The organism is Arthrobacter sp. NPDC055585, assembly GCF_053619115.1.
Map to the genome: position 1 here is coordinate 169,244 of NZ_JBSHIT010000005.1, position 51,357 is coordinate 220,600.

At 65.9% G+C, this 51,357-nt stretch carries 52 protein-coding genes and 1 tRNA gene (1 of these 53 running past the window's edge); 35 read left to right on the plus strand and 18 right to left on the minus strand.

Going from position 1 to position 51,357, the window contains the following annotated elements; genetic code table 11:
- The 17 genes from folP to dhaM form a co-directional block, all read left to right on the plus strand.
- A protein-coding gene (gene folP / locus ACWGQ2_RS10530) for a dihydropteroate synthase (protein ID WP_452016983.1) crosses the window boundary here: on the plus strand, nt 1-468 show its 3' portion. 438 nt of this gene lie to the left of the window's left edge; 468 of the gene's 906 nt are visible here — the last part of the coding sequence; its start codon lies off the left edge, out of view; its stop codon occupies nt 466-468.
- A gap of 2 nt (nt 469-470) precedes the next feature.
- Entirely contained in the window at nt 471-860 is a 390-nt protein-coding gene (gene folB / locus ACWGQ2_RS10535) for a dihydroneopterin aldolase (protein WP_452016985.1), read from the plus strand.
- Nucleotides 857-1,351 (plus strand): 2-amino-4-hydroxy-6-hydroxymethyldihydropteridine diphosphokinase, encoded by a 495-nt coding sequence (folK, locus tag ACWGQ2_RS10540; protein WP_452016987.1) that lies wholly within the window; start codon nt 857-859, stop codon nt 1,349-1,351. Before folB ends, folK begins: the two co-directional genes overlap by 4 nt.
- 7 nt (nt 1,352-1,358) lie before the next feature.
- Nucleotides 1,359-1,844 carry a DUF3180 domain-containing protein gene (locus ACWGQ2_RS10545; RefSeq protein WP_452016989.1) on the plus strand — a complete coding sequence of 162 codons (486 nt, stop codon included), beginning with the start codon at nt 1,359-1,361 and terminating at the stop codon, nt 1,842-1,844.
- Complete coding sequence (locus ACWGQ2_RS10550) at nt 1,837-2,349, plus strand: PH domain-containing protein (protein WP_452016991.1); 513 nt, start codon at nt 1,837-1,839, stop codon at nt 2,347-2,349. The genes ACWGQ2_RS10545 and ACWGQ2_RS10550 overlap by 8 nt, the downstream gene beginning before the upstream one ends.
- A complete protein-coding gene (locus ACWGQ2_RS10555; protein WP_452016993.1) occupies nt 2,346-3,980 on the plus strand; it encodes a PH domain-containing protein in 1,635 nt (544 codons plus the stop codon). Before ACWGQ2_RS10550 ends, ACWGQ2_RS10555 begins: the two co-directional genes overlap by 4 nt.
- On the plus strand, nt 3,967-4,875 hold the full coding sequence (locus ACWGQ2_RS10560; RefSeq protein WP_452016995.1) for a Rossmann-like and DUF2520 domain-containing protein: 909 nt from the start codon (nt 3,967-3,969) through the stop codon (nt 4,873-4,875). Before ACWGQ2_RS10555 ends, ACWGQ2_RS10560 begins: the two co-directional genes overlap by 14 nt.
- Before the next feature lie 11 nt (nt 4,876-4,886).
- A complete protein-coding gene (gene panC, locus ACWGQ2_RS10565) occupies nt 4,887-5,762 on the plus strand; it encodes a pantoate--beta-alanine ligase (protein WP_452016997.1) in 876 nt (291 codons plus the stop codon).
- Between the two features lie 108 nt (nt 5,763-5,870).
- Entirely contained in the window at nt 5,871-7,325 is a 1,455-nt protein-coding gene (gene lysS / locus ACWGQ2_RS10570) for a lysine--tRNA ligase (protein ID WP_452017239.1), read from the plus strand.
- Between the two features lie 3 nt (nt 7,326-7,328).
- Nucleotides 7,329-7,520, plus strand: a complete 192-nt coding sequence (locus ACWGQ2_RS10575) for a hypothetical protein (RefSeq protein ID WP_452016999.1) — start codon at nt 7,329-7,331, stop codon at nt 7,518-7,520.
- A 109-nt stretch (nt 7,521-7,629) separates the two neighbouring features.
- A complete protein-coding gene (locus tag ACWGQ2_RS10580; RefSeq protein WP_452017001.1) occupies nt 7,630-7,956 on the plus strand; it encodes a histone-like nucleoid-structuring protein Lsr2 in 327 nt (108 codons plus the stop codon).
- Between the two features lie 95 nt (nt 7,957-8,051).
- Entirely contained in the window at nt 8,052-10,565 is a 2,514-nt protein-coding gene (locus ACWGQ2_RS10585; RefSeq protein WP_452017003.1) for an ATP-dependent Clp protease ATP-binding subunit, read from the plus strand.
- Between the two features lie 134 nt (nt 10,566-10,699).
- On the plus strand, nt 10,700-11,230 hold the full coding sequence (locus ACWGQ2_RS10590; protein ID WP_452017005.1) for an amino-acid N-acetyltransferase: 531 nt from the start codon (nt 10,700-10,702) through the stop codon (nt 11,228-11,230).
- A gap of 144 nt (nt 11,231-11,374) precedes the next feature.
- Nucleotides 11,375-11,551, plus strand: a complete 177-nt coding sequence (locus tag ACWGQ2_RS10595; RefSeq protein WP_325788529.1) for a CsbD family protein — start codon at nt 11,375-11,377, stop codon at nt 11,549-11,551.
- Nucleotides 11,552-11,761: 210 nt separating this feature from the next.
- Complete coding sequence (gene dhaK / locus ACWGQ2_RS10600; protein ID WP_452017007.1) at nt 11,762-12,763, plus strand: dihydroxyacetone kinase subunit DhaK; 1,002 nt, start codon at nt 11,762-11,764, stop codon at nt 12,761-12,763.
- Between the two features lie 2 nt (nt 12,764-12,765).
- The gene (gene dhaL / locus ACWGQ2_RS10605; protein ID WP_452017009.1) at nt 12,766-13,407 is read left to right on the plus strand and encodes a dihydroxyacetone kinase subunit DhaL; all 642 of its coding nucleotides are present in this window, start codon (nt 12,766-12,768) and stop codon (nt 13,405-13,407) included.
- Nucleotides 13,404-14,135, plus strand: coding sequence for a dihydroxyacetone kinase phosphoryl donor subunit DhaM (gene dhaM / locus ACWGQ2_RS10610; RefSeq protein ID WP_452017011.1), 732 nt, complete (start codon nt 13,404-13,406; stop codon nt 14,133-14,135). Before dhaL ends, dhaM begins: the two co-directional genes overlap by 4 nt.
- 24 nt (nt 14,136-14,159) lie before the next feature.
- On the opposite strand, the gene ACWGQ2_RS10615 is transcribed toward dhaM, so the two are convergent.
- On the minus strand, nt 14,160-15,104 hold the full coding sequence (locus tag ACWGQ2_RS10615; protein ID WP_452017013.1) for an A/G-specific adenine glycosylase: 945 nt from the start codon (nt 15,102-15,104) through the stop codon (nt 14,160-14,162).
- Nucleotides 15,105-15,190: 86 nt separating this feature from the next.
- Between ACWGQ2_RS10615 and ACWGQ2_RS10620 the strand changes: the two genes are divergently transcribed.
- A complete protein-coding gene (locus ACWGQ2_RS10620) occupies nt 15,191-15,940 on the plus strand; it encodes a hypothetical protein (protein ID WP_452017015.1) in 750 nt (249 codons plus the stop codon).
- Between the two features lie 27 nt (nt 15,941-15,967).
- On the opposite strand, the gene disA is transcribed toward ACWGQ2_RS10620, so the two are convergent.
- From disA to ACWGQ2_RS10635, 3 genes are all read right to left on the minus strand, one after another.
- On the minus strand, nt 15,968-17,044 hold the full coding sequence (gene disA, locus ACWGQ2_RS10625) for a DNA integrity scanning diadenylate cyclase DisA (protein ID WP_452017017.1): 1,077 nt from the start codon (nt 17,042-17,044) through the stop codon (nt 15,968-15,970).
- Nucleotides 17,045-17,196: 152 nt separating this feature from the next.
- Nucleotides 17,197-18,564 carry a DNA repair protein RadA gene (radA, locus tag ACWGQ2_RS10630; protein ID WP_452017019.1) on the minus strand — a complete coding sequence of 456 codons (1,368 nt, stop codon included), beginning with the start codon at nt 18,562-18,564 and terminating at the stop codon, nt 17,197-17,199.
- Nucleotides 18,565-18,618: 54 nt separating this feature from the next.
- Nucleotides 18,619-19,749: an FUSC family protein gene (locus ACWGQ2_RS10635; RefSeq protein ID WP_452017021.1), complete on the minus strand. Its 1,131-nt coding sequence runs from the start codon at nt 19,747-19,749 to the stop codon at nt 18,619-18,621.
- Nucleotides 19,750-19,958: 209 nt separating this feature from the next.
- On the opposite strand from ACWGQ2_RS10635, the gene pstS reads away from it, so the two are divergent.
- The 4 genes from pstS to pstB all read left to right on the plus strand — a co-directional run bounded on the left by pstS (nt 19,959) and on the right by pstB (nt 24,131).
- Entirely contained in the window at nt 19,959-21,074 is a 1,116-nt protein-coding gene (pstS, locus tag ACWGQ2_RS10640; RefSeq protein WP_452017023.1) for a phosphate ABC transporter substrate-binding protein PstS, read from the plus strand.
- Nucleotides 21,075-21,241: 167 nt separating this feature from the next.
- The gene (pstC, locus tag ACWGQ2_RS10645) at nt 21,242-22,174 is read left to right on the plus strand and encodes a phosphate ABC transporter permease subunit PstC (protein WP_452017025.1); all 933 of its coding nucleotides are present in this window, start codon (nt 21,242-21,244) and stop codon (nt 22,172-22,174) included.
- A gap of 2 nt (nt 22,175-22,176) precedes the next feature.
- A complete protein-coding gene (gene pstA / locus ACWGQ2_RS10650) occupies nt 22,177-23,274 on the plus strand; it encodes a phosphate ABC transporter permease PstA (protein ID WP_452017241.1) in 1,098 nt (365 codons plus the stop codon).
- A 77-nt stretch (nt 23,275-23,351) separates the two neighbouring features.
- Complete coding sequence (gene pstB, locus ACWGQ2_RS10655; RefSeq protein WP_091600773.1) at nt 23,352-24,131, plus strand: phosphate ABC transporter ATP-binding protein PstB; 780 nt, start codon at nt 23,352-23,354, stop codon at nt 24,129-24,131.
- 141 nt (nt 24,132-24,272) lie between these two features.
- Here pstB and ACWGQ2_RS10660 read toward each other — a convergent pair whose 3' ends face one another.
- From ACWGQ2_RS10660 to ACWGQ2_RS10670, 3 genes are all read right to left on the minus strand, one after another.
- Nucleotides 24,273-25,283 (minus strand): anion permease, encoded by a 1,011-nt coding sequence (locus tag ACWGQ2_RS10660; protein WP_452017027.1) that lies wholly within the window; start codon nt 25,281-25,283, stop codon nt 24,273-24,275.
- On the minus strand, nt 25,284-25,901 hold the full coding sequence (locus tag ACWGQ2_RS10665; RefSeq protein ID WP_452017029.1) for a DUF47 domain-containing protein: 618 nt from the start codon (nt 25,899-25,901) through the stop codon (nt 25,284-25,286).
- Between the two features lie 222 nt (nt 25,902-26,123).
- The gene (locus tag ACWGQ2_RS10670) at nt 26,124-26,768 is read right to left on the minus strand and encodes a hypothetical protein (protein ID WP_452017031.1); all 645 of its coding nucleotides are present in this window, start codon (nt 26,766-26,768) and stop codon (nt 26,124-26,126) included.
- A gap of 172 nt (nt 26,769-26,940) precedes the next feature.
- On the opposite strand from ACWGQ2_RS10670, the gene ACWGQ2_RS10675 reads away from it, so the two are divergent.
- Nucleotides 26,941-27,013: transfer RNA gene (locus ACWGQ2_RS10675), tRNA-Lys, on the plus strand.
- 91 nt (nt 27,014-27,104) lie between these two features.
- Here the strand turns inward: ACWGQ2_RS10675 and ACWGQ2_RS10680 are convergent.
- Entirely contained in the window at nt 27,105-27,380 is a 276-nt protein-coding gene (locus ACWGQ2_RS10680; protein WP_452017033.1) for a CDGSH iron-sulfur domain-containing protein, read from the minus strand.
- On the minus strand, nt 27,377-28,462 hold the full coding sequence (locus ACWGQ2_RS10685) for an iron-containing redox enzyme family protein (RefSeq protein ID WP_452017035.1): 1,086 nt from the start codon (nt 28,460-28,462) through the stop codon (nt 27,377-27,379). Before ACWGQ2_RS10685 ends, ACWGQ2_RS10680 begins: the two co-directional genes overlap by 4 nt.
- Before the next feature lie 143 nt (nt 28,463-28,605).
- Here ACWGQ2_RS10685 and ACWGQ2_RS10690 point away from each other — a divergent pair, with 143 nt between their 5' ends.
- The 3 genes from ACWGQ2_RS10690 to ACWGQ2_RS10700 all read left to right on the plus strand — a co-directional run bounded on the left by ACWGQ2_RS10690 (nt 28,606) and on the right by ACWGQ2_RS10700 (nt 30,817).
- The gene (locus ACWGQ2_RS10690) at nt 28,606-29,184 is read left to right on the plus strand and encodes a hypothetical protein (protein ID WP_452017037.1); all 579 of its coding nucleotides are present in this window, start codon (nt 28,606-28,608) and stop codon (nt 29,182-29,184) included.
- A gap of 167 nt (nt 29,185-29,351) precedes the next feature.
- The gene (locus tag ACWGQ2_RS10695) at nt 29,352-30,080 is read left to right on the plus strand and encodes a hypothetical protein (protein WP_452017039.1); all 729 of its coding nucleotides are present in this window, start codon (nt 29,352-29,354) and stop codon (nt 30,078-30,080) included.
- Nucleotides 30,077-30,817: a hypothetical protein gene (locus tag ACWGQ2_RS10700; RefSeq protein WP_452017041.1), complete on the plus strand. Its 741-nt coding sequence runs from the start codon at nt 30,077-30,079 to the stop codon at nt 30,815-30,817. The genes ACWGQ2_RS10695 and ACWGQ2_RS10700 overlap by 4 nt, the downstream gene beginning before the upstream one ends.
- Nucleotides 30,818-30,977: 160 nt before the next feature.
- On the opposite strand, the gene ACWGQ2_RS10705 is transcribed toward ACWGQ2_RS10700, so the two are convergent.
- From ACWGQ2_RS10705 to ACWGQ2_RS10720, 4 genes are read right to left on the minus strand one after another with little or no spacing between them, the layout of a single operon-like run.
- Nucleotides 30,978-31,256 carry an HPr family phosphocarrier protein gene (locus tag ACWGQ2_RS10705; protein ID WP_452017043.1) on the minus strand — a complete coding sequence of 93 codons (279 nt, stop codon included), beginning with the start codon at nt 31,254-31,256 and terminating at the stop codon, nt 30,978-30,980.
- A 42-nt stretch (nt 31,257-31,298) separates the two neighbouring features.
- The gene (ptsP, locus tag ACWGQ2_RS10710; RefSeq protein ID WP_452017045.1) at nt 31,299-32,993 is read right to left on the minus strand and encodes a phosphoenolpyruvate--protein phosphotransferase; all 1,695 of its coding nucleotides are present in this window, start codon (nt 32,991-32,993) and stop codon (nt 31,299-31,301) included.
- Nucleotides 32,994-33,026: 33 nt separating this feature from the next.
- Nucleotides 33,027-35,213 (minus strand): PTS fructose transporter subunit IIABC, encoded by a 2,187-nt coding sequence (locus ACWGQ2_RS10715; RefSeq protein ID WP_452017046.1) that lies wholly within the window; start codon nt 35,211-35,213, stop codon nt 33,027-33,029.
- Nucleotides 35,213-36,271, minus strand: a complete 1,059-nt coding sequence (locus ACWGQ2_RS10720) for a 1-phosphofructokinase family hexose kinase (RefSeq protein ID WP_452017048.1) — start codon at nt 36,269-36,271, stop codon at nt 35,213-35,215. The genes ACWGQ2_RS10715 and ACWGQ2_RS10720 overlap by 1 nt, the downstream gene beginning before the upstream one ends.
- 149 nt (nt 36,272-36,420) lie before the next feature.
- Between ACWGQ2_RS10720 and ACWGQ2_RS10725 the strand changes: the two genes are divergently transcribed.
- The 3 genes from ACWGQ2_RS10725 to ACWGQ2_RS10735 all read left to right on the plus strand — a co-directional run bounded on the left by ACWGQ2_RS10725 (nt 36,421) and on the right by ACWGQ2_RS10735 (nt 38,376).
- The gene (locus ACWGQ2_RS10725; RefSeq protein ID WP_452017050.1) at nt 36,421-37,068 is read left to right on the plus strand and encodes an alpha/beta hydrolase; all 648 of its coding nucleotides are present in this window, start codon (nt 36,421-36,423) and stop codon (nt 37,066-37,068) included.
- A gap of 151 nt (nt 37,069-37,219) precedes the next feature.
- Nucleotides 37,220-37,486 carry a GlsB/YeaQ/YmgE family stress response membrane protein gene (locus ACWGQ2_RS10730; protein WP_452017052.1) on the plus strand — a complete coding sequence of 89 codons (267 nt, stop codon included), beginning with the start codon at nt 37,220-37,222 and terminating at the stop codon, nt 37,484-37,486.
- Nucleotides 37,487-37,629: 143 nt separating this feature from the next.
- Nucleotides 37,630-38,376, plus strand: coding sequence for a hypothetical protein (locus ACWGQ2_RS10735; protein ID WP_452017054.1), 747 nt, complete (start codon nt 37,630-37,632; stop codon nt 38,374-38,376).
- 25 nt (nt 38,377-38,401) lie between these two features.
- Here ACWGQ2_RS10735 and ACWGQ2_RS10740 read toward each other — a convergent pair whose 3' ends face one another.
- Nucleotides 38,402-39,607: a DUF445 domain-containing protein gene (locus ACWGQ2_RS10740; protein WP_452017243.1), complete on the minus strand. Its 1,206-nt coding sequence runs from the start codon at nt 39,605-39,607 to the stop codon at nt 38,402-38,404.
- A gap of 244 nt (nt 39,608-39,851) precedes the next feature.
- Between ACWGQ2_RS10740 and ACWGQ2_RS10745 the strand changes: the two genes are divergently transcribed.
- From ACWGQ2_RS10745 to ACWGQ2_RS10755, 3 genes are read left to right on the plus strand one after another with little or no spacing between them, the layout of a single operon-like run.
- Entirely contained in the window at nt 39,852-40,742 is an 891-nt protein-coding gene (locus ACWGQ2_RS10745; protein ID WP_452017056.1) for a glycerophosphodiester phosphodiesterase, read from the plus strand.
- 14 nt (nt 40,743-40,756) lie between these two features.
- Nucleotides 40,757-42,610, plus strand: a complete 1,854-nt coding sequence (locus tag ACWGQ2_RS10750; RefSeq protein WP_452017245.1) for a glycoside hydrolase family 15 protein — start codon at nt 40,757-40,759, stop codon at nt 42,608-42,610.
- The gene (locus ACWGQ2_RS10755; RefSeq protein WP_452017058.1) at nt 42,607-43,005 is read left to right on the plus strand and encodes a hypothetical protein; all 399 of its coding nucleotides are present in this window, start codon (nt 42,607-42,609) and stop codon (nt 43,003-43,005) included. Before ACWGQ2_RS10750 ends, ACWGQ2_RS10755 begins: the two co-directional genes overlap by 4 nt.
- A 66-nt stretch (nt 43,006-43,071) precedes the next feature.
- Here ACWGQ2_RS10755 and ACWGQ2_RS10760 read toward each other — a convergent pair whose 3' ends face one another.
- The 4 genes from ACWGQ2_RS10760 to pta all read right to left on the minus strand — a co-directional run bounded on the left by ACWGQ2_RS10760 (nt 43,072) and on the right by pta (nt 48,176).
- Complete coding sequence (locus ACWGQ2_RS10760) at nt 43,072-44,256, minus strand: zinc-dependent alcohol dehydrogenase (protein ID WP_452017060.1); 1,185 nt, start codon at nt 44,254-44,256, stop codon at nt 43,072-43,074.
- A gap of 166 nt (nt 44,257-44,422) precedes the next feature.
- Nucleotides 44,423-44,812 carry a hypothetical protein gene (locus tag ACWGQ2_RS10765; protein WP_452017062.1) on the minus strand — a complete coding sequence of 130 codons (390 nt, stop codon included), beginning with the start codon at nt 44,810-44,812 and terminating at the stop codon, nt 44,423-44,425.
- 155 nt (nt 44,813-44,967) lie between these two features.
- A complete protein-coding gene (locus tag ACWGQ2_RS10770; RefSeq protein WP_452017064.1) occupies nt 44,968-46,104 on the minus strand; it encodes an acetate/propionate family kinase in 1,137 nt (378 codons plus the stop codon).
- Nucleotides 46,104-48,176 carry a phosphate acetyltransferase gene (gene pta / locus ACWGQ2_RS10775; protein WP_452017066.1) on the minus strand — a complete coding sequence of 691 codons (2,073 nt, stop codon included), beginning with the start codon at nt 48,174-48,176 and terminating at the stop codon, nt 46,104-46,106. Before pta ends, ACWGQ2_RS10770 begins: the two co-directional genes overlap by 1 nt.
- A 159-nt stretch (nt 48,177-48,335) precedes the next feature.
- On the opposite strand from pta, the gene ACWGQ2_RS10780 reads away from it, so the two are divergent.
- The 3 genes from ACWGQ2_RS10780 (at nt 48,336) to ACWGQ2_RS10790 (ending at nt 51,242) form a co-directional block, all read left to right on the plus strand.
- The gene (locus ACWGQ2_RS10780; RefSeq protein ID WP_452017068.1) at nt 48,336-49,868 is read left to right on the plus strand and encodes an amino acid permease; all 1,533 of its coding nucleotides are present in this window, start codon (nt 48,336-48,338) and stop codon (nt 49,866-49,868) included.
- Nucleotides 49,869-49,929: 61 nt separating this feature from the next.
- Complete coding sequence (locus ACWGQ2_RS10785) at nt 49,930-50,280, plus strand: thiamine-binding protein (protein ID WP_452017070.1); 351 nt, start codon at nt 49,930-49,932, stop codon at nt 50,278-50,280.
- A gap of 74 nt (nt 50,281-50,354) precedes the next feature.
- Complete coding sequence (locus tag ACWGQ2_RS10790) at nt 50,355-51,242, plus strand: spermidine synthase (RefSeq protein ID WP_452017072.1); 888 nt, start codon at nt 50,355-50,357, stop codon at nt 51,240-51,242.
- The last annotated feature ends 115 nt before the right edge of the window (nt 51,243-51,357 follow it).

Sequence of the window (51,357 nt, forward strand, 5' to 3'; positions counted from 1 at the left end):
ATGCCCGAACTGATTGCCCGCACCAAGGTTCCTTACGTGCTGATGCACAGCCGCGGCAGCGTCCGCAGCCAGGATCCCAAGGCCAGCTACGAAGATGTCGTAGAGGACGTGATTGCCGAACTCACCGGCCTGCGGGACCGCTTCTACGAAGCAGGTGTTGCCCCTGAGCAGATCATCCTTGATCCGGGACTGGGTTTTGCCAAGAACGCTGAACACGACTGGGCGCTGCTGCGCAACGTTGACCGGCTGACCGTCCTGGGACACAAGGTGCTGGTGGGTGCTTCCCGCAAGCGCTTCCTCGGCTCCCTGCTGACCACTGCCGGCAAGGCCGCCCCGCCCGCCGAACGTGACAATGCCACCCTGGCCACCACCGCCCTGGCCGCCAGCCAGGGCGTCTGGGCCGTCCGTGTGCACGACGTCGCTGCGAACGTGGACGCGGTCAAGGTCGCAGCTGCCTGGCAGGGCTAGCGGTGGAGTCCCCAGCGCACCTGCCCGTCCGTGACCGGATCCGGCTCACCGGACTCCGCGCCACCGGCTACCACGGGGTCTTTGACCACGAACGGCGGGACGGCCAGGAATTCACCGTTGATCTGGTCCTGTACACGGACCTGCGGCCTGCCGCTGCCGCCGACGACCTGACCCTGACTGCCCACTATGGTGAGCTGGCCGAGCAGGTCTGCGCCATCATCGCCGGGGACCCGGTGAACCTGATCGAAACCCTCGCAGAACGGATCGCAGCCCACGTGCTGTCCGGCTTTGCCGTGGTGGACGCCGTTGAGGTTACCGTGCACAAGCCGCACGCTCCCATCACCGTCCCCTTCGGCGACGTCGAAATCCAGATCCACCGGGAACGCGCATGAACGCCGTCCGCACCGTCTTGGCCCTCGGCAGCAACCTCGGTGAATCCCGCAGCACCCTGGCCGACGCGGTCGCCGCCCTGGCAGACCATCCCGGCATGAAACTGGTCGCCGTGTCACCGGTGGCGCGCACCCGTCCCGTCGGCGGACCGGAGGGACAGCCCGGCTACCTAAACCTGGTGGCCGAGTTCGAAACCAGCCTGGACGCCCATTCGCTCCTGGATCATTGCCACGACGTGGAGAACCGGCACCACCGCACCCGTGAAGTGCGCTGGGGCCCGCGGACCCTCGATGTGGACATCATTACCTACGGCACCGAGCACATCGACGACGCGGTGCTGACCGTTCCCCATCCGCGGGCAGCAGAGCGCGCTTTTGTGCTCCAGCCCTGGGCATGGATGGATCCGGACGCCAAGCTGGAGGGAAAACCCGTGGCAGACCTGGCCGCCCGGGCCGCCGACCTGCCCGGCGTCGAACTCTTCGAGGGGGAGTGAGCTCAGCGTGAGGAGCATCCGGTACCGCTGGCTTGCCGTCACCACCGTGGTTTTTGGCATCGCCGGCTGGCAGGTGAACGCCTGGGCCACCCGCAACGGCTTTCCTGCACCGGTCCTGAACTTCACTGCCCTGCTCACCCTCGCTTTTATCGTCGGCTTCACCCTGTTCCTTGGCCTGCGCGTGCGCCGCTGGCGCAACGGCGAGCGGGAAAAGCCGCTGGACCCCATCGCCGCCGCCCGCACGCTGGTGCTGGCGCAGGCCACCGCCTACGCCGGGGCGCTGCTGCTGGGCTGGCACGGCGGGATTTTCCTTGATCAGCTGGGCCTGTGGCAGATGCGGCCAAACCACGCACCGACGTGGGCTTCACTTGCCATGTCCGTCGGCGGGATGATCATGATAGCCACCGGACTGGTGGTGGAGCGGTTCTGCAGGATTCCACCCGAGGACCAAAACGGCGGCGAAGAAAACAACGGCGGGGGAGAGTATGCGTAGTTCGGCAATAGATCCGCAGGGCCTGGACTGGCAGCGGGTCTCTGAGCGCTACCTCACGCTGCGGCTGCTGTCGCTGGCAGTTGAAGCCCTGATCACGCTGGCACTGGCCAGCGTTCCGCTGGTGCTGCACCTGCTGGGCATCTGGAGCCGGTTCCCGGCGTGGATCGCCTGGGGGCTCCCGGCCGTGTTCCTGGTCGCTTTCCTCTGGCGGGCGGTGCTGGTTCCCCGGCAGGTCCGGGCCATCGGCTACGCCGAACGCAATGAGGATCTGCTGCTCCGCTCCGGGATCTTCTTCCAGCGCACCCTGGTGGTTCCCTACGGCAGAATGCAGTACATCGACGTCGCAGTGGGCCCCTTCGAGCGGCTCTTCGGACTCTGCACACTCAAGCTGCACACCGCGTCCCAGACCACGAACGCAACCATTCCCGGCCTGCCCGCCGCCGAAGGCGCACGGCTGCGTGAACACCTGTCTGCGCGCGGCGAGGCGCAGCTGGCGGGCCTGTGAGCACCACCCCCCGCGACGCAGCCGGCACAGAGGAAGCCGGCTGGCAGCGGGTCCACCCGGTGTCCCCGCTGGTGCGGGGATGGATCGCGCTGGCCGCCGTCGCCTACTTCCTCGGCCGGGATTCGGCAGAGGCATTCTTCCTCCGCGAGCGGCCCGGCGGCCCCCTGCCCGACGGCACGCCGCTGATCTGGGCCATCATTGGCCTGGCGGTACTGGTCCTGGCAATCAGCGTCGTCTTCTTCCTGTCCTGGTGGTTCACCCGGTACCAGGTCACCGACAACCATGTGCGGGTACGTTCCGGCGTCCTGTTCCGCCAGCACCGGCAGGCCCGCCTGGACCGGGTGCAGGCCATCGACATCAACCAGCCGCTGCTGGCCCGCCTGTTCGGCCTGGGTGAACTGCGCTTCGAAGTGGCCGACGCCGGAGAATCAGCCGTGCGGCTGGCCTACCTGCGCCTTGACGACGCGCGCACGCTGCGCGCCACGATTCTGGAACGGGCCTCAGGCGCGCAAACCGGGGCCGGCATCGAGGATTCCCCGAAACACGATGGCGAGCCGGGCGGCGCTCCGGCGGCCCGGCGGCCCGCCGAAGCACCCGAGTACCCCATCCTGGCCCTCCGGCCCGGCCGGGTAATCGGAGCCACCGCGCTCTCCGGCAACACCGTGGTCCTGGTGCTGGGCATCATCGCGGTGGTCATTCTTACCCTGGTGACCGGTGAGGGGGTCTCCCTTGCGGGCTTTATCCCGGTGGCACTGGCAGTGGTCAGCGGCTACTGGTCAATGCTCAGCACAGCCTGGAACTTCCGGGCAGCAGTCTCCCGGGACGGTGTCCGCATCCGGTACGGACTGCTGGACACCCGGACGCAGACTGTTCCTCCGGGGCGGATCCAGGCTGTGTCCGTTACGCAGCCGCTGCTGTGGCGTCCTGCCGGCTGGTACCGGATCTCCGTCAACGTTGCCGGCTACGGCGCCTCCCCGGGTGCCGACTCCGCACGCACCAAACTCCTTCCCGCCGGCACACTGGACGAAACCCTCCAGATCCTCGCGCTTGTCCTGCCCAACCCGGGCACGGATGACCCGGTGGGACTCTTCCGGGCCGGTCTCGAGGGCAGCGGAGAGGAGCACGGCTTCACGACGTCGCCGCGGAGGGCGCGCTGGGTCGCGCCCCTGCAGTGGCGGCGCAGCGGCTACGCACTGACCGGAACAGCCCTGCTAACACGCAGCGGCCGGCTCTGGCGCGCCCTCGCAGTGGTTCCCCATGAGCGGATCCAGTCCATGGCGCTGCAGCAGGGCCCGCTGGCGCGCAAGCTGCGGATTGCCGACCTGCGCCTGCATTCCACGCCCGGGCCGGTGGCGCCGATCATCCGCCAGCTGGACCAGGACGTGCTGCTCGAGCTTTTCAATGAACAATCCGTGCGTGCCGCCGACGCCCGCCGCCGCGACCGCACCGAACGCTGGCTGCACCGCGAAACCGCCACCGGACCCGCGGTGCCCCAGACGGCACCGCCGCCAGCGCCGGAACCGGCAGCGGCGGGAGTACCGGGAGCGCCGGCTGCCGCACCCGAACAGGCCGCCCCGGAACAGACAGCGTCCGCCCCGCAAATGGAGGAAAACTGGAATGAACACCGCTGATCAGCGCAGGCGCGGCCGGCTGGGAATCGGAGTCATCGGCGCCGGCAAGGTTGGCGCCGTCCTGGGGGCAGCCCTGCGCGCTGCCGAGCACGCGGTGGTGGGCGTCTCCGCCGTCTCCGACGCCAGCCGTGAACGGGCCGAGAACCTCCTGCCGGGTGTGCCCGTACTGGAAATCCCGGACATTATTGAACGCTCTGAACTGGTGCTCCTGGCAGTGCCCGACGACGCCCTGCCGCCGCTGGTGTCCGGGCTGGCCGCCACCGGCGCCTGGCAGGCCGGACAGCTGGTGGCCCACACTTCCGGCCGCTTCGGCACCGCCGTGCTGGAACCTGCCCGGCAGGCAGGAGCAATCCCGCTTGCCCTGCACCCGGCAATGACCTTCACCGGACTCAGCCTGGACCTCACCCGGCTGGCGGACTGCTCCTTCGGTGTCACGGCACCCACCGCCGTGCTGCCCATCGCGCAGGCCCTTGTGGTGGAGATGGGTGCTGAGCCGGTGGTCATCGACGAAGCAGACCGGGAGCTGTACCACGCGGCCCTCGCCCACGCCTCCAACCATCTGGTGACCATCGCAGCCCAGTCGGCAGAACTGCTGCAGGGAATCGGCGTCGAGCAGCCCGCACGGCTGCTCGGCCCGCTGATGCGGGCTTCACTGGAAAACGCCCTGGCGTCCGGGGAACACGCACTGACGGGTCCGGTGGCCCGCGGGGACACGGGCACCATCGAAGCGCACGGGCGCGCACTGGAGAGGGACGCTGCGCCGGACCTGGCAGAGGCTTACCGCGCCCTCTCCGCTGCCACCGCCAGGCGGGCCGTTGCCCGTGGTCTGCTAACACCGGCTCAGGGAGAGAGAATTATGGAAGTACTTAATTCCGAACCCGAAGGACCCCGGTGAACCACCCCCGGTTGGCAACAACCCCCGCAGAACTCAGCAAGGCCGTAACCGAACTCCTCGAAGCCACCGGCAAGGACCGTCCGGCCTTGGGCCTGGTGCCCACCATGGGTGCCCTCCATTCCGGCCACGAGTCCCTGGCCCGGGCCGCCCGGGCTGACAACGACGTCGTAGTGGCCAGCGTTTTCGTCAACCCGCTGCAGTTCGATGATCCCGGCGACCTGGCCCGCTACCCGCGGACCCTGGACGCAGACCTTGAGCTGCTTGGCCGGGCGGGCGTGGACGTGGTCTTCGCGCCGAGCGAAGAGACCATGTACCCCGGCGGCGAACCCCTGGTCCGCGTGAGTTCCGGCCGCCTCGGCACCCGCTTTGAGGGTGCGTCCCGGCCCGGGCATTTCGACGGCGTACTCACCGTTGTAGCCAAGCTCTTCCACTGCGTGCAGCCGGCAGTTCCAGCAGAATTCCGGGCCTACTTCGGACAGAAGGACGCCCAGCAGGTAGCCCTGATCCGGCGAATGGTTTCCGACCTGAACTTCCCGGTCCAGATCTACCCTGTTCCCATCGTGCGGGCCGACGACGGGCTGGCCGAATCCAGCCGGAACGTGTTCCTGAACCCCGAAGACCGCAGCCGGGCCCTGGTGCTTTCCCGGTCGCTCGCCGGTCTGCAGGAGCGGGCCGCCGCCGGACAGCCTCTGGATGTACCTGCCGCAGCTGCGCTGATTGAGGCCACCCCCGGCGTCGAACTGGACTACTTCGAAGTTGTGGATCCGCTCACGCTCGAACCGGTTCCATCCGGAGCCAGGGACGTCCTCACAGGCCCGGCGCTGGCACTGGTTGCCGCCCGCGTGGCCGGAATCCGCCTGATCGACAACGCGGAACTGCACGGCTGAACCCGGCCCGGCAGCGAATTCGGTCAGGCGTTTTGACCCGGCTGGGTAGACTTAAGAATCGTGACCTCCTCTAACGTCGTTCCCGAAGCAGCAGATTCCTCCGAGCAGATGCGCATCCGCGCGGAAAAGCGTGCCAAGCTGCTCGAGCGGGGCCAGGAAGCCTACCCCGTTGGTGTTGAGCGCACGCACTCCCTGCGGCAGATACGGGAGAAGTTCGGACACCTTCAGGCAGACGAGGCCAGCGGCGAAACCGTAGGGGTCACCGGCCGCGTTGTCTTTATCCGGAATACCGGAAAGCTCTGCTTCGCCACCCTGCAGGAGGGTGACGGCACCCGCCTCCAGGCAATGCTCTCCCTGGCCTCCATCGGCGAGGAAGCACTGGCTGACTGGAAGTCCACGGTGGACCTTGGCGACCACGTCTTCATCCGCGGCGAAGTCATTTCCTCCCGCCGCGGCGAGCTGTCCGTCATGGCGGACTCCTGGTCCATGGCCTCCAAGGCACTGCGCCCACTGCCGGTGCTGCACGCGGACCTGAACGAGGAAACCCGTGTCCGCCAGCGCTACGTTGACCTGATGGTCCGTGACGAAGCCCGGGACATGGTCTACAAGCGGGCCGCGATCATCCGCGCCGTGCGCGACACCCTTCACAGCCACGGCTACGTGGAAGTTGAAACGCCCATGCTTCAGCTCATCCACGGCGGTGCCGCAGCGCGCCCGTTCGAGACACACCTGAATGCCTTCGATCAGCCAATGACGCTGCGCATTGCCACCGAGCTTTACCTCAAGCGCGCCGTCGTGGGCGGCATTGAACGCGTTTACGAACTGGGGCGGATCTTCCGCAATGAAGGTGTGGACTCCACCCACAGCCCTGAATTCACCACGCTGGAATGCTACGAGGCGTATGCGGACCAGTACGTCATGGCGGACCGCATCAAGGAAATCATCCTCAACGCCGCGGACGCCGCCGGCAGCCGACAGATCGAAACCGCGGCAGGAACCATTGACCTCGACGGCGAATGGCGCTGGCTTTCCGTATACCCCGGCCTCTCCGAAGCCGTGGGCCAGGAAATCACTCCGGACACCGACGCAGAAACGCTGCGCTCCGTCGCGGAAAAGCACAATGTGAAGGTTGATCCCAAGTGGGATGCGGAAAAGCTGGTCATTGAGCTGTTCGGCGAGATCGTCGAACCGACGCTGCTGCAGCCCACCTTTGTTTACGACTACCCGCCGTCCGCCCAGCCGCTGGCGCGCCCGCACCGCGAGGATCCCCGCCTGATTGAAGCCTGGGACCTGATCATCGGCGGAATGGAACGCGGCACTGCGTTCTCGGAACTCATCGACCCGGTCATTCAGCGGGAGCGCCTCACGGAGCAGTCCCGCAAGGCTGCAGCCGGCGATGACGAAGCCATGGCCCTCGACGAGGACTTCCTCCGGGCCCTTGAATACGGGGCTCCGCCCATGGGCGGCATTGGGCTGGGCATCGACCGACTGGTGATGCTTTTCACGAACGCCGGAATCAGGGAAACAATTCTGTTCCCCCTCCTAAAGCCTGAAATGGGTTAGAACATGGAATATGTGGAAGTTCTCCTCCCCTCAATATGTGTCGCTGCTCTCTTTTATTTTGTGATGAAGGCAGTGTTGAACGCTGATCGTTCCGAACGTAAAGCCCTTGCCGAGGCTGAACGCGAGGCCGATCAGAATGGTCAGCAGGCCCCGGATGTCAAAATGGACCCCTCCGGTTCTGCTGATAAAGAATAACTAAAGAAAATGCCTCTCCTGCTTTGACGGGGGATTACCAATTGCGCCATACTCGAAGTGGTCTCGAAATTGACAACATTCCGCCGCTTGAGTGCATAGGAGCCTGATCATGGCGCAAAAGGTAAAAATTATTCTGGTAGACGACCTCGACGGCGGAAGCGCCGATGAAACCGTCCGCTTTGGATTGGATGGGTCACAGTACGAGATTGACCTCTCCAATGACAATGCGAAGAACCTCCGCGCGGCACTTAAGCAGTATGTTGACGCAGCCCGCAAGACCGGCGGCCGCACCGGCCGTCCGCGCGGCACCGGAGCGGCCCGCAGCAATGAGGCAGCACAGATCCGTGAATGGGCCCGGAGCAACGGCTACACGGTTTCCGAACGCGGCCGCGTAAACAGCGAGATCATCGAGGCTTACCGGGCAGCCCAGGGCTAAGAAGCCCCCAGGAGGTCACGCCCATGGCGAACACGCCCCTTAAGTGCGGGTAACCGCCGTAGCATCGAAATACGCGTTAGCTAGGAGTGTGCCTCATGTTTGAAAGATTTACCGACCGTGCCCGTCGCGTTGTCGTGCTTGCCCAAGAAGAGGCACGCATGCTCAACCACAACTACATCGGCACCGAGCACATCCTGCTTGGGCTCATTCATGAGGGCGAAGGCGTTGCCGCTAAGGCCCTTGAATCCCTGAGCATTTCTCTGGGTGCCGTCCGCGAACAGGTTCAGGAGATTATCGGCCAGGGCCAGCAGGCCCCGTCCGGACACATCCCCTTTACCCCGCGGGCCAAGAAGGTTCTTGAGCTCTCACTGCGCGAAGCGCTGCAGCTGGGGCACAACTACATCGGGACCGAGCACATTCTGCTGGGCCTCATCCGCGAGGGTGAAGGCGTGGCAGCGCAGGTCCTCGTCAAGCTCGGAGCGGACCTGAACCGCGTCCGCCAGCAGGTTATCCAGCTGCTTTCCGGCTACCAGGGCAAGGAGCCCGTCTCTGCCGGAGGCCAGCAGCAGGAGGGCCAGCCGGCAGGCTCGGTTGTGCTGGACCAGTTCGGCCGCAACCTCACACAGGCAGCGCGTGAAGGAAAGCTTGATCCGGTCATCGGGCGCGAGCACGAGATGGAACGGGTTATGCAGGTGCTGTCCCGCCGCACCAAGAACAATCCTGTCCTGATTGGCGAGCCGGGCGTCGGCAAAACTGCCGTCGTCGAAGGTCTCGCCCAGGCGATTGTCCGCGGCGATGTCCCTGAGACCATCAAGGACAAGCAGCTCTACACCCTGGACCTCGGTTCGCTCGTTGCCGGTTCCCGGTACCGCGGTGACTTTGAGGAACGCCTCAAGAAGGTCCTCAAGGAGATCCGCACCCGCGGCGACATCATCCTCTTCATCGACGAGATCCATACCCTTGTGGGCGCCGGTGCCGCCGAAGGCGCCATCGACGCAGCCTCGATCCTGAAGCCGATGCTGGCCCGCGGCGAACTGCAGACCATCGGCGCCACCACGCTGGATGAGTACCGCAAGCACATTGAGAAGGACGCAGCGCTTGAGCGCCGCTTCCAGCCGATCCAGGTCAACGAGCCTTCTGTTGCCCACGCGATCGAAATCCTCAAGGGCCTGCGGGACCGCTACGAGGCGCACCACCGTGTGTCCATCACGGACGCTGCACTGGCTTCGGCGGCGACACTTGCCGAACGCTACATCAGCGACCGCTTCCTGCCGGACAAGGCCATCGACCTGATCGATGAAGCCGGTGCCCGGCTGCGCATCCGCCGAATGACCGCTCCGCCGGAGCTCAAGGAAATCGACGAGCGCATCTCCGCCCTGAAGATGGAGAAGGAATCCGCGATCGACGCGCAGGACTTCGAAGGTGCTGCTTCCCTGCGGGACAAGGAGCAGAAGCTCCAGGACCAGCGGGCTGAAAAGGAACGCCAGTGGAAGTCCGGCGGCCTTGACGACATCGCTGAGGTGGACGAGGAACTGATTGCAGAGGTCCTCGCGAACTCCACCGGCATTCCCGTGGTGAAGCTGAACGAAGAAGAATCCACGCGTCTGCTCAAGATGGAAGATGAACTGCACAAGCGGGTCATCGGCCAGGATGAAGCCATCAAGTCGATCTCGCAGGCCATGCGCCGTACGCGTGCCGGCCTGAAGGATCCGAAGCGTCCGGGCGGTTCGTTCATCTTCGCCGGCCCCACCGGTGTTGGTAAGACAGAGCTGGCCAAGGCGCTGGCAGAGTTCCTCTTCGGCGACGAAGAAGCCCTGATCACCCTGGATATGTCCGAGTACTCCGAGAAGCACACAGTCTCCCGGCTGTTCGGTGCCCCTCCCGGATACGTGGGCTACGAAGAAGGCGGGCAGCTGACCGAAAAGGTCCGCCGCCGTCCGTTCTCCGTGGTTCTGTTCGACGAGGTTGAGAAGGCCCACGCGGACCTGTTCAACTCGCTGCTGCAGATCCTGGAAGACGGCCGCCTGACCGACTCGCAGGGCCGGGTGGTGGACTTCAAGAACACCATCATCATCATGACGACCAACCTTGGTACCAAGGACATCTCCAAGGGCGTCATGACCGGTTTCCAGTCCGGCACGGATACCAAGACCGGCTACGACCGGATGCGTGCACGGGTCACGGAGGAGCTGCGCCAGCACTTCCGCCCCGAGTTCCTCAACCGTGTTGATGACACCGTGGTGTTCCCGCAGCTGACCCAGGAAGAGATCGTCCAGATTGTGGATCTGTTCCTCGAGCGCCTCGGCAAGCGTCTTGCGGAGAAGGGAATGAGCATCGAGCTCACCCCGGCCGCCAAGGTACTGCTTGCCACCCGCGGGTACGACCCCGCGATGGGTGCCCGCCCGCTGCGCCGCACCATGCAGCGCGAGATCGAGGACCAGCTCTCCGAGAAGATCCTCTTCGGTGATCTCAAGCCCGGTGAAATGGTTTCCGTTGACGTGGAAGGCGAGGGTGACGAGGCAAAGTTCACCTTCACCGGACACGGAGCACCGCGTGCCATTGAAGAAGCCCCGTCGGCCATTGAGGCCGGCGTAGGCGACGGGCAGTAACTAAAGAACCAGGTGCTTAGGCACTAAGACGAAGGAGCCCCCGGTACGCCGGGGGCTCCTTCGCGTTTAGCAGCTTGTTTCTCCGCAGGTCACCGGCGGGTCCGGGGCAGGTGCAGAAGTTCTAGACTGAACCAATGACTCCAACCGCACAGAAGGCACCGTTCACCATCCGCAGGGCCAGGACTTCCGACGTCCTGCATATCCGGGACCTCGTGGCCCCGCTGGCGGAGGAACGTGTCCTGGTGGCGAAGGAAACGGTTGCCTACTACGAAGGGCTTCAGGAGTTCCGGATCGCCGAGGATGCCCAGGGCCAGGTGATTGGCTGCGGAGCGCTGCATGTCATGTGGGAGGACCTCGCCGAAGTCCGAACGCTGGCCGCGCACCCGGACTGGCGGGGCCGCGGCGTCGGGCACGTCCTGCTTGAGCAGCTGCTTTCCGACGCCGCCGAAATCGGAGTCTCCCGCGTATTCTGCCTGACCTTCGAAGTCGATTTCTTTAAACGCCACGGCTTTAGCGTCATGGAAAGCCAGAGTGCAGTTGATCCGGAGGTCTACTCCGAACTCCTGCGCTCCCATGACGAAGGCGTCGCGGAATTCCTGGACCTGGCCCGGGTAAAACCGAATACGCTCGGCAATACCCGCATGATCCGGGATGTTCGCGGATAGGGGAACCACCCCCGCGGTCTGGAGATCTGCGCACGAAAACGATACAGTAAGGGTACTTAGCATCAAGAAATGCCGGACGGGTTATCCAACAGGCTGATCGCTTATTGGGTAGCCCGGCGGCCGATCAGAAAGCGGGTGCCGAATATGGGTGCAGACGACAAGATGCAGAACAAGGGCGAAGAACTCGGCGGCAAGGTCAAGGAAGGCCTTGGCAAGGTCACCGGTGACCACAGCATGGAAGCCGACGGCCAGGGCGATCAGGCAAAGGCCAACATGAAGCAGGCCGGCGAACACGTCAAGGATGCATTCAAGGGTAAGTAAACATCCCGCAGACTCCCGGTCGCTGTTGTCGCTGCTGGCCGGGGAACACTGAAGGAAGGGCCAATCCGGCCCTTCCTTCAGTGCGTTAAGGGACCGGCAAAGCCTGTGCAGGCCTCCCTTGGCGGGGGTAGGGTTGGCTCACTCAGGAGAGCGGGCAAAGGAGCCCGTTCCAGCGCAGTGGAGCCTTTCCGGGCATAAGGAGCGTCAGGCATGAAAAAACTCATTAATGATCCGCGCGCCGTGGTGGCCGAATCCCTCGAAGGCTTCGGCATGGCCCACCACGACCTGGTCAAAGTCCACGCGGACCCCGCGTACGTGACCCGGCGGGATGCGCCGGTTTCCGGGAAGGTGTCCCTTGTGTCCGGCGGCGGCAGTGGACACGAGCCGCTGCACTCCGGGTACGTGGGACGCGGAATGCTCGACGCCGCCGTACCCGGAGCCGTTTTCACCTCCCCGACACCCGACCAGATCCTTCCCGCGATCACCAACACGGACTCAGGTGCCGGCGTCCTGCTGATCGTCAAGAACTACACCGGCGACATCCTGAACTTCGAGACCGCCGCCGAACTGGCCCAGGCCGAGGGCATCGAAGTGAAGTCGGTGGTTGTGAATGACGACGTCGCCGTGGAGGACTCGCTGTACACCGCCGGCAGGCGCGGGGTCGGCGGGACTGTGCTCGTGGAACGCATCGCCGGTGCTGCCGCCGAGCGCGGGGATTCCCTCGACGCCGTCGCAGACCTGGCAGAACGTGTCAACGCGGGTGTCCGGTCCATGGGCGTGGCGCTGAGCGCCTGCACCGTCCCGCACGCCGGAGAGCCGAGCTTCGACCTTGCGGACAATGAGATTGAGCTGGGCGTGGGCATCCACGGCGAACCCGGCCGGCGGAGGATGCCCATGGCCACCGCGGACGCGATCACCGACCAGCTCCTTGAACCGATCCTCTCGGACCTCGGAGCCGGGAGCGGGGAGCGGGTGCTGCTCTTCGTCAACGGCATGGGCGGCACGCCGCTGAGCGAGCTCTACATTGTTTACCGGCACGCTGCGAAGCTGCTGGCAGACCGCGGGCTGCACGTGGAACGGTCCCTGGTGGGCAACTACATCACTGCCCTGGAGATGCAGGGAGCCTCCATTACGGTGCTGAAACTGGACGACGACATGATCGATCTGTGGGATTCCCCGGTGCACACCGCGGCCCTGCGGTGGGGAGTCTGAGCATGGAACTGAACGCACAGTGGGCAGAGAAATGGATGCGCGACGCCGCGGCCTTGATGGATGAGAACCGGCAGCGGCTGATTGACCTGGACCGGGCCATCGGCGACGCGGACCACGGCGAGAACATGGACCGGGGCTTCACCTCCATTGTCGAAAAACTCGACGCCGACGGCACCCCGGCCACCCCGGCAGACGTGTTCAAGCTGGCCGCCATGACCCTGATGTCCAAGGTGGGCGGCGCCGCCGGCCCGCTCTACGGCACCGCCTTCCTGCGCGGCTCCACCGCCGTCGCCGGGAAGGACGTCCTGGACGCAGCCGACGTCGTCGCGTTCCTGACGGCGGCCCGCGACGGGATTGTGAGCCGAGGCAAGGCGGAACCCGGAGACAAGACCATGGTCGACGCCTTCACGCCCGCGGTGGAGGCGGCCGAAACCGCATCCGCAGCCGGTGCCAACGGCGCCGAAACGCTTTCTGCGGCAGCCAACGCCGCCGATGGCGGCCTGGCCGGAACGGAGCCGCTCATTGCCCGCAAAGGCCGGGCCAGCTACCTCGGCGAACGCAGCGCCGGGCACCTGGACCCGGGTGCGGCGTCCACCACGCTGATCCTCCAGGCAGCCGCCCGCGCGGCAGGGGAGCAGGCATGAAGGTAGGACTGGTGCTCGTCTCCCACAGCGACAAGCTGGCGGAGGGACTCTCCGAACTGGCCGGCCAGATGGCCCCCGATGTTGCGATCATCGCCGCCGGCGGCACGGACGACGGCGGAATCGGAACCAGCCTGGAGAAAATCCAGTCCGGGATAGCCCAGGCCGACGGCGGTGCCGGGGTCGCGCTCCTCGCGGACCTCGGATCTGCCGTGATGACCGCGGAAATGGCACTGGAGTTCCTGGACCCCGAACAGCGGGAAAAGGTCCGCCTGGCGGACGCACCGCTGGTGGAAGGAGCCGTGGCGGCCGCCGTCGCCGCGCAGACCGGACAGGACCTGGCTGCCGTCATCCGGGACGCTGAGGCCGTGACTGCCACCATGGGCGGCTCCTCCACCGCGGCCCCGGAAACGGACGCCGGTGCCGCTGCGGATGCCGGGGACACGCTGGATGACATCGACCAGGACGACGACGGCGTACACGAGGCTTCCTGGGAGCTCATCAACCCGATGGGCCTTCATGCCCGCCCGGCAGCCGCCGTCGCACAGGCCATGGCTGATCTGGACGCAGACATCACCATCAACGGGGTGGACGGAAAATCGGTCATGATGCTCATGACCCTGGGGCTGAAGGCAGGTGACACCCTGACCGTCTCCGCCCACGGGCCGGACGCCGCACGCGCCGTTGAGATGCTGGGGCTGGAAGTCCGCAACGGTTTCGGAGAGATCTAACCCCGGGCGGCCAGCAGGCACAGGTTAGGCGGGCAGGCGCACACCGTCGCCTGCAGCCTCAGCAAGGCCGTCACGCAGCAGTCCTTCGAGCGCCCGTTCCAGCTGCTCCTGCGGCGCAGCGAGGGCGTGGAGGGCAGCCAGCGGCGCGAGGGCGGCGTCGGCCTCCGGAGCCACCAGGTCAACCGGACCGGTCAGCAGCAGTTCCCGCAGCACCGGCCCGTCTGCCTGGCGAAGCACGGCCATCATGGCGCCGCGCACCTGCCGGTCCGTTCCATGCCAGGCCTGCCCCTGGGGCACGTAGTGCGGCTCCGGCCGTCCGGCAGCAACCCAGGCGCAGTCGGCCAGCACAGGACAGTCCCCGCACCGCGGAGTCCGCGCCGTGCAGACGAGCGCTCCCAGTTCCATGACCGAGGCATTCCAGGCGACGGATTCAGCATCATCTGCGGGCAGCAGGGAAACCGCCAGCTTTTTCTCCGCGGCCGTCAGGGACTGGGACGGCAGCGCATCCCCGGTCACCAAACGGGCGTGGACCCTGCGGATGTTGGTGTCCACCACGGTTTCCCGGCGCCCGAACGCAAAGGAAGCGACGGCGGCCGCGGTGTAGTCACCCACGCCCGGCAGCTGAAGAAGTGCGCCGTGGGTGTCAGGAACCTTGCCGCCGTGGCTGGCGGTGATTTCCACTGCGGCGGCGTGCAGGCGCAGCGCCCGGCGCGGATAGCCCAGCCGGCCCCAGGCCCTTACCGCTTCACCGCTGGGCTCTGCAGCCAGATCAGCGGGTTCAGGCCAGCGCTGCATCCACTCCTGCCAGACCGGCAGGACACGTACCACGGGGGTCTGCTGGAGCATTATCTCGCTGACCAGGATGCCCCAGGGAGAGCAGTCCTGATGCCGCCAGGGCAGATCACGGGCCTGCTCCGAGAACCAGGAAATGATGCGTCCGTGCAGTGCCCGCGTGTGCTCCGGTTCCATCCCGCTCCCTCGGTATTGACCAGCAATACTCTACTGACCGGCGTGGTGTCCGCTGTAATCCGCGCCCGGGTTCATAGCCTTAACCCATGGCGGCAAAAGGACCCCAGCCCGGCACGGGCAAGAAAACGGGGCAAAAAACCAGCGGAGGATCGGGGCGCAGGCCCGGAAACACCCGGACCCGCCCGAGTAAAGCCGTCTACCGCCGCCGCAGGATGGTCCTGGCCGTTCTGGCGCTGCTGGTAGTCGCAGCCCTGGCCTGGGCAGGTGTGGCGATTGCAGCGGCATTGTCCGGTGACCGGGAGCCCAATAACTCCGAACCGTTCCAGACCGCACCCACCGCCTCTCCCGGGTCTGCTGCGAACGCGGATGAGCCGAACGCTGATGAGAAGGACAAGGCAGAGAAGCCGGACGCAGCAGAGAAGCCGGACAAGGACGCTGAATCCAAGGACGGCACCTGTCCGCCGGCCGCGGTGAAGGTCGAAGCCGCCACGGATGCGGCAGCTTACCCTGCCGGGGTGAACCCGCTGCTCACGCTCTCGGTTACCAACACGGGTAGTGAACCCTGCAAGATCAACGTGGGCACAACGCAGATGGAATTTGTTGTCACGTCCGGATCAGACCGGATCTTCTCCTCAGCGGACTGCCAGGACGGCGCTGAGGACCTGATGAAGGACTTTGAGCCCGGCGCCACGGAAAAGGCAAACTTCACCTGGGAGCGGCTCCGCTCGGCTCCCGGATGTGCAGCGGTGGCGAGCAACCCGAATCCCGGCTGGTACGTGTTCACCGCGCGGCTGGGCGAAACCACCAGCGAAAAGGCAGTCTTCCAGCTGGATTAGCGGGGTTTTCGCCGGTCCCGCGAAAGGCTACATAAACCGGTCGAGCAGGCTGGTCTCAGCGATGCGGGAGAGGCCCTCGCGTACTGTACGGGCACGCTGTTCACCGATTCCGTCCACCTGCATCAGGTCTTCGATGTTCGCAGCCATCAGGTTCTGCAGTCCGCCGAAGTGGTCCACCAGACGGTTGGAGACAGCAGGGGGAACGCTCTTGATGTTGCTCAGCAGCCGGTAGCCGCGCGGCTGGACCACTGCTTCGAGTGAATCCTGGCCGGGCTGGAAACCGACAACTGCGGCAATTTTGCCCAGGTCCACCATGTCTGAGGAGCTCAGGCCCTGCAGCGTGGCAACCTGTTCTTCGACGTTGCCCTGGGTTCCGCCAATATCCGCATAGTCCCGGACGATCATCTCGCTGCCCGGACCCAGCCCGGTGGTCAGCTCCTCAAGCTGGAGCGCGAGCAGCCGGCCGTCGACGCCGAGTTCCAGGACGTACTGCGAGATCTCTTCCGAAATCCGGCGCACCATTTCCTGGCGCTGAAGCGTAACGGCCACGTCGCGGACGGTGACCATGGCTTCAATTTCGAGTGCAGAAAGCGAATTGGTGACCTGGTCCAGGCGGGTGCGGTAGCGCTCCAGCGTGGCAAGAGCCTGGTTGGCGCGGGCCAGCACCGGCTCGGAACCTTCCAGGACGTGGCGGAGGCCGCCCACGTAGAGCTGGATGATCTGCATCGACTGGCTCACTGAAATCACCGGGAAACCGGTCTGGATGGCAACCCGCTCGGCGGTGCGGTGGCGGGTGCCGGATTCGTGCGTCTCGATCGTGTGGTCCGGAACCAGCTGCACCGCGGCTCGGAGGATGTTGGCGCCGTCCTTGTCGCAGACGATTGCGCCGTCCATCTTGGCCAGCTCACGCAGGCGGGTGGAGGAGAACTCAATGCCGATGTCGAACCCGCCGGAGCAGATTGAATCCACCGTCCGGTCGAAGCCCAGGACGATCAGCGCGCCGGTACGGCCGCGGAGGATACGTTCCAGTCCGTCGCGCAGGGCCGTTCCTGGGGCAACCCTTGCAAGGGTCGCCTTGAGCGCGTCCTCGGGCGTGCGAGGCATGGTCACTTCCTTCCGGCCACTCCGGCCCACGGGGCGTTCTGGGCGTGGATATGCGCAGACACTTCCCCATAGTAGTGGGGAAGGTGCACCCATCTGCCACTTCAGTCCCCGGAGTATGACAGCGCCGGACACGGAACGGGGCTCGGCGCGCCCTAGAAGAGCAGTTCGAGGGCCTCCGAAAGGGTGGAGACTTCCCGCACCTTGAACCCTGCGGGCACCTGGCCCGGGCCGTTGGGCGACGCAGGAACCACGGCGTGGCTGAAGCCCAGCCGCTCAGCTTCCTGCACCCGGCGGGCGATTCCGGGGATGGGACGGACCTCGCCGGCCAGTCCCACTTCCCCGAAGGCGATCAGCCGTGCGGGCAGGGGCTTGTTCATCTTTGCTGAGGCGACGGCAAGGGCCACGGCGAGGTCAGTGGCCGGTTCGGTCAGCTTTACGCCGCCAACAGTTGCCACGTAGCTGTCGTCCTTGGCCAGGTTCATGGACGCCCGCTGCTGCAGCACGGCCAGGAGCATCGCCACCCGGGATGAATCCAGCCCGCTGGTGGCCCGCCGGGCCTGCGCGTTCCCGGTCTCCGCCAGCAGTGCCTGGACTTCAGCAACCAGGGGCCGCCGGCCCTCCAGTGTGACGGTGATGCAGGTTCCGGAGACGGGTTCCTTGGTGCGGGAGACAAACAGGCCGCTGGGATCGGCAAGACCCTCGATGCCATCCTCGGTCAGGTCGAAGCAGCCCACCTCGTCTGTAGGGCCGTAGCGGTTCTTGACCGCCCGGACCAGCCGCAGCCGGGAGTGCCTGTCGCCGTCGAACTGGCACACAACATCCACCAGGTGCTCCAGCAGCCGGGGCCCGGCGATGGAGCCGTCCTTGGTGACGTGGCCGACCAGGAGGGTGGTCATGTTCCGCGTCTTGGCGGCGTTGATGAGCGACGCCGCCACTTCCCGCACCTGGCTGACGCCGCCGGCGCTGCCGTCAACGGCAGAGCTGCTGAGCGTCTGCACCGAATCCACGATCAGCAGGGCAGGCTTCACCTGCTCCACCTGCCCCAGGGCCTGGCCCAGGTCCGTTTCGGCACTGAGGTACAGGCTGGGGGAGAGGGCCCCGATTCGTTCTGCGCGCAGTTTCACCTGGGCAGTGGATTCCTCGCCGGTGACGTAGAGGACGTCCCGGCCCTGCCCCGCCACGCGGGCGGCGACGTCGAGCAGGAGGGTGGACTTGCCAACGCCCGGCTCGCCGGCCAGCAGGATCACGGCCCCGGGAACCAGCCCGCCGCCCAGCACCCGGTCCAGCTCACCCACACCGGTGGGCTGGTAGGCCGCGGTGGTGGCATCGACGTCGGCGATCAGCTGCGCGGGACGCGCCACCACGGCTGCCGGGGTAGTGCGGGCGAGGACCTCGCCGGCTTCCTCCACGGTGCCCCAGGCCTGGCACTCACCGCACCGACCCACCCACTTAACGGCGGTCCAGCCGCATTCAGTGCAGCGGTAGTTGGCGGTTTTCGCCCGGGAAGTCTTTGTTGCCATGCCAACAGGCTATCTGCCGGCACTGACACTCCTGTTCAGTTCCGGAGCCGGCTCTCAGACCTCCGAAAGGCAGCCCGCTGCTTCCTCATGGGTGAGGCCGGTGGCTTCGAGCAGATCGACCACCAGGGGGCGGAAGAGCATCACCAGGGCATCTCCGTAGAGGTCGGTCACGTCCAGGGACGCCGGATGCAGCCGGGAGGCGACGGCGGCAAGCTCATTCCGTGCCTGCCGCAGATGACGCTCGCGGGTGGCCTGGGATTCACCGCCGCCCAGTGCACGGGCCAGGATGTCCACGGCGTCGGCGGTGTCAGTGATGACCTCCGAGACCTTGTCCACCGCCGAATCGGAGAGCGAGGCGTGATTAATGACTGAGGTGGTCCGGCGCGCAAAGACCCGGCTGTTGCGGACGGCCAGGTCCAGGTAGCCCACGGAGCCGCGCAGGTCTCCCAGCTCCGCCAGGTGCCGGCGGTAGGCCGGTGAGATGCGCGCTATCTCCCGGGCATCACGGATGCTGCGGGCCAGCAGATCCAGCTGGGGCTGGGTATTACGGGCGCGCACCAGGGCGTGCCAGGCGAGAGTCGAATCGCTGCGGGCCAGCGCATCTGCGACCTGGCGCAGCACGGCGGAGAGTTCGCTGAGCAGTTCGCGGATGTTGGATTTCGGTTCCCGCCGGGGATCCCGCGGAGCGAGCATCGTGACCACAAGAGCGAAGACGCCGCCCACAATTGCATCCACGCTGCGGGTAAACACCCCGCCGTCGGGGGCAGGCAGCAGCACCACCAGCAGGGACTGCAGGCCGAGCTGGGTGGTAAAGATGACGCCGCGGTCCAGGAACCGGGCCAGCATCAGGGAGGCAAAAAGCACGACGGCGGCCTGCCACAGCCCGTTGCCCAGAACATGCAGCAGCAGCTCGCCAATAGTGATGCCCAGCGTGCAGCCGATTCCCACTTCCAGCACCCGCCGGGTGCGCGGTTCGCGAGAGAAGCCCAGGGAGATCAGCGCGGCAGTTGCGGCGAACAGCGGGCCTTCGTGGCCCAGGACGTACTCCGCGAAGGCGTAGGCGCCCACCGCGCAGATGGTCATCTGGAGCGCCGGGTACACAGAGGAGCCGCTGCGCTTGAGCCCGATCCGGAACCGGTTGCGCAGGAACCTGGTTGAGGCGCTGAGACGGTCGCGGGCTGGCATGGGAACAGTCTAGGGCGGAGGACGTCCGGGAGCAGAAGGCACAGAGTCTGTGACGTGTCCGGGCGATTATTCCTGCACTGCTTGGCCCCAGTTAACTTTTTGTTCACCTTGGCACGCCAGTCTTCATTTCGGGACGGAGAAAACGTCCCAGCGACAAGTCTCCCGGCGTTGACGCGCCGGATATACCACCCTTGAAAGGGACCACGATTGTGAAGGTATTCCGCATTGGCCGCACCGCGGCCGTCCTCTCGGTAGCGGCGCTGGCACTGGCTGCCTGCGGCAGTGACAACGCCACGAACGCTGCCGCGGGCACCGGGTCCTCGGACTCCGCCCTGACGGGAACGCTCTCCGGCGCCGGCGCCAGCTCCCAGGCTTCGGCCATGGACGCCTGGATCGCAGGGTTCAACGAAGCGAACCCGAACGCTTCCATCCAGTACTCCCCGGACGGCTCCGGCGCAGGCCGTGAGGCGCTGCTGGCCGGCGGTGTGCAGTTCGCCGGTTCGGATGCCTACCTGAAGGACGAGGAAGTCGAGGCCTCGCTGGAAACCTGCGGCCCCGACGGTGTGCTGCACGTCCCCGCGTACATTTCCCCGATTGCCATCGCCTTCAACCTTGACGGCGTAGACAGCCTGAACCTGGATGCGGATACCATCGCCGGAATCTTCCGCGGTGAGATCAGCACCTGGAGCGACCCGGCGATCGCAGCCCAGAACGAGGGCACCGAGCTGCCGGACACTGCCATCACCGTGGTCCACCGCTCCGATGAATCAGGCACCACGGAGAACTTCACCGAATACCTCTCCGCAGCGGCACCGAAGGTTTGGACCACCGAAGCCAGCGGCGAATGGCCGGCAGAGCTCGACGGCCAGGAGAACGCGCAGGGCACCTCCGGCGTCGTCTCCGCGGCCAGCTCCACTGACGGCGCCATCACCTATGCTGACGCTTCCGCCGTCGGCTCCATGGGTACCGTTGCAGTCAAGGTCGGCGAGGAGTACGTGGGCTACAGCGCCGACGCCGCGTCCAAGGCCGTCGAAGCCTCCACCCCGGTCACAGGCGAGGGCCGTCCCGAGCTGGACATGGCCATGGAACTGGCACGCGACACCACCGAATCCGGCGCCTACCCTGTGGTGTTGGTCTCCTACCACCTCTACTGCACCACCTACGAGGACCAGGAGACCGTTGACCTTATTCAGGCATTCGGTTCCTACGTGGTCAGCGAAGAGGGCCAGGCAGCGGCAAGCGAAGCCGCAGGTAATGCGCCGATGTCCGCCGCCCTGCAGGAAAAGGCGACTGAGGCAATCGAATCCATCAAGGCAGCTTCCTAACCGCAGGGAAGTCAGCAGATGCCCCTGCACAGCGCCACAAGCGCGGTGCAGGGGCATTTGCCGGGCCGAGGGCCAGCTTGAATCTGGCCCGGGATCAGTGAAAACTGGCGAGTGCGGTGTCTTGTCCACATCAAGCAAGTTGCCAACAAAGTTCGAAGGGTTGTGCAGTGTCAAGCAAGTCAATACAGGGCACCGGCGGTGCCGGGCGCGCGGGGGACAAAGTCTTCTCCGGCATCACACTGCTGGCGGGCTGTCTGATCCTTACCGTCCTCTTTGCGGTAGCTGCGTTCCTGCTCTGGCAGGCACTTCCCACCTTCTCCGCTTCCTCGGATGACATCTCCGGCGGCTCCGGATTCCTGGCCTACATCTTCCCGCTTGTTATCGGCACCGTGATCGCTGCGGCGATCGCACTGCTGATCGCCACCCCGGTGGGAATCGGCGTCGCGCTCTTCATTTCGCACTATGCGCCCCGGCGGCTGGCACAGGGCCTGGGCTACGTTGTTGACCTGCTGGCCGCCATCCCCTCCGTTGTGTACGGCGCCTGGGGCATGACGGTGCTGGCACCGGCTCTTGTCGGACCGTACAACTGGCTGGCTGAAAACGCCGGCTGGTTCCCGCTCTTCACCGGCCCGGCCAGTCAGACCGGCAAGACCATGCTGACCGCGGGAATCGTGCTATCGGTGATGGTGCTGCCGATCATCACGTCCCTGAGCCGGGAAATCTTCCTGCAGACTCCGAAGCTGCACGAGGAAGCGGCCCTGGCCATGGGCGCCACCCGCTGGGAAATGATCCGAATGGCAGTGTTCCCCTTCGCCCGCCCCGGCATCATCAGCGCCGTCATGCTGGGCCTGGGACGCGCCCTCGGCGAGACCATGGCTGTGGCCCTCGTGCTTTCTTCCGGCGGCCTGATCGCCTCCCTCATCCGGCCCGGCAACCAGACCATCGCCGCGGAGATCGCCCTGAACTTCCCCGAGGCATACGGCCTGCGCCTCTCTGAGCTGATTGCCGCCGGCCTGGTGCTGTTCGTGATCACCCTGATCGTGAACGTCATTGCCCGCTGGATCATCAGCCGCCACAAAGAATTCTCGGGAGCCAACTGATGATTGAGACCACCCTGACCCGCTCCTCGTCGCTGACCAAGAACCAGCTCCCCGGCTGGGCTCTCTGGGCCATCCTGGCTGCCTCGATCGTGCTCGGAGCCGCGTTCTCGGCGCTGCTGGGCTTCAGCATCGCCACGTTCGCCATCTTCGCCGCTGTGCTCTTCGTTGCCGGCAGCACCATCGCCACCCGGGTGGTTGAAGGCAGCCGCCGGGCAACCGACCGCTTCGCCACGAACCTGATCTACGGCGCCTTCATCCTGGCCCTGGTCCCGCTGGTCTCGGTGATCTTCACCGTCCTGGTCCGCGGCATTCCCGGCCTCAGCGGGGACTTCCTGTTCAACTCCATGGGCGGCATGACCGGAACCGTGGACAACGAGACCGTGGCCGGCGGCGGTCCGGTCCTCGGCGGCGCCTACCACGCCATCATGGGCACCCTGCTGATCACGCTCTGGGCCACCATCATCTCCGTGCCGATCGGCCTGCTCACCGCCGTTTACCTGGTGGAATACAGCAGGGGCGGCCCGCTGGCCCGGGCCATCACGTTCTTCGTGGACGTCATGACCGGCATCCCCTCGATCGTCGCCGGCCTGTTCGCGGCTGCGTTCTTTGGCCTGCTCTTTGGCCCGGGCACACGCACCGGCTTTGTTGCCGCCGTCGCGCTTTCAGTCCTCATGATCCCGGTGGTGGTGCGCTCCACGGAGGAGATGCTCAAGATTGTGCCCAATGAGCTGCGTGAAGCCTCCTACGCCCTGGGTGTGCGCAAGTGGCGGACCATCCTGAAGGTAGTGGTGCCCACGGCTATCTCGGGCATCGCCTCCGGCGTCACGCTCGCCATTGCCCGCGTGATCGGGGAAACCGCTCCGCTGCTGGTGACCGCCGGTTTTGTGAACACCATCAACCTGAACGTTTTCGCCGGCTGGATGGCTTCGCTGCCCACCTTCATCTACCGGCAGCTCATGAGTCCCACCTCGCCCACCAACACTGATCCGAGTACCCAGCGTGCCTGGGCCGCTGCGCTGCTGCTGATCCTTATGGTCATGCTGCTGAACCTCGGCGCCCGCCTGGTGGCCCGTATCTTCGCGCCCAAGACCGGCCGCTGACCCCAGACCCCTCACCGCCCCCGCGGCATGGGAGGACCCGTACGGGAACTTCCAAGGAACAGAACAGAAGGAAGTAAATGTCCAAGCGAATCGACGTCAAGGACCTCAACGTCTACTACGGCGACTTTCTGGCGGTCGAAGACGTCAGCATCAAGATCGATGCGCGTTCGGTCACTGCGTTCATCGGCCCGTCCGGCTGCGGCAAGTCCACCTTCCTGCGCACCCTGAACCGCATGCATGAGGTGCTTCCCGGGGCACGCGTCGAGGGCGAAGTGCTGCTGGACGGAGAGAACCTGTACGGTCCCGGTGTTGACCCGGTAACGGTTCGCAGCCACATCGGCATGGTGTTCCAGCGGCCCAACCCGTTCCCCACCATGTCCATCCGGGACAACGTTCTGGCCGGCGTGAAGCTGAACAACAAGCGGATCTCCCGCTCCGACGCAGATGACCTGGTGGAGAAGTCCCTCACCGGTGCCAACCTGTGGCGCGAGGTCAAGGACCGGCTGGACAAGCCCGGCTCCGGCCTCTCCGGCGGCCAGCAGCAGCGCCTGTGCATTGCCCGTGCGATCGCAGTGTCCCCCGAAGTGATCCTGATGGATGAGCCCTGCTCCGCCCTGGACCCCATCTCCACACTGGCCATCGAAGACCTGATCGAGGAGCTCAAGAGCGACTACACGGTTGTGATCGTTACGCACAACATGCAGCAGGCCGCCCGTGTTTCGGACAAGACGGCGTTCTTCAACATCGCCGGCACCGGCAAGCCCGGCAAGCTCATTGAATACGACGACACCACGGTCATCTTCAACAACCCGACCGTGAAGGCCACCGAGGACTACGTCTCCGGCCGTTTCGGATAACCCCGAGCCTCCCCGTTTCTTCCGCCGAGAGGCCAGTTACGGCTCGTTTCAGCCCTGAGAAGAGCCGTAACTGGCCTCTCGAGTGGGTTGAAGGGGTGAAAGGGCAGGGACGGGCGGTTCAGTGGAACTCAGGGGCGGAACTCAGAGCAGCGGGCTGAGGGCCAGGAGGAAGATTCCGCCCAGCAGGGCCGCGGCCGGCGCGGTAATCAGCCAGGTGAAGAGGATTTCCCGCAGCGGAATGAACCGCACCGCAGCGAACCGCCGGTTGGCGCCGGCGCCAACTATCGCACTGGTCATGGTCTGCGTGCTGGAGAGCGGCATGTGCAGCCACAGGCCGCCAAGGAAAAGCATGCCGGTAGCCACGGCCTGCGCGCTCATGCCGCGCAGCGGGTCAATGCGCACCAGCCGGTAGCCCAGCGTGTGCGTAATCCGCCAGCCGCCGAACAGCGCCCCGACAGCCAGGGCCACACCGGCAAAGACCTGCACGCCCCAGGGGATTTCCCCGCCGGTGGAGAATCCGGCCGCAGCAAGCCCCAGCACCAGCACAGCCATGGTCCGCTGCCCGTCCTGCATGCCGTGGCCGAGCGAAAACGCCGCAGACAGCACGGACTGGGCAATCCGGTTTCCCGCGTCGCCCCGCCGCAGCGAGCTGTACCGCATCAGCCACATCACCGGATAAACGAGCAGGTACGCGAGCACAAAGGCGATCACCGGGGAAAGCAGCAGCGGCAGGGCAATCTGGTCCCAGAGCAGCCGGAAGGACTCGGTCACGCTTGGGCCCCCTACCAGCGTGGATGCCGCGGAGGAGCCCACAATGCCGCCTACAAGGGCGTGGGTGGAGGAGGAAGGCATCCGCCGCCACCAGGTCCACAATCCCCACGCACACGCCGCGGCAAGGCCGGCGATCAGGATCCCGAGACCATTGCTGTCCGCAGGAAGCTTCACGAACAGGTCTGCCAGCACCAGCGCCAATGCAGTGCTCATCAGCGCACCCAGCAGGTTGAAAACGCTGGCCAGTACGACGGCGACACCCGGGGTGAGTGCCCGGGTGCGGATGGCGGCGGCTACTGAGTTGGAAACGTCGTGGAAGCCGTTGATGAAGGCATACGCGCCCGCGAAGGCGAACACGGCCACCAGCAGTACGGTGGTCAACTACGATTCCCGGACCAGGATGTTGCCTACATAGGTACCCAGGCGGCGCAGCTCCTTCGACGCGGCCGCAAGCTGGTCGGCCAGATCCCGGTGGCGGATGTAGGCGAGTGCCTTGTGATCGTGGATCAGCTCGGCGAGCCACATGCGGTGCGTGCGTTCAACCCGTTTGCTCAGCCGCAGCATTTCGATCCAGTAGTCTTCCAGGTCCTCCAGTGAGGCGAGGGTCCGCATGGCTGCCACGGACAGTTCGGCCTGCCGGCCTAGGACCTCGAGCTGTTCTGCTGCGCGGCGTGAAACGTTGGTCAGCTTGTAGAGCGAGACAATCTCCGCGGCGCTGTCCAGCCGCTCCATCAAGGACAGGAGGATCTGGGACAGGTCGTAGAGGTCTTCGCGGGGAAGCGGGTTGATGAAGCTGGTGCGCATCTGGGTCATCAGCGCGAAGTGAAGCTCGGTGGTCTCCGCCTCAAGGGTGTGGAGTTCCTCTGCCAGCCGGGCGAATTCTGCCGGGTCAGCCCCGAGGGCCTCGGAGAGGGTCGCCGTGCCGCGGACGGCCTGCGCGGCCATGCGGGAAAGAAGGTCGAGGCCGGCATTTTCCTGCGGAAAGAGCCGGAGCTTCACTGGACGGACCGGTTGCGCTGGGGGGTCATCACACCGGTAAGAATATCCGATGTGGAAAAGAGTAACGGTGCCGGACCGGGAGCGCCTCTCGGCGGAAGGCCGCTCGAAGCGGCTCTAAGTTGAAGCCCGGGGGTTCCGCGGTCCGACACCACTTTTAGTTTTCTACTCACCGTCCCTGATGTCAACCGGGGTGTCCACAGCCCCGGCATGGCGTCCAGGGCCTCAGTCCAGTTCCCCGCGCCGCCAGGATTCCGCGGAATGCTCGAGGTCTTCCGCGGTAAGCACCAGCTGGCGGGCGTTGCGGGTCAGTTCGGTTGCCCGGGTGCTGCTGGCCGCTTCAGTGGAGTCGGCGTGATGGGTTTCACCCAGGGCTACCACCCGGCAGAAGGCGGCAAAGCGCTCCAGTGCTACGTCGAAGTCGCCCTCAAAGGCGCCGGAGAGGATGGTGTCCGCCATTGCGCGCACCTCGTCTGCTCCCAAGGGTTCGGCCACGCCGGAGACAACTCTGGACACCTGCGCGGCTTCCTTGCCCGCTGCGTAGAAGGCTGCCACTTTCTCTGGGTTCTGCTGCACCGCAGCGCGCAGGGCGTAGAGGCGCCAGAGGGCACCGGGCAGGGAGCGGGCCGGACTGGTGGCCCAGATTTCCGCGACTGCCTCGAGGCCCTGCTGGTCGGCCAGTTCAACCAGCCGGCGGGTGACTTCGGGGTCGTCGCTTTCCCTGCCGTGGTGCACCAGGGCCTGCGCCGCCAGATGGGCGGCTTCGGAGACCCGGGCCGGATCAGCGCCGCCCGGGTGGTTGGCGAAGTCCATAGGCGCATACAGCTTGGGCTTGTGGTGACGGGGAACCGATGCATTCGACTCAGTCATGTCTTGAGAATACTCCCGCGGGAGTTGGGAATCGAAGCCGCTTTCGGCAGGTGGAAACCCGATGCCCCAAGGCTGTGCATTCCCGGTCCGCGGAGGGGTTTCCACGATTCCCAAGGCGTGCGATAAAGTGGAAAAGTCGACGTGGCGGCTCTCTTGCTGCCAAGCCGATGGGGGGCCTTTAGCTCAGTTGGTAGAGCATCGGACTTTTAATCCGTGGGTCGTGGGTTCGAGCCCCACAGGGCCCACCCGCCGTTAAGACAGAACACCCCAGTTCCCAATGGAGCCGGGGTGTTCTGTCTTAACGAGGCTGGGCCCGGGAGCTGCGGACCGGATCAGTCAGTTTTCGCTGGCCCGCCGGAGCAGCTTGTGAGTGCCGTCGCACCAGGGCTTGATTCTGGAGCCGGCGCACCGGCACAGGGCAACGGTTTCCCGGTTCTTGGGTACCTCGTTGCCGTCACTGTCCTGGATTTCGAAGTCCCCCCTCACCAGCAGCGGGCCGCCGGGGCACTCTGTTACCGCGAACGGTTCGCTGTCCGGGGTATCTGCGGGCGGGACAACGGTGACCTTGGAGCCGGGGACGGAGACTGCCTCCGGCCCGGGCCGGGAACTCATGCCGGCACCCCGGCAGCCGCAGCCGCCGCGTCCAGCGCCTGGGCACTGATGCGGGACGGGGAGGTCTCCCGCAGGGCCGACCGGCCTTCCTTCCACGCGGCCAGCTGTTCTTCGCCCTGCAGGGCGTCCAGGGCCAGGACTGTGGAAGCGCCGAAGAGGATGTCCTCGAGGAGGTCCGGTTCTGCTTCGGCCAGTCCTCCGGCCAGGTCCCGGGCAGCGATCTGTTCGTGCACGGCGTCGGCCTCAACGTGTTCATCAAAGTAGAAGGTGACCTCCGGCCCGTAGCCCGCCCGCTTGAAGCCGCGGGCGTAGAACGAATTAGGGATCGATGAGGTCATTTCAAAGGCGGCCAGGTGTCCGGCGATGCAGCCCCTGAGGCGGCGGTTCAGGCCAAACAGTGACATCGCGTTGGACGAGGCCAGAACCAGAGCGGGGATGCGGTCCAGGTACCGGCCGGAGGTGGTGTCCAGGCCGAGCCCTTCCATGGTGCGTGCGAAGAGTGCGGAGTGCATCCGTTCCGGCCGCCCGCCGCCGTACTCGTCGGCCTGGATTTCCATCAGCGCAGCCTTCGCCCGACCCACCGGGAGACGGGGGATGGCCCAGCTGTGCGGATCAGCTTCACGAAGCTGGTACACCGACCGGAGCACCAGAAACTCCCGGAGCTGGTCCTCCGTGGCGTGCCGGGCGACGAACCGGGACACGCTGGGCCCGTCGTCGTCGGCAGCCAGCTTGAACAAGGTCTCAGCGACGTCCTCCGCAACCGGAGCGGGGGCGTCCGGGACGGGAACCGTGCGGCGCAGCGCGGCTTCGAACGCGGTCTCGAGCCTTCTGCGCACCCTGATGAGTTCCGGCTGCCATTCCAGGTCCGGGTCGACGCCGTCCAGTCCGCTGTAGTGGAGCTCATAAAGAAGGAAAAGGGCCAGCTGCAGATCATCATTCCGCAGGATGTCCGGGTTGCCGGCCAGGGCCAGGGACGCTGCGTCGTCAAGCTCCCCGTATTGTCCGGCAGTCGCCTGGGGGCCGTCATGCAGCACGTTCAGGAGCGCGGAGGTGAGTTCTCCGCGCGGGGCAGGTACCAACATGTCATTCCTTCGCTGTGAGGCGTCGTGCAATGCTTGAGTCTTCCGAATACCTCGGTGGAAAACACTGTTTATCAGCATACTTGGTAAATATTGGATATGTTGAAGCCGGTAGGCGTGCGGGCGGTACTGGGAGGGAGCGGCGCATGGATTCAGGCTTTCTGGCGGCCCTGCCTGCCCTTCTGCTGGCCGCTGCTGCCGTTGGGCTGACCACTCCTGCGCTCGACTCCGCACTCCGCCGCGAGGACGGCGAGCGGCTCTTCTGGGTAGGTCTTACCGGCGGGCTGGCGGTCGTCGCCGCCATCGCCTGGGCAGGCCTGGCCGCGCCGGGGGCTGCAGCTGTAACCGGCCTCCTGGCACTGGGCGGTTCCGCGGGTGCCTGGTACTGGCTGGCCCGCAGGAACCAGGCAAGGAAGCGGGCAAGGGTGGAGAAACTCCGGCGCCGCCGGATTCAGGCCCTCGCCCAGCGGCGCGAAGCCGTCCTGCTGGAGTGGGGATCCTATGAGCTCGATCCCTGGAAGGGTGCTGAATTCCCTGGCCTGACAGACGTACGGGAGAAGGAAACCAGCCTGCTGGCCCGGGCAGCCCGTGAGGCACTGGCGGCTCAGGAGGCAGCGCTGTCAGCCGGGGACGATGCGGCCGTGGCACGCTACGGAACCGCCGTGGGTGAGCTGGAAGCTGCCTGGGACCGCGCCCGTGCCGCAGCGCGGAAACGGGCCGGATAGTTCCGCTCGGCCGCCCCGTCCAGCACCGTGGAATGCGCGGCAAACCGGCGTTAATTGGAGCTGGCTCCCGCCTCTGCATATGGGGGGAACGCAGAGGGGGGAGCCAGTCCTAGAAGTATACTGATGCAGTCGCAGGGAATCCAATCGAGCAGTTTCAGGGGGGGCAAATGGGCGTCTCCGCTAAAGCCTTCCAGAACTGGCGGACCCTGGTTGCTCCGGATGAATCCACTGCGGATGTGTGCCGGAAGACGGGCATTAAGCGCTCAACCCTGGCCCAGCAGCTGGTGCGGGGAAACGTAGCCGTATCCACCGTGATCCGGGTGGCCCGCGCCTATGGCCAGGACCCGGTTGCTGCGCTGTCCGGCTTTGACGGGTACCGCGGACTGGCCGAAGGGCGGCGGGAACCCACGCCGGCCGAGCTCATCAGCCAGATCCCGTACCAGTGCATCCTGAAGTATCTGCTGGCCCGGGGTGAGGAGGACGAAGAGCATCCCGCGGTTCCCCAGGTGGCCAGCTACGCCGAATCAATCGCGGTTCGGCCATGGTTCGACGCCGTGGATCCCGGAGACCTGCGGCATCAGCTATCCGCCGCCACCGGGATCGCCCCGCAGAACATTTCCGCACAGCTGACAGCCGGGCGCCTCGCCACAAGGCTGGCCGTCGAGGCCGCCCGCCAGGCAGGAGTGTCCCTGGCCAGCGGGCTGGTGGTCACCGGCGTGCTGGATCCTGATGAGGGGTGGTGGCCGCCCCGCGGCCGCGAAGAAGCTTTAGCTGCACTGTCCGACGCCGAACTGGTTTCACTGGCCAGGGACCGGCTGGATACCTTGTCCAAAGTCCTGCGCAAACGCGAACAGGATGAGAAATACCATCACGCACTTTTGGAGAATTTGGGATGACCGCAGGTTTTGTTATTCAGGTGGCGGCGTTTGCGCTGAGCTGCATCTTCGCCCTTCTGCGGCTTCCGGATGCCATCCGGGGACGTAACCGCAGCATCTTTGCCTGCCTCGTCCTGGTGGCAGTCGCTATGGGACTGAGCCTGCCCGTGTTCTACAACTTCGTTGATCCGCTGCTCGGGGGCAGTAACCACGCCAACCTGGTTCTCCGCCTTACCCTGTACGGCGTGTTTGTAATCCTGGGCGTCCGGGGGGCAGCCGCATTCGGTGCCAGGCGTGCGCGCAGTGCGGTAATCGGTCCGGCGGGCCTGGCTGTGCTTGGGGTGACGGTCGTCCTGACGGTCTGGCTCTTCTTTGCCAGCGACCTCCCGGTAACCTCCGCGGGGCTGGCAGCCTACTCGGGCCAGGCTTCGCTGGACGCGTACGCGCATCTCGGGCGCATGTACCCCGCGTATGTTGCTGCCTGCATTTGTGTTCCTGCGCTCGCTGCGTCGTTGAACCGGCGCTACCGGACGTCCCACCGCGTTGGCGCGGGGCTTTTCGGCGCCGGCCTGGCCGTGGTGGTCATCTTCAGTGCCCTGACACTTCTCGGCCCGCTGGGCGCTTTTATGCTGATCCTGCCGTTCTCGGCGGTAATCCTGGTGGCGACGGGCCTGACGGTCATGTGGGTCTCCCGCCGGCTCAGCCAGCGGCGCCCCAAGGCGAGTCTGCTGGCTGAACGTTACAAAAATGTGAGTTGAAAATCACCTGATTCGTTCACAATTTCATGCGGCTGTGCCAGACTAATGAATGTGTAACGTCCGCTGCCTGTGGGGGGTCAGCGTGAAGTTGCTCGAAGCCAGCGGCCTCAGGCCGCTGGCTTCGCTCGTTAAGTCTTTGGTCCGGCCGCTGCCGGCCGGCTCAGGTGGCGTCAAGGTCCGTTTCAAGGATCTTTACCAGCGCATCCAATGCATCCTCGGCGCCCTCGCCCTCCGCCCGCAGGACCACCACGTCTCCGTGGGAGGCTCCAAGACTCATGAGTGAAAGCATGCTCGAGGCATCCATCGCCTCCTCCGCCGGTTCACCCTGCATCGCGATCGTGACCTCCACCGGCTGGGCGGCGGCAGCTTCGGCGAAGAGGGAAGCCGGACGGGCGTGGAGCCCCACCCTGCTGGCTATGGTGGCTTCGCGTTCTGGCATCTGGTTTTCCTTCCGGTTGGGTATTGCTGCTTAGGGCCGGCGCTAGAGGCCCAGCTGGTCAAGGATGGGAAGCCGGCTCCGAACCTGCGTCCGTGCCTCAGCCGCTGTCTTGGCGACCAGCGCAATTCCCGCCAGTTCCTGGGCCTGCGCCAGGGTAACGGAGGCCAGCACGGCGCCTACCGTGGACAAAGCCCGCGGGGTCATTGACAGGGTGTTCACACCAATGCCGGTCAGTACGACGGCGAGGGCCGGGTCAGCGGCTGCCTCACCGCAGACGCCCACGTTCCGCGGCACGCTGTCAGCTGCCCCGGCCAGAGCCCCGCCCTGGACGGTCATGGCGATCAGCTGCAGCACCGCCGGCTGCCACGGGTCATTCAGGGACGCGAGCGTGCCCAGCTGGCGGTCAGCGGCCATGGTGTACTGCGTGAGGTCATTGGTGCCCAGGGAAGCGAACTTTACCTTCGAGAGCACGGCCTCGGATTTGATGGCCGCAGCGGGGACCTCGATCATCACACCAGGAGTGGCCAGGCCGGCCGCTGCACACATCACCGCGAAATCGGAAGCCTCATCGGCAGTGGAGATCATGGGAGCCATGACCCAGACATCGCAGTCGTGCGAGCCTGCCGCGTCCGCGATTGCTTCGAGCTGCCGTGTCAGGACTCCTGGCGCGGACCGGTCGGTGCGGAACCCACGGACTCCCAGCGCCGGATTCGGTTCGGTTGCGTCCGTGAGGAACGGCAGGGGCTTGTCCGCGCCGGCGTCGAGGGTCCGCACCACCACTTTGCGGCCGGGGAAGGCGTCAAAGACGGCACCGTACGCCGCGACCTGTTCCTGCAGGGTCGGCTCGGAGTCCCGGCCCAGGAAGCAGAACTCGGTTCGCAGCAGGCCAACCCCCTCTGCGCCTGCCGCCGCAGCTGCCTCAGCGTCCTTGCCGGAACCGACGTTGGCCAGGAGCGGCACCCGATGCCCGTCAGAGGTGCTGCCCACGCCATTAAACGCCGGAAGCGATGACCGGGAGGCGTACTTCTGGGCTGCCTCGCGTTCAGCGACGCCGGGGTTCACCACCACCGTGCCGGTGCCGCCGTCGAGGTAGATTTCCGTGCCGTCCAGGATCGTGTCCGCGCTCGCGGCGCCCACCACCGCCGGCAGACCCAGGGACCGGGCGAGGATGGCGGTGTGGGACTGCGGACCGCCGCCGCTGGTGACGAGTCCCATCACGAGTGCGGGATCAAGGGTGGCCGTGTCAGCGGGGGCCAGCTCCTCGGCAGCGAGGATGAAAGGAACGTCCGACGCCGGAATGCCGGGTGCAGGAAGTCCGTCCAGCTGTGCCACGATGCGGGACCGGACATCCAGCACGTCCTGAGTTCGCTCTGCCATGTAGCCGCCCAGGCCCTGCAGCATTGCCGCGACTTCCAGCCCGGCTTCCCACACAGCGCGGTCGGCTGCCATTCCCTGGTTGATGTGTTTGCCGGCGGCTTTGAGCAACATGGGGTCCGTGGCCATCATGGCCGTGGCATCCAGGACTGCCTTGGCGTCTCCCGAGGCCACGGAGGAGCGGTGTTTCAAGTCTTCCCGCACCGCCTCCGCAGCGTCCTTCAGCCGTGCCTTTTCCTGGTCGACTGAACTTTCCGGCGCGTACTTGGAGTCGGCGTCGGGCTCCGGCACCGGCGGGGGCATCCGCAGCGATGGCCCCAGGACCCGGCCGGGACTGACTCCGATTCCCTTGATGGTGCGCATCACTGAACCTTCCTGTAATTCACAATCGGACTCCTACGCAACGACGGGCTCCTCAGTTTGCTTGGGCGCGGTCAGGCGTTTGAGCCCCACCAGGACCAGTGCGCTGACGACCATACCGGCCAGGATGGCCACGATGAACATAAAGATGTTGCCGATGGCGAAGAAGACGAAGATACCGCCGTGCGGAGCCTGTGATGTGACCCCGGTCCCCATGCAGATCGCGCCCGCCACCGCGCCGCCGAGCATCGTGGAGGGAATTACCCGCAGCGGATCGGCAGCTGCGAACGGGATGGCGCCCTCGGAAATGAACGCGGCACCGAGCAGCCAGGCGGCCTTGCCGTTTTCCCGCAGCGCCATGGTGAACTGGCTCTTATCCAGGACCGTTGCCAGGGCCATGCCCAGCGGGGGAACCATGCCTGCGGCCATGACTGCGGCCATGATCTGCCATGGCGCCTGATTCTCGAAGGAACCCTCACCGAGACCGGCAACTGCGAACGCGTAGGCCACTTTGTTGATGGGTCCGCCGAGGTCCGCGCCCATCATCAGGCCCAGGATTACGCCCAGTCCGATCGCTGCGACGCCGGTAAGCCCGGACAGCCAGTCGTTAAGTGCGAGCGTCAGGGCAGCGATGGGCCCGCCAAGTACCAGCAGCAGCAGGCCGGAGGCTACGAGCGAGGCTATGAGTGGAATGATCACCACCGGCATTAGCCCGCGGAGCCAGCTTGGCACCTTCCAGCCGCCCACCCACATGGCCACGTAGCCGGCCAGCAGTCCACCGGCGATTCCGCCCAGGAACCCGGCGTCCATGAACAGCGCGACGGCGCCGGCGGTGAAGCCCGGGGCAATGCCCGGCCGGTCCGCCAGTGCGTAGGCGATGTAACCCGCCAGTGCCGGGACCAGGAAGCCGAGCGACAGGTTGCCGATCTTCCAGAAAACCGCTCCCAGATAGGCCATCAGCCCTTCGGGGGGAAGCGAGAAGATGCTGGTTCCGTCCAGAATGACGTCACCGTTTAAGACACCCTCATCATTCGAGAGGGAGAGTTCATATCCGCCCAGCAGGAACCCGAGAGCGATGAGCAGACCGCCGCCGGCAACGAACGGAATCATGTAGCTGACGCCGGTGAGCAGTGCCCGCTTCAGCTGTCCGCCGAAGCTCTCACCGCCGGCCGTGGCACGTTCTCCACCGCCGCCTCCGCCGCCGGATACTGTCCGGGCATTTGGGTCCTTGGCTGCTGCAAGGGCTTCATCGATCATGACGCCGGGTTCGTCAATTCCGCGCTTTACCGGTCCGCTGATCACCGGCTTGCCTGCGAACCTTCCCTTGTCCCGGACATCGACGTCGACGGCGAAGATCACGGCGTCGGCGTTTTTGATCACCTCCGGGTCCAGCGGCGTGGAACCGGCCGAACCCTGCGTCTCAACCTGCAGGTCAATGCCGCGTTCCGCGGCGGCCGCGGCGAGGGAATCCGCTGCCATGTAGGTGTGGGCGATTCCGGTGGGGCACGCCGTAACCGCTACCAGATGCTCCGGCCGGGGGCCCGTCGCGGAAGCAGGTGCGTCACCCGACGTCGCTGTTCCGCTCCCGCCGTGCACCTCACCGGCGCCACTTCCGGTGCTGGTCTCCGCGTGCGCGCCGCGGTGCGCGCCGGCCGCTGCGCCGGCGCCGCCGCCCGCTGCTGCCCCGGAACCTCCCGCTGCATGTTGTCCGGTCTCCGCAGCCGAAGCGCCGGTCGCGGGCGCCTGTGCGGAATCCGAGACCGGAGCCGGCCCGAGGCCGAGGGCACCGTCCACCAGCTCGACGACGGCCTCCGGCGTCTGCGCGCTGCGCAGTGAACCCGTGAAGTCCTTCTTGATCAGGGACCGCGCCAGTTTGGCAAGCAGCTGCAGGTGCTCCTGGTCAGCGCCTTCCGGCGCGGCAATAAAGAACACAATGTCTGCCGGGCCGTCCTTGGCACCCCAGTCCACCGGGGGTTTCAGCCGGGCCATTGCCAGGCTTGCCTGGGTGACGGCCGCTGAGCGGCAGTGCGGAATGGCAATTCCGCCCGGTACGCCCGTGGCCGTTTTCTGTTCCCGGGCCATGGCATCGGCGAAGAGCTCCTCGAGGGTGGAAGCGCGGCCTGCGGCCACCACTTTCTCGGCCAAATGCCGGATTACCGACTCCCGGGTGCCGCCCAGATTCTGGTCCAGGGTTACCAGGTCCGGGGTAATAAGCTCTGACATCACTGCTCCTTCGGCGTCGGTGTAGCCGGGCCGCGCCTGGTGGTGGAGGCGGGCACTGGGTGGAGTTCAAGCGGGGTCACGGTTACGGCCCCGGGATCCGTCTGCGAGATGGAGGGGACGGTGGTCCCCGGCAGGGAAGCGGCCGCCGCACCGTGCGCCACGGCCTGGCGCAGGCATTCCGGCGGGGTCCGTCCCTCGGTCTGCGCCAGCAGATACCCGGCCAGGGATGAATCGCCGGCGCCTACCGTGGATTTTGGGGTGACCGGGGGCCGGGTTGCCAGCCATGCGCCGTCGGCCGTCACCAGGAGCGCGCCGCGGGCGCCCAGGGTGGCCAGTACCGCCCCGACGCCGCGTTCAACCAGCGTCATGGCTGCACCGGCTGCCAGTGCAGGGTCGGCTTCCAGGGCATCACCGGTGGCAATGCCGGTCACCTCGGAGAGCTCTTCGCCGTTGGGCTTCAGCAGGTCCGGCATTGCATCATGCAGCAGTGCGCCAAGCAGCGGCGGGCCGGAGGAATCAATGGCCAGCAGGGGAGCGGCTGCCGCGAAGCGTTCGCGCAGGGCATGCGCGACTACCGCGTAATAGTCGGGCGGGACCCCGGGCGGCAGCGAGCCGGCCAGGACAAGCCAGCGGGCTGGGTCCGTTCCCTCCGGTCCTCCGCAGGCATCCACGGTCAGTGCCAGCAGGCTCTCCTGGACCGCAGCACTGAGCTCGGGGCCCGGAAGGTTCACCTTGGTGGTGGTTCCATCCGGCTCGGTCAGGGTGAGATTGGCCCGCAGCGGCGCGCCAATGGGAAGGTTCCGGTGCGCGATTCCAGCCAGGCGCAGTGCCTGCAGAACCGGATCAGCGTTGTCTCCCGGCAAGACCGCCACGCCCGGCAGGCCGGAGGCGGTAAGCGCCCGGCAGACGTTCACGCCCTTGCCTCCCGGCTCCTCGTGGACTCCGGCGGCCCGCTGGACAGCACCGCGCACCAGGACGCCGGAGAGTTCTACTGTCCGGTCGAGGCTGGGATTGGCGGTGAGCGTCACGACGGCGCCCCGGTTGTCTCCTGCGTACATGTGCCCCCGCAATCAGTGGCCGCGGCGCACGGCTATGCGCTGTCTGCAACGGTAGGTTCCCCGTGTGGGCAATGCAATGGGTCGGAGGTTGGCGGGGGCGCAACCCGGCACAAACGCGAACGGTGTCCTCCGGCGCCTAGGCTGAGGGCATGCATCCGGTCACCTGGTCCGCCCCCGAAGATGAGCGCGCGGGGACACACCTGCTGGTTATGCTCCACGGCTACGGGTCCGACGAGTCGGCTCTGACCCCGTTGTTCCCGCATTTGCCGGCGGGCATTACCGGTGCTGCCCTGCGCGGCCCGTTCGACGTGGGCGGCCGCAGCGGGTGGTTCCTGCTGGACCCGCTGCTGGAGTCTGACGAGGCGGACGTCCTGGCCGCGGCAAGCAGTCTTTTGCACACGGTCTCAGAACTAAAGCGGCAGGGAAACTTCAGTGGAGTATCCCTGCTGGGCTTCTCTCAGGGGATGGCCATGGCAGTGACGGCGCTCCGGCTCCGGCCGGAGGATTTCACCTGCGCTATTGGGCTGTCCGGGTTCATTGTCCAGAGTGAACTGCTGGCCATGGCCGAACCTCTGGCCAGACGGGTGCCCTTCTTCTGGGGGCGGGACCGCGCGGACTGGGTGATCCATGCCGATGCAGTAGCAGCGGCCGCAGACTGGCTGGAGTCGAACACCGCTCTGACGGCCCGAACGTACCCCGGCATGGGGCATCGGATAGGCACTGAGGAAGTACGCGATGTGGGTATCTTCCTGCGTACTTTTGCCGCGCCGCAGGAAAAAAATAAGGCACCTTATTAGCGGTCTGACTAGGCATTATGTTTTTCGGCACCCGGTTTCTGGGTGAAAACGACTTCGCATAAGCATGCTTATGAAGTAGGCTTATGGAAAGCGCGGCCCACAGGCCACGCAGACTTTCACTAGTCACTCACACACAGCAAGGAGTATTCACATGGGTATCATTGCTTTCCTTATTCTGGGACTTATTGCAGGCGCCATTGCGAAGGCTCTGCTTCCGGGACGCCAGGGCGGCGGATGGATCATCACCATGGTCCTCGGTGTCGTTGGCGCTCTGCTGGGCGGCTTCATCGGCAATGCCATCTTCGGCATTGGTCTTGAGGAATTCTTCTCGATTCAGACCTGGATCGTGGCCATCCTCGGCTCCATCGTTGTCCTGCTGGTTTACGGCATGATCACCAAGCGCGGTGCCCGCGCCTAGTCGGTCAGCATGCGGGCAGTGCCCGCAGCCAGGAACGGGCCCACGGATGTATTCCGTGGGCCCGTTCCGGTTAACGGCCTCTCGCGTAGGCTGGATGAGCAGACCGCCCGGACCCTGGGTCTGGAACTATGTAAGGAGCATTCATGGGCTTCAAGACCAACAGCGCACTCCGGCTTGCCGGCGGGGCCGTCTTTGACCGTGACGGGCGTCCAAAGACCCACATTGCCCGCGGTATCGAGCGGGCCGTGGAAGTCCAGCGCCCACTGGTCCTGGCCAACATCCGGCGGCTGCAGCGCAAGCATCCGGACGCCTCCGCCGCCGAACTGGTGAAGATTCTTGAGCACCACTACCTTGCGGCAGTCGCCGGCGGGGGCGCCGCTGTCGGCGCCACTGCCATAGTCCCAGCGGTTGGTACCGCGGCGGCCCTGGGGCTTTCCGTGGCAGCCACCGTCGGTTTCCTGGAAGCCACCGCGCTCTACGCACAGTCCGTCGCCGAGCTGCACGGAGTGCGCCTGCAGGACCCGGACCGTTCCCGAACGGTCGTAATGGCCATCATGCTGGGCGAAGAAGGAACAGCAATGATGCAGCAGCTCAGCAAGGGGCAGCCCTGGGGCAGCGCCCTGGGCGGGGCTTCCTCCGGCGTGCTGGGCAGCATTGGCTCGACTATCCGCAAGCAGTTCCTGAAGAAGATGCTCGCCCGCCAGGGATCGGTAATTGTTGGCCGGGCGCTCCCGCTTGGCGTCGGCGCGGTGATCGGCGGCGCCGGCAACTACACCATGGGCCGGTCCGTGATTAAGGCCGCGCACCGCGCGTTCGGCGAAGCACCCGACACCATCCCGGGCGAGCTTGCCGCCGAGATCAAGGATCTCCCGGAGGGCCGCGGCGCCTAAGTCCCGTCCCGCCGGGACGAACCAGCTAGCCGAAGATGGCGTGGGCCACCGAGAAGATGGCCAAGCCGGCGAGCGAACCCACCACGGTGCCGTTGATGCGGATGAACTGCAGGTCCTTTCCGACCTGCAGTTCAATCTTTTCCGAGGTCTCCTCTGCGTCCCAGCGCTCCACGGTTTCGGTGATGACGCCGGCAATGTCCTTGCGGTAGGTCCGCACCAGGTAGCCGGCGGCGTCGCCCACATAGGCGTTGACCTTCGCGGCCAGCTCGGGTTCGGTGACCAGCCGGGTGCCGAAATCCTGCACGGCTGACTTGAAGTTCGCCGTGAGCTCGCTGTCCGGGTCATCCACCGCGTTGGCCAGTGCGCCCTTGATGGTGGCCCAGGTCTGTGCCATGAGTTCCTTCACCCGCGGATCATCAAGGACCTGCTCCTTGATCCGCTCCGCCTTGGCCATCGCGCCGGGGTCGTGCTGCAGGTCGGAGGCGAGTCCGCGGAGATACTCATCCAGGGAGCGGCGCACCTGGTGGTTTGGATCGTCCTGGACGGCGTCAAGGAAGCGGCCCAGCTCGATCTGTACCCGGTCGCCCACCAGGTCATCGAGGAAACTCGGAACCCACGACGGCGACCGCTCGGCCACCAGCCGCGCCACCACCTCGGGATTCTGGTGCACCCAGTCGTTGAGGCTGTCCACCAAGAGGTCGACGAGCTGGTGATGGTGGCCCTCTTCAAACACGCGCTCGGCCATCCGGCCCACCGGAGGGCCCCATGGAACATCCACCACATGCTTCCGGAACATGGATTCCAGGACATCGCGCACGGCTTCATCATCGAGGACCCGGAGGATTCCGCGGATGGCGGCAGCCCCTTCGGTGGCCACCCGCTCGGCACCCTCGGGCCGGGACAGCCAGGCGCCGGCGCGCTGGGCAATGCCGATCGAGTCGAGTTTGGTCTTGACCACCTCGTCGGAGAGGAAGTTGTCCTCCACAAAATCGCCCAGGGTGGCGCCGATCTGGTCCTTGTTCCGCGGGATGATCGCGGTGTGCGGGATCTTCAGGCCCAGCGGATGCTTGAACAGGGCGGTCACAGCGAACCAGTCTGCGAGTGCGCCGACCATGCCGCCCTCTGCCGCCGCACGAACATACTGCAGCCACGGATAACGGTCCTGGAGGGCAAACGCGATGACGAAGATGATGCCCAGAAGTACCAGCAGCCCGGTGGCCACCAGCTTCATCCGGCGCAGGGCCGCGGCCTTCACGGCGTCCTTTTCCAGCAGCGGTGTGCTCACCGGCGCTCCTCCAGTCCCAGCTCGGTTGCGGTACCGGTCTGTCCGGCGCGCGGCAAGCCCGCGCCTGCACCGCACTGCCATCTAATCAGCAGCACGGCTCCGGCGCCACGCTGTCCGGAAGCGACGCCTGCCCCGGCGAACAAGCGCGCTCGCGTACCGTGGAAGTCCGTACCCGAGCGAAAGGCCAAACGTGCAGCCTCAGATCTATGCCCACCGCGGAGCCAGCGGCCAGTACGCGGAGCATACCCGGGCTGCATACCTGCAGGCCCTGGCCGAGGGCGCTGACGGAGTTGAATGCGACGTCCACCTCAGTGCCGACCTGCAGCCCGTGCTGTTGCATGACTCCGTAGTTGACCGGACCTCCAACGCTTCCGGTCCGGTTTCCGGCTACACGCTGGAACAGCTGCGCGAACTGGACTTCAGCAGCTGGAAAGGGACACAGATTCCGGCGGACCGGGGGAGCGCCGCAGAACAGTTCCTCACCCTCGCCGACCTGCTTGACCTGCTCTGCGACGCCGGACGGGACGTGGGCCTGGCCGTGGAGTTCAAGCAGCCCGGTCCGTTTGGACTGCAGCTCGAGAACACGGTCTTGCAGCTCCTCGCCTCCCGGGGCTGGGACGCGGCGACATCCCGTCTGGCCAACGTCCAGGTGAGCTTTATGAGTTTCAGCCCGGAATCGGTTGGCCACCTGCGCCGCACTGTGGAGGCCCAGTTCGTGTGCCAGCTGGTGTCCGACGTCGATGCGGCAGCCATTGCCGAAGCGGAAGCCGTGCTGCCGCCGGGAGCAGACGCCCGGACGGTGCTGGAGGAAGGGCTTGCTGAGGCCCAGGCGCTGCTGGCAGTAGGGACTGCCGGCATTGCGGGTCCGGGAGTCGAATTCCTCTATGCCCACCCGCAGCTGGTCTCGGACTGGGTGCAGGCCGGCCGGACGGTGCGGGCCTGGACGGTGGATGAACCCCGGGATGCGGAGTACGCCTACGGGCTGGGTGTCCGGGAATTCACCACCAACTATCCGGGCCGGATACGCCGTGTCCTTGACGGGCTCACCGAATCCGGGAAAACGGCAGCGCCGCAGCCGTAGGCTCCGGGCGGGGCCTGTGGTTGAGTGGTGCAATGGCCACTCCAATCGAGGACTACGCCCTGATCTCCGACCTCCACACCGGCGCCCTGGTGTCCCGGTCCGGGAGCGTCGACTGGCTGTGCCTTCCCCGGTTCGATTCGCCGTCGGTCTTCGGCGCCCTGCTGGGTACGGAAGAGCACGGCCGCTGGTTGCTGGCCCCGGACCAGCCCGGAGCCAGGGTGCTGCGCCGGAACTACCTTGAGTCCACCTTCATCCTGCAGACCCGCTGGCGCACCGACAGCGGTGAAGTGCTGGTGACCGACTTCATGCCCGTCAAGGACCGGAGAGCCTCCGTGGTCCGCAGGGTCGAGGGTTTGAGCGGCACCGTGCTGATGCGCCAGGAACTTGAAGTCAGATTCAACTACGGCACCACGGTGCCCTGGATGCGGCGGGAGACACACGACGGCAAGGAACGGCTGCTGTGCATTGCCGGTCCCAGCGCCATGGTGCTTACGGGCGGAAACATCCCGCACGGCAGCGACCACCGGCATACCAGTCAGTTCCTGATCCGCGCGGGCGAAACCATGGACCTGGAGCTGACCTGGTACCCCTCCCACCGCGAGACCCCGGAAGAAGCGGACATCGACGAAGCGCTGGCCCGCACCGTTGGGTACTGGCAGGACTGGGCCGGGCTCTGCGTAGACCGGGAACGCTACCGCCTGCCTGTGCGGCGCTCGCTGCTCGTCCTGCGCGCGTTGACGCATGAAGACACCGGCGGGATTGTCGCAGCGCCCACCATGTCCCTGCCGGAGGAATACGGCGGCTCCCGGAACTGGGACTACCGGTACTGCTGGTTGCGGGACGCTGCCCTGACTCTTGAAGCGATGATGACTCACGGGTACGACGACGAAGCCGAGCACTGGCGGAACTGGCTCCTGCGGGCGGTGGCGGGGGATCCGGACGATCTCCAGATCATGTACGCCGTGGACGGGGGACGGGAGCTGCCCGAGAGGATTCTTCCCCAGTTCCCCGGCTACGCGGGGTCACTGCCGGTCCGGCTGGGCAATGGCGCAGTCGAGCAGTACCAGGCCGACGTCGTTGGCACGGTAATGGTGGCACTGGCCCGGATGCGGGACCGGGGAGTGGCTGAGGACAGCTTTTCCTGGCCGCTGCAGCGTGCCCTCCTGGGGTTCCTGGAACGCCATCTTGAGGAGCCGGACCACGGCATCTGGGAGGTGCGCGGCGAGCCGCAGTTCTTTACCCACTCCCGGGTCATGATGTGGGCGGCATTCGACCGCGCAGCCCGGGCAGCGCGGGAAAGCGGCATGGATGGGCCGGTGGAACTGTGGGAGGCGCTCCGCGACGGACTCCGCACCGAAATAATGGACCGCGGCTTTGACGCCGGACGGAATACCTTCGTGCAGTTCTACGGGTCCGCCGAAGCGGATGCCTCCCTGCTCCAGCTGCCGCAGGTTGGTTTCCTGGACTATGACGATCCGCGGATGCTCGGCACCGTGGCGTTCCTGGAGCGGGAGCTGCTCAACGGTCAGGGCCTGCTGCTCCGCTACCGCAGCGGCACAGGTGTGGATGGTCTGGCGCCGGGAGAAAATCCCTTCCTGGCCTGCAGTTTCTGGCTCGCGGAGCAGTACGCCCGCACCGGGCGGCTCGCGGAGGCGATCCGGCTCATGGACCAGCTGGCGGGCTATGCGAATGAGGTTGGGCTGCTGAGTGAGGAATATGACACAGTGAACGGGCGCATGGCCGGGAACTATCCGCAGGCTTTTTCCCACCTGGCACTGGTCCGTGCTGCAGATGCCATCCATGCCGCCGAAGCCGAACAGAGGGTACGGCCCACCCAGCCCGCAGAACCGATGGAAAGCAGCCCATGAACAAACAGACACTCTCCGCCGCCGCGATGGCTGCACTGCTCAGCGCCAGCGCCGTGAACCACTTCCGCAGCCCAGGCTTCTATGCCGGCGTGGTCCCCCGCAGCATTTGCCGGGACAAAGGCGGCCGGTTCGGTGTGCTGACCCGCAGCCAGTGGATCAGTGCCAGCGGGGTTATCGAAGCCGCCGCTGCCGGGGCGCTGCTGCTGCCGGCCACCCGACGTGCCGCAGCAACCGGAACAGCGCTGATGTACGTGGCGTTTATCGCCGGGCACCTCAGCGCCCTTGAGCGGGCTTTCGGAGAGCGCGGCTCGGACCGCGAACGGATGATCCACACCGTGCGCCTGCCCCTGCAGCTTCCGCTGATTCGCTGGGCCTGGAGCCTCCGCAAGGCATAAAGAAGAGCTGTTCCCGCCCAGGAAGCCCGGGCGGGAACAGCTCTTCTTTGCTTACTGGCGCTCCGCCTAATTCAGACCCGGCTGGAAGACCACCTTGATGCAGCCGTCTTCCTTCTTCTGGAACTTCTCGTAGAGTTCCGGTGCTGCTTCCAATCCGGCCCGGTGGGTCACCAGGTCCATGACGCCCAGCGGATCCGCGGAGTCCTCGACCAGCGGCAGCAGGTCATCAATCCAGCGCTTCACGTTGGCCTGGCCCATGCGGAAGTTCAGCTGCTTGTCGAACATGGTCATCAGCGGCATGGGGCTGGCGGTTCCGCCGTAGACACCGCTGAGGGAGATGGTGCCGCCGCGGCGCACCGCGTCGATGGCGCTGTGCAGGACGGACAGCCGGTCCGTTCCGGCGGTTTCCATCGCCTTCTGGGCCAGGGCATCGGGGAGCATTCCCACGGCCGCCTGGGCAAAGGCGCCGACGCCGGAGCCGTGGGCTTCCATGCCGACTGCGTCCACCACCGAGTCAGGTCCGCGCCCGTTGGTCATTTCCCGCAGCTCATCCCCAAGGTCCTTGGAGAAGTCCAGGACTTCGGCCCCGTAGCGGGCAGCGAGTTCCCGGCGTTCAGCCTCCGGTTCAATGCCGATCACGCGGTAGCCGAGATGGGTGCCGATGCGTGCAGCGAACTGGCCCACCGGGCCAAGGCCGTAAACGGCAAGGGTGCCGCCGTCGGGCACGTTGGCGTACTGCACGCCCTGCCAGGCGGTGGGCAGGATGTCGGAGAGGAACAGGTACTTGTCATCCGGGCCTTCGGAGCTGACCTTGATGGGGCCGTAGTCCGCGTGCGGAACGCGGAGGTACTCGGCCTGGCCGCCGGGAACGGAGCCGTACAGCTCGGAGTAGCCAAACAGTGCCGCACCTGAACCCTTTTCCCGGACCTGGGTGACCTCGCACTGGGTCTGCAGCCCCTGGCGGCACATAAAGCACTCGCCGCAGGCGATCTGGAAGGGAATCACCACACGGTCGCCGCGCTTGAGGTTGGTGACGGCGCTGCCGACCTCTTCCACGATGCCCATTGGCTCATGGCCCACGATGTCCCCGGCGTTCATGTACGGGCCAAGGACTTCATAGAGGTGCAGGTCCGAGCCGCACAGCGCGGTGGAGGTGATGCGGATGATCGCGTCCGTAGGCTGCTGGATTACCGGATCGGGGACCTCTTCGACGCTGACCTTCCGCTTGCCCTGCCACGTGACTGCCTTCATGCTGACCTCCTGCTCGATGCTGCGGGATAAGTTGCTCTCATCCTGCCAAATTTATAAGGCTGCTGACAATTATCCGGCGTGGCGAAGGTGAGGAGGGGCCCGCGGGTCCGGGAACGGCAGGAGGCGGAGCAGCTCAGCAGATGCGGGGCCGCGGCTAGGTTAACGGCTACCCCGGGCGGCGGAAGACGGAGGTGCTGCGCTGCAGGAACGCCATCTCAAAAGCGAGTTCGTTGTCCAGCGGGTCCGGGTGCTGCGGCACCGGCGGAAGGCAGACGGGCATCCGCGGGGGAATCTGCACGGAGACCGTAGTAAGTCCGCCGGCCAGTGGCTGCGGCGGAATCTCTTCAGCCCGCGCCAGGAGCTCATCCAGGGCCAGGGCATCCAGATGCTGGGCGCGGGAAAGATTCACCACCACATGGGCGCCAAGGAGGGCGGTGTGCCGGAGGATGCCTACCAGATCCGCGCAGTTCTCCGGAACCAGGCAGCCGCGCACTTCGATGCACGCCGATGACGTTTTAGTGTCGATTCGTACCAGTACCCGCAGGGTGTGCTCCATGCCAACTCCACGCACGAGAATAATCTGCGGCCTCTGCTTGACCTGACCTGCAATATAGCAACGCCCGAAGCATGCTGTCGCATTGGATCGGGTGCAGGCGGGGGATTGGCCAAGTACCCGCCGGTAGGGTTGCGCCGCGCCGGGGCCCGTGGTTCCTATCCGCGCCCGGAGGCCAGCACGGTATGCACCGTCGCCTCGGCGATTGCTTCCTCTTCGTCGGTGGGGACCACCAGTACCTCGATCGCTGAATCCGGAGCGCTGATCCGACGGACGTCCTTCGAGCGCACCGCGTTGGCCTCTGGATCCAGCCGCACGTTGAGCGCTGAGAGCAAATCCGCAACCTGCTCCCGGAACTCACTGGCGTTCTCGCCAATCCCCGCAGTGAACACGATTGCCTTCGCCCCGCCCACGGCCACGTGATAGGCGCCGATGTACTTGGCGAGCCGGTACGCGGCTATCTCCAGGGCCAGCCGTGCCTGCTCGTTTCCGGCGTCGGCATCCTCCTCGACCTCGCGCATGTCCGCTGCCCCGCCCAGGGCCAGCAGGCCGGATTCCCGGTTCAGCAGGTTGTCGAGGTCATCCGGGCCGTAACCCTCGCGGCCCAGGAAAACCAGGATGGACGGATCAATGTCTCCTGAGCGGGTCCCCATGACCAGCCCGGCCATTGGTGTGAAGCCCATGGAGGTGTCGATGCTCCGGCCGTCCTGAATAGCCGTCACAGAGGCGCCGTTGCCCAGGTGGGCGATCACGGCGTCGAACTTTTCAACCGGAACTCCCAGGAAGTCCGCGGCCAGGCCACTCACGTAATCACAGCTGGTGCCGTGGAACCCGTAGCGGCGGATTCCGTACCGGCGGTACAGGGACTGCGGAATGGCATAGCGCCAGGCGCGCTGCGGGAGGGTGCGGTGGAAGGCGGTGTCGAAGACGGCCACCTGAGGGATGTCCGGATACAGGTCCGCCACTGCCCGGATGCCCATGGCGCTGGCCGGATTGTGCAGCGGCGCCAGGGGGCTGAGCCGTTCGATGGCGCGCGTGATTTCATTGTCCACCAGCACCGGCTCGCTGAAGCGCTCGCCGCCGTGGACAACCCGGTGCCCGACGGCGTCAATGGACTTGCCGTCCAGCGCCTCGGTAACCTGCCGCCGCAGCAGTACCAGGGCCTCATGGTGGTCCGGGACATCCGGGCCGCCAATCCGGTCGATCAGGCCCTTTGCCAGGACCTCATGCGTGTCGGTATCCCGCACCTGGTACTTCAGGGACGAGGAACCGGAATTGACCACGAGTACCAGCATTAGTCCTCCTGCGCTTGAACGGCAGTGATGGCCACGGTGTTGACGATGTCATCAACGGTGCAGCCCCGGGATAGGTCGTTGACCGGTTTGCGCAGGCCCTGCAGGATCGGGCCCACGGCCACGGCGCCGGCGGACTGCTGCACGGCCTTGTAGGTGTTGTTACCGGTGTTCAGGTCCGGGAAGATGAACACCGTCGCCTGCCCGGCTACCGAGGATCCGGGTGCCTTGGACGCCGCCACGGAGGCATCCACGGCCGCGTCGTACTGGATGGGTCCCTCGACCGGAAGATCCGGCTGGGTGCTGCGGACCAATGCGGTTGCTTCACGGACCTTTTCCACAGAGTCGCCCTTGCCGGAGGCCCCTGTGGAGTAGGAGAGCATGGCAACCCTGGGGGTGATGCCGAACTGCTCGGCCGTGGCGGCGGAAGCCAGGGCAATGTCTGCCAGCTGGCCGGCGTCCGGCTCCGGGTTTACAGCGCAGTCGCCGTACACCAGCACCCTGTCCTGGAGCAGCATCAGGAACACGGAGGAAACTATCTGCACGTTCTCCCGGGTCCGGATGAACTCCAGCGCGGGGCGGATGGTGTTTGCGGTGGTGTGTGCCGCGCCGGAGACCATGCCGTCCACCCTGCCCAGTTTCACCATCATGGTGCCGAAATATGCCCCCTGGAGCATACGTTCGTTCGCCTCGTCCAGGGTGACGCCCTTCTTGGCGCGCAGCTGCTGGTACTCCCGCGCGAAGTCGTCCCGCATGCCGCTCGTGGCGGGGTTGATGACCGTGATGCCGCTGAGGTCAATGCCCTCGCTGGCCGCCAGCTCCCGGACTTGGTCCGCCGGACCCAGGAGCGTCAGGGCGCAGACGTCCCGGCGTCGGAGGATTTCCGCGGCACGCAGGATCCGCACGTCCAGGCCCTCGGGCAGCACAATGTGCCGGCGGTTGGTCCGGGCCCGGACAATCAGTTCGTTCAGGAAGCGCAGCGGCGTTGTCTTTTCGGGGCGGGGAAGCTCGAGGCGCTCAAGCAGTTCGTTTTCATCCACGTAGCGGGACCAGACGCCAAGCGCCGCAGCGACCTTCCGCGGCTGGCCGGTGGCGATTTCGCCCCGGACGTTGCTCACATCCCGCGCCGCGGCATAGGTGTCGGAGTCCACTGCGAAGACCGGGAAGGGGGCCTGGGCCAGGAGCGCCAGGATTCCGGCTTCCAGAGGCAGGCCGCCGGTGAGGATCATCCCGCTGGGCACCGGGAACTCGGAGGAGAAGGAAGATGCCAGGGCTGCCACCATCACGTCCGCCCGGTCGCCGGGGGCAATCACCAGCGAACCGTCCGCCAGCTGGCCGATGAAATTCCCCACCGTCATTGCCGCCACCTTCACCCCGGTGACGTCGCGTTCCAGGGACCGGCTGCCGGCAATGTGCCGGGCGGCAAGTGCCTTCGCGACTTCGGAGACGGACGGCTGGGAGATCTCATTCAGTTCCGGCAGCACGTAGACCGGCCGGTGCGAGGCCCCGGGCCGGACGTGGGCCCGCAGCTCATCGACGGCCTCCTCTTCGGCCCGGTTCACCATGACCGCCAGCAGATCGCATTTGGCAGCGGCGAGTTCGCGGCGGGAGACATCGACGGCGTCGGCTACTTCCTCCACGCCCATCTCACGGGCGTTGACGACGGCCACCACCATGGCCCCCAGATTGTTCGCCAGACGCGCATTGAGATCGAACTCCAGTGCGACGTCGTGCCCGGAAAGATCTGTTCCCTCCACAATCACCACGTCGCAGTTCGCAGCGATTTCGCTGTAGACGGCCAGGCACCGCGCATCCACTTCCCCGCGTTCGCCGGCCACCAGCAGGGCCCGCAGTTCTGCCCGGGTCAGGCCGCCGCGGCAGTTTGAATTGCTGAGATCAAAGCGGCGCTGCATCAGCCGGACCATCGGATCATTTTCCCGGTCCGTGCCTTCGACGATTGGCCGGAAGAAACCGATCCGGTCTGCATGCCGCTGGAGCATATCCGCCAGTCCGAGGCTGATTAGGGACTTGCCGGATCCCGGAGTCATGGCGCTTACATAGATTCCGCGGGCCATGGGATGTCCGTTCTCTAGGAAGGCGCCCGCACCGCACACACGGGCCACTTCCATACTTGCAAAGCCGACTGCACTTAGCTAGCAGGCTGTGTTTACACTTGTACCGCCGGCCTTCTAATGACCGGTCCTGCAAGCCCCCCACAGCAAGGACCCCAGCAAGTGAGCCTGTTCCGTACCAAGCCGATTGAGCAATCTCTGGCAGATGCCGATGAGGAGGGGCGGCGCCTGAAACGGTCGCTGACCACCTGGGATCTGATGATCATGGGTGTTGCAGTGGCCGTGGGCGCCGGTATTTTCTCCGTGGGTGCCAAGGCAGCCGCTGAGTTCTCCGGACCGGCCGTCACGCTGTCCTTCATTCTTGCTGCGGTCACCTGCGCGCTGGCCATCATGTGCTACGCGGAATTCGCCACGGCGATCCCGGTTGCAGGCTCTGCCTACGTCTTCACCTACGCCACCATGGGTGAGCTGATCGCCTGGATCATCGGCTGGAACCTCATCCTGGAACTCTTCACCGCAGCCGCCGTGATCGCCAAGTACTGGGGCATCTACCTCAGCGAAGTCTTCGGACTGATCGGCTGGGACATTCCGCCAACCATTTCCCTCGGCCCGGTGGACATGACCTGGGGCCCGTTCCTGATCGTGGCCCTCTTCACCGTGCTGCTGGTCATGGGAACCAAGCTCTCCGCCCGCGTGGGCAACGTCTTCACCCTGATCAAGATCGGTGTGGTGCTGTTCGTGATCGTGGTCGGGTTCTTCTACATCGACTTTGAGAACTACACGCCGTTCATCCCGGACCCGGTATCAACCGCATCCGCCGGCAGTGAAGGCGTGATGGCACAGTCACTCTTCTCGTTTATGACCGGAGCCGCACCGGCCCAGTACGGCGTGCTGGGTGTCTTCGCCGGCGCAGCCGTGGTGTTCTTCGCGTTTATTGGTTTCGACGTCGTCGCCACCTCCGCTGAAGAGGTCAAGAACCCGGGGCGCACCCTGCCCCGCGGCATCTTCGCCGGCCTGGCCGTGGTGACCGCCCTGTACATCGGCGTCTCGCTGGCACTGACCGGCATGGTTTCCTACACCGAGCTGGCCTCCGTGGAATCACCGAACCTGGCCACAGCCTTCAGCCTGGTGGGCAACACCGGGGCCGCGCAGGTCATCGCCATCGGCTCGCTGATCGGTCTCACCACCGTGATCATGGTGCTGCTGATGGGCCTGGCCCGCGTGGTGCTGGCCATGTCCCGCGACGGTCTGCTGCCCCGCGCACTGTCCCGCACCAGCTCCAAGCACGCCACCCCGGCCCGGCTGCAGATCCTCTGCGGTGTCCTGGTGGCCCTGGTTGCCGGTTTCACCCAGGTGGACCTGCTGGAAGAAATGATCAACATCGGCACGCTCTCCGCGTTCGTCGTCGTCAGCGCAGGCGTGCTGGTGCTGCGCCGCAAGCGTCCGGACCTCAAGCCGGCGTTCCGGGTGCCGTTCGGCCCGGTGCTTCCGGTGCTCTCCGCCCTGCTGTGCCTGTACCTGATGACCAACCTGTCCGTTGAAACGTGGATCTACTTCATGTTCTGGCTGGCTCTCGGCTTCCTGCTGTACTTCATCTACGGACGCCGCCGGTCCCGGCTGAACCCGAAGAACACCCAGCCGCTGCCGGCGGCGGGGGCCACCGCAGTGACGCCGGAGGCTGACCCGCAGCCGTAGTTCTGTTGCGCCGGGCGACGCAACGGTTCAGGTTCCCCGCCTCCGGTGGCAGACTGGGCCCATGCTTGTAGCCTTCTCAGTTGCCCCGTCCGGCGTAGGTCCCGAAACAGCGTCCGGCGGTCCTTCCGCTGACGCGTCAGTGCACGACGCCGTTGCCGCCGCCGTCAAGATCGTCCGCCAGTCCGGCCTGCCGAACCGCACCGACGCCATGTTCACCACCATTGAGGGTGAATGGGACGAAGTGATGGACGTTATCCGCCGTGCCACCGAGGCCGTGGGCCGGTACGGAAGCCGGGTATCCCTGGTGCTCAAGGCGGATATCCGCCCCGGCCATACCGGGGAACTGACCGGTAAGGTCGAGCGCCTGGAGCAGATACTGGCAGCGGAGGATGAATACCGGGGCCACTCCTAGGCAGAACGCGCAGGCTCCGGCGAAGCCTAAGCTGGAACCATGAGCTCTACCCACGTTCCCCCGGCAGATTCCTGATGGGCCGTCAGCGTCCCGGCAAGGGCGCTCCCGAAGAAGCCCCCGCCGGCGGCAGCGGACCTGTGGCTGGCCGCTATGAGATCGACACTGGAACCTGCGAACTGCTGCCGGACCAGTTCTCCTCCTCCGGCTGGCTGCTGAAGATCAACGGCGTGCATTCCTCGCACATCGACCTCGCCGACCCGCGCGAACTCGATTTCGAGTACATGCGCTGGATCGCAGCGCTCGTTGAGTCCATATTCCCGGCGGACGCCCGCCTGCGGGCACTGCACCTGGGTGGGGGAGCCTGCTCCATGGCCCGCTACTTCGCGGACGTTTATCCCAACGCGCGGCAGGTCGTCGTCGAACTGGACGGGAAACTTGCCGAACTGGTGCGGGGCTGGTTCGACCTGCCCCGCGCCCCGCTCATGCGGCTGCGCGTTGGCGAAGCCCGGGAGGTCACCGAGTCCCTCAGCGAGGACAGCCGGGACCTGATCATCCGCGACGTCTTCGCCGGAGACAAGACCCCGGCCCCGCTGACCTCAGCGGAGTTCCTGGCGCACGCCAAGCGCGTGCTGGCAGCTGACGGACTGTATGTGGTCAACTGCGGAGACTCCCCGGATCTGAAGACGGCCCGCCGGGAAGCAGCCACGATTGCTGAATCCTTCCGTCACACCGCCATCATTGCAGACCCCGCGATGCTCAAGGGCAGGCGCTACGGAAACATCATCATCGCCGGTTCCGATATCCCCTTCGCCGAGGACGCCTCGCTGCCGCGCACCCTGCTGGGCGGCGCGCTGCCGGCCCAGCTCTGGGACGATGCAAAGGTCCGGGCATTCGGGCGGGGATCCCAGGTGATCCACGACGCCGAGACAGCGGGAGTAACCGCGGAAAAGGCCAGACCGTAAAAGGGAAGTGGCCCCCCCCGCCGGGGGGGGGCCGGGCCCGGTGGAGCGGCGGGGGTAATGGGTTTTAGGCCCCCCGCCGCCGCGGTAGGGCCGCCCCCCAAAAAAGACGCCCAAA

Excerpts from the sequence above, each read along its gene's own strand:
- ptsP (WP_452017045.1), bottom strand. The coding sequence starts at position 32,993 with ATGCGCACCATCAAGGGAATCGGAGTCAGTCCCGGCCGGGTCCTGGGG.
- folK (WP_452016987.1), top strand. The coding sequence starts at position 857 with ATGAACGCCGTCCGCACCGTCTTGGCCCTCGGCAGCAACCTCGGTGAA.
- ACWGQ2_RS10685 (WP_452017035.1), bottom strand. The coding sequence starts at position 28,462 with ATGTTGGTACCTGCCCCGCGCGGAGAACTCACCTCCGCGCTCCTGAAC.
- ACWGQ2_RS10635 (WP_452017021.1), bottom strand. The coding sequence starts at position 19,749 with ATGCCAGCCCGCGACCGTCTCAGCGCCTCAACCAGGTTCCTGCGCAAC.
- ACWGQ2_RS10620 (WP_452017015.1), top strand. The coding sequence starts at position 15,191 with ATGGCGGCAAAAGGACCCCAGCCCGGCACGGGCAAGAAAACGGGGCAA.
- ACWGQ2_RS10740 (WP_452017243.1), bottom strand. The coding sequence starts at position 39,607 with ATGAAGCTGGTGGCCACCGGGCTGCTGGTACTTCTGGGCATCATCTTC.
- disA (WP_452017017.1), bottom strand. The coding sequence starts at position 17,044 with ATGCCTCGCACGCCCGAGGACGCGCTCAAGGCGACCCTTGCAAGGGTT.
- ACWGQ2_RS10730 (WP_452017052.1), top strand. The coding sequence starts at position 37,220 with ATGGGTATCATTGCTTTCCTTATTCTGGGACTTATTGCAGGCGCCATT.
- ACWGQ2_RS10755 (WP_452017058.1), top strand. The coding sequence starts at position 42,607 with ATGAACAAACAGACACTCTCCGCCGCCGCGATGGCTGCACTGCTCAGC.
- ACWGQ2_RS10560 (WP_452016995.1), top strand. The coding sequence starts at position 3,967 with ATGAACACCGCTGATCAGCGCAGGCGCGGCCGGCTGGGAATCGGAGTC.
- ACWGQ2_RS10595 (WP_325788529.1), top strand. The coding sequence starts at position 11,375 with ATGGGTGCAGACGACAAGATGCAGAACAAGGGCGAAGAACTCGGCGGC.
- ACWGQ2_RS10585 (WP_452017003.1), top strand. The coding sequence starts at position 8,052 with ATGTTTGAAAGATTTACCGACCGTGCCCGTCGCGTTGTCGTGCTTGCC.
- ACWGQ2_RS10575 (WP_452016999.1), top strand. The coding sequence starts at position 7,329 with ATGGAATATGTGGAAGTTCTCCTCCCCTCAATATGTGTCGCTGCTCTC.
- radA (WP_452017019.1), bottom strand. The coding sequence starts at position 18,564 with ATGGCAACAAAGACTTCCCGGGCGAAAACCGCCAACTACCGCTGCACT.
- ACWGQ2_RS10785 (WP_452017070.1), top strand. The coding sequence starts at position 49,930 with ATGCTTGTAGCCTTCTCAGTTGCCCCGTCCGGCGTAGGTCCCGAAACA.
- dhaL (WP_452017009.1), top strand. The coding sequence starts at position 12,766 with ATGGAACTGAACGCACAGTGGGCAGAGAAATGGATGCGCGACGCCGCG.
- ACWGQ2_RS10590 (WP_452017005.1), top strand. The coding sequence starts at position 10,700 with ATGACTCCAACCGCACAGAAGGCACCGTTCACCATCCGCAGGGCCAGG.
- ACWGQ2_RS10725 (WP_452017050.1), top strand. The coding sequence starts at position 36,421 with ATGCATCCGGTCACCTGGTCCGCCCCCGAAGATGAGCGCGCGGGGACA.
- ACWGQ2_RS10580 (WP_452017001.1), top strand. The coding sequence starts at position 7,630 with ATGGCGCAAAAGGTAAAAATTATTCTGGTAGACGACCTCGACGGCGGA.
- ACWGQ2_RS10550 (WP_452016991.1), top strand. The coding sequence starts at position 1,837 with ATGCGTAGTTCGGCAATAGATCCGCAGGGCCTGGACTGGCAGCGGGTC.
- ACWGQ2_RS10700 (WP_452017041.1), top strand. The coding sequence starts at position 30,077 with ATGACCGCAGGTTTTGTTATTCAGGTGGCGGCGTTTGCGCTGAGCTGC.
- ACWGQ2_RS10770 (WP_452017064.1), bottom strand. The coding sequence starts at position 46,104 with ATGCTGGTACTCGTGGTCAATTCCGGTTCCTCGTCCCTGAAGTACCAG.
- ACWGQ2_RS10680 (WP_452017033.1), bottom strand. The coding sequence starts at position 27,380 with ATGAGTTCCCGGCCCGGGCCGGAGGCAGTCTCCGTCCCCGGCTCCAAG.
- pta (WP_452017066.1), bottom strand. The coding sequence starts at position 48,176 with ATGGCCCGCGGAATCTATGTAAGCGCCATGACTCCGGGATCCGGCAAG.
- ACWGQ2_RS10715 (WP_452017046.1), bottom strand. The coding sequence starts at position 35,213 with ATGTCAGAGCTTATTACCCCGGACCTGGTAACCCTGGACCAGAATCTG.
- ACWGQ2_RS10670 (WP_452017031.1), bottom strand. The coding sequence starts at position 26,768 with ATGACTGAGTCGAATGCATCGGTTCCCCGTCACCACAAGCCCAAGCTG.
- ACWGQ2_RS10760 (WP_452017060.1), bottom strand. The coding sequence starts at position 44,256 with ATGAAGGCAGTCACGTGGCAGGGCAAGCGGAAGGTCAGCGTCGAAGAG.
- ACWGQ2_RS10720 (WP_452017048.1), bottom strand. The coding sequence starts at position 36,271 with ATGTACGCAGGAGACAACCGGGGCGCCGTCGTGACGCTCACCGCCAAT.
- dhaM (WP_452017011.1), top strand. The coding sequence starts at position 13,404 with ATGAAGGTAGGACTGGTGCTCGTCTCCCACAGCGACAAGCTGGCGGAG.
- pstB (WP_091600773.1), top strand. The coding sequence starts at position 23,352 with ATGTCCAAGCGAATCGACGTCAAGGACCTCAACGTCTACTACGGCGAC.
- lysS (WP_452017239.1), top strand. The coding sequence starts at position 5,871 with ATGCGCATCCGCGCGGAAAAGCGTGCCAAGCTGCTCGAGCGGGGCCAG.
- ACWGQ2_RS10790 (WP_452017072.1), top strand. The coding sequence starts at position 50,355 with ATGGGCCGTCAGCGTCCCGGCAAGGGCGCTCCCGAAGAAGCCCCCGCC.
- ACWGQ2_RS10615 (WP_452017013.1), bottom strand. The coding sequence starts at position 15,104 with ATGGAACCGGAGCACACGCGGGCACTGCACGGACGCATCATTTCCTGG.
- ACWGQ2_RS10705 (WP_452017043.1), bottom strand. The coding sequence starts at position 31,256 with ATGCCAGAACGCGAAGCCACCATAGCCAGCAGGGTGGGGCTCCACGCC.
- ACWGQ2_RS10735 (WP_452017054.1), top strand. The coding sequence starts at position 37,630 with ATGGGCTTCAAGACCAACAGCGCACTCCGGCTTGCCGGCGGGGCCGTC.
- ACWGQ2_RS10695 (WP_452017039.1), top strand. The coding sequence starts at position 29,352 with ATGGGCGTCTCCGCTAAAGCCTTCCAGAACTGGCGGACCCTGGTTGCT.
- ACWGQ2_RS10765 (WP_452017062.1), bottom strand. The coding sequence starts at position 44,812 with ATGGAGCACACCCTGCGGGTACTGGTACGAATCGACACTAAAACGTCA.
- dhaK (WP_452017007.1), top strand. The coding sequence starts at position 11,762 with ATGAAAAAACTCATTAATGATCCGCGCGCCGTGGTGGCCGAATCCCTC.
- ACWGQ2_RS10690 (WP_452017037.1), top strand. The coding sequence starts at position 28,606 with ATGGATTCAGGCTTTCTGGCGGCCCTGCCTGCCCTTCTGCTGGCCGCT.